Origin of the sequence: Flavobacterium sp. RSP15, assembly GCF_003968755.1 — a bacterium.
Classification (GTDB): Bacteria; Bacteroidota; Bacteroidia; order Flavobacteriales; family Flavobacteriaceae; genus Flavobacterium.
The window spans coordinates 1-57,671 of sequence record NZ_RYDL01000004.1 but is presented as its reverse complement, the minus strand read 5'-3'; the positions used below and the strand labels follow the sequence as shown (position 1 = coordinate 57,671).

Below are 57,671 nucleotides of genomic sequence, written 5' to 3'. Positions count from 1 at the left end.
TGCGGCAGCACCAGTGGATGAGAATGCGGTTCCAAGTAAATTTGGTGCCAGTGATATTCAGGACTTAAACTGGGTTCAATTATTGAATGCGTATACCTGTACGGAATGTGGTCGTTGTACGTCAGCTTGTCCAGCCAATATTACAGGAAAAAAATTGTCTCCACGTAAAATTATGATGGATACCAGAGATCGAATGGAAGAAGTAGGAAGAAATATTGATGCCAATAAAGGTGTTTTTATTCCGGACAACAAAACATTATTAAACGATTACATCACAGCAGAAGAGCTTTGGGCATGCACTTCTTGTAATGCGTGCGTGGAAGAATGTCCTGTAAACATTAGCCCGCTTTCAATTATTATGGATATGCGTCGCTATTTAGTAATGGAACAAAGTGCGGCACCAATGCCAATAAACGCCATGATGACTAATATAGAGAATAACGGTGCGCCATGGCAATACAATCAGCAAGACCGATTGAATTGGAAAAACGAATAGGCGTTAAATCGCGTCACTGTTTAATTGGTTATTTGTTTATCGAATAACCGATTTACAAATGAAGATTTTGTCATTAACCAAATAAGCAAGTAACCGAATCAACAAGATAGTATGTCAGAGAATTTAATAGTGCCTACCATGGCCGAAATGTTAGCTCAAGGGAAACAACCAGAAGTTTTATTTTGGGTGGGTTGTGCAGGAAGTTTTGACGATAGAGCGAAGAAAATAACGAAGGCTTTTGTTCGGATTTTAAATCGGGCTAATGTTCCTTTTGCCGTTTTAGGTACTGAAGAAAGCTGTACAGGTGATCCTGCCAAAAGAGCTGGTAATGAGTTTTTGTTTCAAATGCAGGCCATGATGAATATTGAGGTTTTGAATGCATACGAAGCTAAAAAAATTGTTACCGCTTGTCCACATTGTTTCAATACACTAAAAAATGAATATCCGGAATTAGGCGGAAAATACGAAGTGGTTCACCACACGGAGTTCTTGAAATCCTTGTTAGATGACGGAAGACTGACCATTGAAGGTGGACAATTCAAGGGTAAACGAATTACTTTTCACGATCCTTGTTATTTAGGAAGAGCCAATAATGTATATGAAGCACCAAGAGAATTGATTCTTAAATTGGATGCTGAATTAGTTGAAATGAAGCGTTCTAAAGCTAACGGTTTATGTTGCGGTGCAGGTGGAGCCCAAATGTTTAAAGATGCTGAACCTGGAAATAAGGAAGTCAATATAGAAAGAACCGAGGAGGCATTAGAAACAAAACCAGAAATTATTGCCGCAGGCTGTCCTTTTTGTAATACCATGATGACGGACGGTATTAAAAACAAAGAAAAAGAAGGCGAAGTAAAAGTGATGGATATTGCGGAACTAATTGCTAATGCGCAGGATCTTTAGTATTCAGTGTTTTAGTAATCAGCAATGGTCTATAATTTATTACACCTAACTTCATAAATCTACAATCTAAAATCACAAATCTAAAATCGTATGTACGTTCCATTTGAAAATTTACCCGAAGAATCTAAAATCTGGATTTATCAATCAAACAGAAAATTTTCGGATGCCGAATTTTCTGAAATAGAAAGCGCCTTGCAATCTTTTCTGGAAGGTTGGGCTGCGCATGGTACTAGTCTAGAATCCTCGTACCAATTAAAATACAACCGGTTTATCATTATTGCCGTAAATCAGGATGTACAAGCTGCAACAGGATGCTCTATAGATTCCTCTGTAGAATTTATTCAAAATTTAGAACAAAAATATACCGTAGATTTATTGGATAAAATGAACGTTACCTTCAAACTTGGTGAACATATAGCACACAAGCCGTTGATTGATTTCAAGAAAATGGTAAAAGATAAAGCGGTTACTGAAAATACCATCGTTTTCAATAATTTAGTTAATAATATAGAAGAATACAATGAATCCTGGGAAGTTCCTGCCATTGATAGCTGGCACAGTCGTTTTTTTTAAACAAAATAGTCAGATGAAAAAGATAAGCATCAGAAATAGTTTTTTTTATGTCTTATTTCTTTTTATTGCTGTTGGTTGTGTTGGTACAAAAACAAATAAGAATAAAGTAATTGTAACCAACATTCCGTCCAAAATTGAAAATTTAGACAGTATTGCTTTAAGTAATACGCCCACACTTTTTGAGTTGTCTCCTCAAGGCAACAAATGGGTTGATAGTGTTTACAGTGCAATGACTTTAGAGGAAAAATTTGGACAATTGTTTATGGTTGCCGCTTATTCCAATAAAGATTCGGCGCATATTAAAGCTATTGATACACTCATAACAGATCATAAAATTGGAGGATTAATTTTCTTTCAAGGTGGACCTGTTCGTCAGGCAAAATTAACCAACCGTTTTCAATCCAAGTCAAAAACTCCATTGTTTATTGGTAGTGATGCGGAATGGGGTTTGGGCATGCGATTGGACTCTACCTACAGTTATCCCTGGAATATGACTCTTGGAGCCATCCAAGACATGAAATTATTGGAGAAAGTAGGTGTTCAAATAGGACAACAAAGCAAGCGATTGGGATTGCAATTTAATTTTGCTCCAATTCTTGATATCAACTCCAATCCTAAAAATCCTATCATAGGTTTTCGTTCTTTTGGCGAAGATAAATTTAAGGTTACAGCACATGCTATAGCTTTGATGAAAGGGGTGCAAAGTCAAGGCATATTTTCAACAGGAAAGCATTTTCCGGGACATGGCGATACGGATACGGATTCTCATAAAAAATTACCGACCATAAATTCCTCAAAAGAACAATTACAAGACTTAGCGTTTTATCCTTACAAAAAAATGTTTCATGAAGGACTTTCGTCCGTTATGGTAGCCCATTTAGACGTTCCCAGCATAGAACCAAGACCTGATTTTCCTTCCTCAATTTCCTATAATGTGGTTACTGATATTCTTCAGAAAGAATTGGGTTTCAAAGGACTTATTTTTACAGATGCTTTGAATATGAAAAGTGTAAGCGAATTTAAATTACCCAGTGAAATCAATTTTGAAGCTTTTATAGCCGGTAATGACGTGCTGCTGTTTCCTGAAAATGTACCTGCAGCTATTGAGAAATTTAAACTTGCGTATTCTCTAAAGTTATTTACTGAGGAACGTTTGGCTTTTTCTGTAAAAAAAATTCTGAAATTCAAGTACAAAGCGAATTTGAATAATTTTAAACCAATTGCCACTGAAAATTTATACACCGATTTGAATTCAGTTGAAAATGAAGCTTTACACTATGAGTTGTATGAAAATGCAATTACCGTTCTAAAAAACACGGCTGCTGTTTTGCCGATTAAAAATTTGGACAAACAAAAAATCGCTTATGTAAAAATGGGAGATGACAACAATGATGTTTTTGTTTCAACTTTAAAAAAATACACTGAAGTAACTGTGATTTCAGATGTGAATTTGGATAGTCTTCAGGTGAAATTACACCCTTTTACAACCGTAATCATTGGTTATCACAAATCAGATGTTGCTTTTAGTAATCATGATCTAAGATTGGATGAGTTGGCAAAAATTAAATTTCTAGCCCAAAATAATACTGTAATTCTGGATGTTTTTGCAAAACCATACGCTTTATTACCAATTATAAATTTTGAAGATATTGAAGGTTTAGTTGTTTCTTATCAAAATAGTGCAGTTGCACAGGTCGTTTCGGCAGAACTAATTTTTGGGGCTATTGAAGCCAAAGGGAAACTACCGGTTTCTATTAATACTAGTTTTAATGTAAATGATGGTTTGCCAACAGAAAAATTGAATCGGCTGGGATTCACAACGCCAGAAAATGTTGGGATGAATTCAACGATTTTATCAAAAATTGACAGTATTGCTACTAAGGCAATTGACGCTAAAATGACCCCTGGAATTCAGGTATTGGTAGCCAGAAAAGGAAAAGTTATTTATCAAAAATCATTCGGTCATCATACGTATGATAGAACGATTAAAGTGCAAGACTCCGATATTTATGATGTTGCCTCATTAACGAAAATTATAGCTACATTGCCTAATGTGATGCAGCAATACGATCAGCAAAAAATAAATTTGGAAACAACATTAGGATCAATGTCTCCTATTTTTAAAGATTCCAATAAGGCAAATATTAATTTCAAGGATTTATTGTCGCATTATGCAGGTTTAGCAGCAGGAATACCATTTTACAAGGCTACAATGAATAAATCGCAATCTCCTTCTGATGTTTATTTTAGAAAAATTGCTGAAGAGCAGTTTTCGAAAAAACTAGGAGACAGTCTTTTTATACGAAATGATTTTAGTGACACAATTATGAAAATGATTGTTGAGAGTAAACTGTCATTAAAAAAAGAATACAAATACAGTGATCTTACTTTTATGATTCTGAAGGATTATTTAGAAAAGACAACGGGTAAACCATTAGATGTTTTAATTCAAGAAAATTTCTATCGTTCACTCGGGATGAACAATTCAAGTTTCAATCCATTGACTAAATTTGATAAAAACAGAATTCCGCCAACGGAAACAGATACCTATTTCCGTCGTCAACTTTTACAAGGGTATGTCAATGATTTGTCCGCTGCTTTAGAAGGTGGGGTTTCAGGTCACGCAGGTGTTTTTTCGAATGCTATGGATGTGGCTAAAATAATGGAACTTTATTTACAAAAAGGAAATTATGGAAACCGGCAATATTTTTCTGAAAAAACATTTGATGATTTCAATACGTGCTATTTTTGTGCCGCCGGAAATAGGAGAGGAGTGGGCTTTGATAAACCACAATTAGGTGCTGTAGGACCTACGTGCGGTTGTGCTTCAATGACGAGTTTTGGTCACACTGGTTATACAGGTACAATGGCTTGGGCTGATCCTGAAACGCAAATTGTTTATGTGTTTTTATCTAATAGAACTTTCCCAATTGCAAGTGAAAATAGATTATCGAAAGAAAATATTCGGGAAGATATCCAAAGGGTAATTTATGAAGCGATTATTGATTAAGATTCTAAATGAGTTTAGCGTATTTAGGTTTTTAATAAATAGAAGCCGAGACCTTTCTGAACAATAATTTGTAATTTTAAAATCTCAAATAGATTGTAATTATGACCCATAAACATAAAACTAGTCACCAAACGGATTGCTGCTCATTAGAAAAAAATAAAACAATTAATATAGAAACCCGATGTTGTTCGTCAGATAATGATACTGAAAATGATACTGGACATGACCATGATCACGATCATTCTAACAGAAATGAAAGCACCCTCAGAATGTTTTTACCATCTATAATTAGTTTTATAGGATTGCTGATTGCTTTATTGTTTGATAATTACTTTCCTCAATCTTGGTTTAATGGTTGGTTTCGAATCGTTTGGTATGTTGCAGCTTACATTCCGGTAGGGCTTCCAGTTTTGAAAGAAGCTTACGCTAGCATTGGTAAAGGAGCTATTTTTTCTGAATTTTTTCTAATGGGAATAGCTACATTAGGTGCGTTTGGAATTGGTCAATATGCCGAAGGAGTGGCTGTCATGTTATTTTACTCCATTGGTGAATTATTCCAAATGCTCGCCGTTAAAAGAGCAAAATTAAATATAAAATTATTACTGGATCAAAGACCTGATGTTGCAAACGTTGTAATGGGACAAAATGTGATTGCAATTAAAGCGTCGGAAGTGACTATTGGAGCTGTCATAGAATTAAAACCCGGAGAAAAATTAGCATTAGATGGAATGTTGCTTTCGGATTATGCCACTTTCAATACTGCTGCATTAACAGGCGAAAGCAAACCGGATTCTAAGTCAAAAGGAGATACAATTCTTGCCGGAATGATCAATGGCACTTCTATTGCTCAAGTAGAAGTGACTACTGCATTTACGGACAGCAAATTATCTAAAATCCTCCAGATGGCGCAGGATGCCACTGCTAAAAAAGCACCAACAGAATTATTTATTAGGAAGTTTGCTAAAATATACACGCCAATAATAGTGTATCTCGCTATTGCTATATGTGTAGTGCCAATCTTATTTGCAGAAACGTATATATTTAAGGAATGGCTTTACAGAGCCTTACTGTTCTTGGTGGTTTCCTGTCCGTGTGCCTTGGTGATTTCCATTCCGTTAGGGTATTTTGGCGGAATTGGCGCCGCAAGTAAAAACGGAATATTGTTTAAAGGATCTACATTTCTGGATACTATGGCAGCTATTCAGGTAGTGGTGATGGATAAAACAGGGACTTTAACCAAAGGCGTTTTTAAAGTTCAGAAAGTAGTGTCGATAGGAATTCTGGAGTCTGATTTAGTTAACTATACTGCAGCAATTGAAGCTAAATCGACGCATCCGGTTGGTTCCGCAATAGTAGAATTTGCCAAAAATCCTAAAAATGAAATTGTTGTTTCTAATTTCACTGAGATTCCAGGCCTTGGCTTGCAAGGTGTTGTAGATGGAAATGAAATCTTGGTGGGAAGTCCTAAACTGATGAAAAAATTCCATATTGATTATGACACGGATCTTGATGCTATTCCGTACACTATTGTTGTAGTTGCCATCAATCAAAAATATACAGGTTATTTTCTTGTTGCCGATGAAATAAAAGAAGATGCAAAAGCGGCTATTGAAAGTTTACATAAAATAAACATCAAAACAATATTGCTTTCTGGTGACAATCAAGCGGTAGTTTTGGCTGTAGCCAAAGAATTAAATATTGATGAAGCTTACGGAAATTTGCTGCCGGAAGAGAAAGTCAATAAAGTAAGCGCACTTTTAAACCAAAAATTAAAAGTTGCATTTGTTGGAGACGGAGTAAATGATGCTCCAGTCATCGCTCTGGCAGATGCGGGAATTGCTATGGGTGGTTTAGGAAGCGATGCTACTATTGAAACGGCTGATATTGTCATTCAAAATGACCAGCCCACTAAGATTTTTACCGCTATCATCATTGGAAAAAAAACAAAACAAATCGTTTGGCAAAATATTGGATTGGCTTTTTCCGTAAAACTAATAGTTCTCATTCTGGGAGCTGCTGGACTTGCCTCTATGTGGGAGGCGGTTTTTGCAGATGTGGGGGTGGCCTTATTGGCGATTTTAAATGCCGTTCGAATTCAGCGAATAAAATTTTAAATTTGTATTGCATTTAACTTAAAATTCCATAAAACACATTCCTATTTTTCTTAATTTCGTTTCATTAAATTACATACATGAAAATTGCAATAGTTTGTTATCCTACCTTTGGAGGTAGTGGTGTTGTCGCTACAGAATTAGGACTGGAATTGGCTCGTCGCGGGCATGAAATACATTTCATAACTTACAGTCAGCCCGTACGTTTGGCACTTTTAAGTCCAAATGTGCATTACCACGAAGTAAATGTGCCTGAATATCCATTGTTTCATTACCAACCGTATGAATTGGCCTTATCGAGCAAATTAGTCGATATGGTAAAATTATATAAAATAGAATTGCTTCATGTACATTATGCTATTCCTCATGCCTATGCGGGCTATATGGCAAAACAAATGCTGAAAGACGAAGGCATTGATATTCCAATGGTGACAACATTACACGGAACAGACATCACCTTGGTAGGAAATCATCCGTTTTATAAGCCAGCAGTCACTTTTAGTATCAATAAATCAGATTTTGTTACCTCAGTATCCCAAAGTTTAAAAGACGACACGCTTAAATTATTCAATATAAAAAATGAAATTGAGGTTATTCCTAATTTTATTGAATTGAATAAAAATACAAATGACCTGAACAATCCTTGTCAACGTTCAGTCATGGCCAAGGAAAATGAACGAATTATAACGCACATCAGTAATTTTAGAAAAGTAAAACGAATTCCGGATGTCATTAAAATTTTCTATAATATTCAAAAAGAGATTCCGGCTAAATTGATGATGGTTGGTGATGGCCCTGAAAAAGAAAAAGCAGAATATTTATGTCAGGAATTAGGTATACTAGACAAGGTAATCTTTTTTGGTAACAGCAACGAAATTGATAAGATTTTGTGCTTAACTGACTTGTTTTTACTCCCATCTGAAACAGAAAGTTTTGGTTTGGCAGCCCTTGAAGCTATGGCGTGTAAAGTTCCTGTTATCTCTAGTAATTCAGGCGGTTTACCCGAAGTTAATTTTGAAGGCATTTCCGGCTATTTAAGTGATGTAGGAAATACAGAGGAAATGGCTCAAAACGCATTGAAAATTCTAAAAGATGATTTGACGCTTGCTAAATTTAAAGAAAACGCATTAGCTGTTGCCAAACAATTTGACATAAAAAATATTTTGCCCCTTTACGAAGAGTTATATCAAAAAGCCATTAATAAATACTTATAGACACACAGAAATTATTTTTGAAATTATTAAATGTAAAAACATAAAAATGAAAAAAGTAATGCTGTCGTTCCTTGCTATAACTGTCGTTTCCTGCGGTAGCGTTTCTTTAAAAAGTACAGATGCCACTACAGCGCTATATGAAGTTTTGACTCAGCAAACTAATGGTGGAGCTAGTATCCGTTTTTTTGAGATTCTTTCTGAACCAAGCGAAATTAAAATGCTGCAGAATGATGAAAACTTAAAAAATAAGATTAATGCTAATGATATTCTGAATGCTAATTTTGTTGTTTTGAATATGGGAGAGAAAACCACTGGCGGATATGCCATAGGAATTGATAAGGTAATTGAAACGGATAAAAATATAATTATAACAGTTCAAGAAACAAATCCTGAGCCGGGTAGTATGGTGACACAAGCCTTTACGACTCCTTTTTGTGTTGTGAAAATAAATTCCAAGAAAGAGATTCTTATAAAATAAAAAATGCCACTATTTCTAGTGGCATTTTTTTATTTTTTTTGAAATATTAGAATTGGTATTTAAGAGCTAAAGCTACATCAGAACCGTAATTGTCTCTGTAATAGTCGCTACCACCAAACTCTGGTCTGAAATCTAAAGAGATTAACAAAGGAATATCAAAATTATATTCGATACCTATATCTCCGGCAACAAATGCGAAAGCGCCATTGTTGTAATCTCTGTTGTCTCTATAATCTCTGTTGTAAGTTCCTACACCACCACCAACACCTGCATACCAGTTGAATCCGCCATCAATATTCCATACCCATTGGTACAAACCAGTTAATTTAAGCGCATTGTCATCATAATTATCGTTGTTATAATTATTTCTGTTTCTCCAACCTAAGTCTAATTCTAAACGATTGTTATCGCCTAAACCTCTTTGGTAGGTTATTTCAGTACCAAAACCACCACTGTTACCAAAACGAAGGCCGAGTGCATTTTTTGAAATCTCTTGTGCTTGTGAGGTGAATGCTAATCCAATTAGCATTATAACCGATAAAATAATTTTTTTCATAAGTAATTTTTTATAAATACAAAGATATTACTAACTTTGAGATTAAATTTACAAAATTAATTGTAAATGTTTCATAATTCACACTTTTGATATAAAACCACCATTAATCTAAAATAGTTTTTTTAAAGAAAATAGCAGGTGTAACATACTGAGTACTGATTAAATCCTCCATCTCAAAAAGATTTTCATCTTCAGCATAATTAGTTTCTGAGTAGTGAAATAATTTCCAACGTTTTTTATTGTATTCCAATGCGGTTAAATTCTCCACCCAATCCCCGGAATTCAAATACAAAGTAGCTCCGTTTTTATTCTCTTTTTTGATTATTTTTGGCTCGTGAATATGACCACAAATTACATAATCGTAGTTGTTTTCGATGGCGAGTTCCGTGGCTGTTTTTTCAAAATCCGAAATGTGCTTTACTGCCTTTTTTACACCAGCCTTTATTTGTTTAGAAAAAGAGTAGGGCTCTTTCCCTATTTTTGATAAGCACCAATTTACAAATCGATTCAAAAGTATCAGATAATCATATCCTAAACCGCCTAATTTTGCAATCCATTTTGAGTGTTGTACGGAAGCATCAAAGACATCACCGTGAAATATCCAGGCTTTTTTGTCATCAAGATCCAAGACTAACTTGTCCACCAATGCAAAATTACCCATACTCATATCGCTAAACTTTCGGAGCATTTCATCATGATTTCCAGTAATATAATAGACTTTTGTTCCCTTTGAAGCAAAACTGATGATTTTTTGGATAACCTTTAAATGCGCTTTGGGAAAATAGGATTTTCTAAATTGCCATACATCAATAATATCTCCATTTAAGACTAAAATTTTAGGTTTAATTGCAGATAAATAATTATAAAGTTCTTTAGCATGACTTCCATAAGTCCCCAGATGTACATCAGAAATCACCACTAACTCGACTTTTCTTTTTTTCAAGGTGTTTGAATTTGAATTTTATCAAATTAATGGAATTCTACTGAATTGAAATGCGATTAAAGGTTAATAAATAGTTTTCAATATTAATTTAAAGTCAATAAATAGATATTGCTATTCAAAAGTTTAGTGGTTAAAATTTTGAACTTTAAACTAAAATACTACTTTTGTTCAAAACTAATCAGTATGGCAGGAAATAGCTACGGAACACTATTTAGAATAACAACTTTTGGAGAATCTCACGGTGACGCTTTAGGAGGGATAATAGACGGTTGTCCTCCCGGAATAACAATAGATTTAGAAGCAATTCAATTTGAAATGTCCCGCAGAAAGCCTGGCCAATCAGCAATAGTTACTCAACGCAAAGAGCCGGATGACGTTCAATTTCTTTCCGGAATCTTTGAAGGTAAAACCACCGGTACACCCATAGGTTTTATTATTCCTAATACCAATCAAAAATCAGATGATTATTCTCATATAAAAGACAATTACAGACCTAGTCATGCGGATTATGTGTATGAAAAAAAATATGGGGTTAGGGATTATCGTGGCGGTGGGCGCAGTTCTGCGCGGGAAACTGCCAGTAGAGTTGTGGCGGGAGCTGTAGCAAAACAAATGTTGCCAGACATAAAAATTAATGCGTATGTTTCTTCTGTAGGACCCATTTTTTTAGACAAACCCTACCAAGATTTAGATTTTTCGAAAACCGAAAATAATCCGGTTCGTTGCCCAGATGAACAGGCAGCGGTAATCATGGAAGAATATATTCGTGATATCCGAAAACAAGGGGATACTGTGGGCGGAACCGTAACCTGTGTGATTCAAAATGTACCTATTGGTTTAGGAGAACCCGTTTTTGATAAGCTTCACGCAGAACTTGGCAAAGCCATGCTTTCTATTAATGCCGTAAAAGGATTTGAATTTGGAAGTGGTTTTGAAGGCGCTAAGATGAAAGGAAGTGCGCATAATGATTTATACAATGCTGACGGAACGACAAAAACCAATCTTTCAGGTGGAATTCAAGGAGGAATCAGTAACGGAATGGATATTTATTTTCGCGTGGCTTTCAAACCTGTGGCCACCATTATGCAAAAACAAGAATCACTGGACAATAAAGGCAATATTACAGAAATGACTGGAAAAGGGCGTCATGATCCTTGTGTAGTACCGCGTGCTGTGCCTATTGTTGAGGCAATGGCAGCCATTGTATTAGCTGATTTTTATTTGATAAATAAAACATATCAGTAGTAATTGTTGATACTTTTTATGTTTTTTACAATACCATTTTTTACCTGACTGCGAGCAAAAAATTATTTTTTATAATCAGGGTAGATCCTACAATCTAATAACCAATTTAATGAATATGAATACAACTAAAAAGCCGTCCTTTTTTTCAGGATTAACAGGGCAAATATTAATAGCTATGGTTTTGGGTGCTATTTTAGGCATTATCATTCATAATTCTATTTCACCGGAAGCAGCTCAAAATTTTAGTAACAAAATCAAAATTCTGGCTACTATTTTTATTCGACTGGTTCAAATGATTATTTCGCCATTGGTATTTACGACGTTGGTGGTAGGAATTGCGAAACTTGGGGATATCAAAGCGGTGGGGAGAATTGGAGGAAAAGCGATGGGATGGTTTTTTACAGCTTCATTTATCTCTTTGTTATTGGGGATGTTTTTTGTAAACATACTAGAACCGGGAGTTGGCCTTAATTTATCAAATGTTGATATGGGATCAGTTTCAGAAGTCACAGCGAAAACACAAAACATATCTTTTGAAAACTTTATTGAACATATAGTACCTAAAAGTATTTTTGAAGCAATGGCTACTAATGAAATTTTACAAATTGTAATATTTTCGATTTTCTTTGGTCTGGCAGCGGCTGCATTAGGTGATTATGTGAAGCCAGTGACAAATGCTTTGGATAAAATATCTCATATTGTTCTGAAAATGGTAAACTACGTTATGAAGTTTGCCCCAATAGGAGTATTTGGTGCTATAGCAGGTGTATTTGCGGTTAGAGATTTTCAGGAATTGGCAATTACCTATTTCAAGTTCTTTGGTTCTTTCTTAATTGGAATTTCCTCACTTTGGGTCGTGTTGATTGTTGTGGGGTATGTATTTCTAAAAAGCAGAATGACCGTTTTGCTAAAAAGAATTGTAAGTCCATTAATAATTGCTTTTGGAACAACCAGCAGTGAAGCTGTTTTTCCAAAATTGACCGAAGAATTAGAACGTTTTGGAGTCAAGGACAGAATTGTTTCTTTCATGTTGCCGCTCGGGTATTCTTTTAACTTGGATGGAAGTATGATGTACATGACTTTTGCCAGTATTTTTATTGCGCAAGCCTACGGAATTGATTTGGATTTGGGTACGCAAATGACCATGCTTTTAGTTTTGATGCTTACCAGTAAAGGAATTGCAGGAGTACCAAGAGCGAGTTTAGTGGTTGTTGCTGCAACTTGTGGTATGTTTGACATTCCAATCGAAGGAATTGCTTTAATTTTACCTATTGACCATTTTTGTGATATGTTTCGTAGCGCAACCAATGTGTTAGGAAATGCTTTAGCAACATCGGTAGTTGGAAGCTGGGAAAAAGACGAGGATTCCGAACCGGTTTCATTAGACTAAATAATAAAAAACTCCTCAAATAATGAGGAGTTTTTTTTGTAAAATATCAGTTTGTCTGATTCAAATGAATTTAAAATTATGAAAAAACTTGCTTTACATTGGAAAATTCTTTTAGGAATGATTCTAGGACTTTTTTTTGGATTAGTAATGAAAAACTTAGAACAAAAAGGAATCGTAATTGACTGGATAAAACCTTTTGGAACTATTTTTATAAACTTACTCAAAATGATTGCTGTTCCCTTAATTGTGGTTTCATTGATTGTTGGATTAGCAGATTTAAAAGATATTTCTAAACTTTCTAAATTAGGGGGAAGGACAGTCTTTTTTTACTTATGTTCCACAGTAATAGCAGTCATTATTGGTTTGTTGTTAGCCAATTTAATTAAGCCCGGAACTTACATTAAAGAAGAATCCAGAATAAGCTTACTTGAAAATTTTTCGGTTGATGCTTCTCAAAAAATTGAATTGGCGGTAAAAGCTAAAAATAGTGGGCCACTGCAACCTTTGATAGATATTGTACCAGATAATTTTTTTAAAGCTTTAAGTGATAATGGAAGTATGTTGCAAGTCATTTTTTTTGTTATTTTAATTGGGATCGGTCTCATTTTAATTGAAGAAAAAAAATCAAAACCTGTCGTTGATTTCTTTAAGGGATTGAATGATGTAATTCTGAAAATTATTGACATTATCATGCTTTTTTCACCAGTTGGTGTTTTCGCACTGATGGCCGCACTGATGGTCGAAATTCCAGATTTTTCAACATTAGGAGCGCTGGGAATCTATGGATTAACAGTTTTGCTTGGCTTGTTTTTGATGGTGTTTGTATTTTATCCAAGCTTATTAATGATTTTTGCAAAAGTAAATCCAATACAGTTTTTTAACGCCATTGCGCCTGCCCAATTATTGGCTTTTTCAACAAGTTCAAGTGCAGCTGCACTGCCCGTTACCATGGAATGTGTTACCGAGCGTTTAGGAGTTGATGAAGAGGTTTCCAGTTTTGTTTTGCCTCTGGGAGCAACAGTAAACATGGATGGAACTAGCTTGTATCAAGCAGTAGCTGCGATATTTATAGCTCAAGCAATGCTTCCGGAAGCTTTAGACCTCAGTACACAATTGATGATAGTTGTGACGGCAACACTAGCTTCTATAGGATCAGCAGCGGTTCCTAGTGCCGGAATGGTGATGCTTGTTATTGTTCTTGGTCAAGCTGGGATTCCAGAAGCTGGTCTAGCGCTTATTTTTGCTATTGACAGACCTTTGGATATGTGCAGAACGGTAGTCAATGTGACAAGTGATGCAACGGTAGCAACTATTGTTGCTAAATCTGTCGGAAAATTAAACAAACCAAAAAAAATTACTTTATAACTAATAGTTCCTTGTACAGCATGAAGTGGATTTAATATATTTGAAATTCATCAGAGTTCAAAATAGTTCACTTTTGACACTTAATTGATTAAAATAAATTATTATTTATTGGCGTATAAATTTATATTTGATTAAATTTAGTCACTTATGAATCAGGTGTATATTGTGTTGTTAATAGTATTTGTAGTTAACTTTTTCAGTGAAGATGTACTTGCATAAACGTAAACGGCATCAAATAATGAGATCGTAAAATTAACGGATCAAACTTCACAATACCTAAAGAATGCTAATTTCGAAAAATCCTTGAAAATTTCGAAAATTGCCTTGTACAAAGCCATTACTCAAAAGGATAAATTTTCCCTAGTAATTTCTTTAGTATATGACAAAAATAGATAGTATTAAAATTCAATAAGATAAAGGTCGTTTAGTTTAAATAATATTTTTATTAAAACGCTTAAAAAAACATGTTAACAATAAATCACTTTTTAACGACAGTTAAAAAGTGATTTATTACAGATGTAAGTCAGTATAACAAATTTAATACCAGCGTTTTTTATTTTGTTTGGAAACCTCTGATTTTCTTGATTTATGAGCTCCACCACTGCGGTTTGAGTTCTTTTGAGTTCCCGCGGGAGCGGTTTCAGGACTTCCTGAATGCCAACCGTATGGGTGATCACTTACGGTTTTTACATCTACTTTTATTAATTTCTGAATGTCTTTCCAATATTGGTGCTCATCTTTGCTACAAAAAGAAATTGCAACACCTTCATTTCCGGCACGACCGGTTCTGCCAATTCGGTGTACATACGTTTCGGGAATATTGGGTAAATCAAAATTAATGACAAATGGTAATTGATCAATATCAATTCCTCTGGCTGCAATATCAGTAGCCACTAAAACATTCACTTCTTTATTCTTGAATCCTTCTAAAACGCGTTGTCTGGCATTTTGAGACTTGTCACCATGAATCGCTTCGGCAGCAATATCGTGTTTGCGCAATGCTTTTACAACGTTGTCAGCTCCGTGTTTTGTTCTTGAAAAAACCAAAACATTAGACAGTTTTTCGTTTTTAATTAAATGATACAGCAAATTTCTTTTTTCTGCTTTTTCAACAAAATATACGCGTTGTTCTACGTTTTCAGCTGTAGAAGAAACAGGAGATACGGTAACTGTTGCAGGATCTTTCAGAAACATTTCGGCTAATTCTCTTATGGCCATTGGCATTGTAGCCGAGAAAAATAAGGTTTGTCTGTTATTAGGGGTCAGTTTTACAATTTTTTTGACATCATTTACAAATCCCATATCCAGCATCTGGTCCGCTTCGTCAAGGACTAAAGTATGCAAATGGTCTAAATCGATGAAACCTTGTTTGACTAAGTCTAGCAAACGTCCTGGAGTAGCAATCAGGATATCAATTCCTTTTTTCAGCATTTCTACCTGTGGCACTTGAGAAACGCCACCAAAAATAGTAAGTTGCACTAAGTTTGTATATTTTCCATATTGGTCAAAATTTTGTCCAATTTGAACGGCCAATTCTCGGGTTGGGGTGATGACTAAAGCACGGATTGGACTTGCTTTTTTAGAGGACCCTACTATTCTATGCAATTGATGAATAATAGGAATGGCAAATGCGGCCGTTTTTCCGGTACCGGTTTGGGCACAACCAATCATATCCCTACCTGATAATACGATTGGAATGGCTTGTTCTTGTATTGGAGTTGCTTCTAAATAGCCTTGTTCAAATACGGCTTTTTGTATACTTTTTGAAAGTGGTAAATCTTCGAATAACATATTTTAAATATTAAATATCATGTATTAAGTACATAGATAATGCTGCAAAGGTAGTGTTATTTATCGATTAGGTTAATAGGTATTCGTTTAAGCAATTTATCATTTAACCAGTTAGACAATCTGCTGGTTCGATTTAATAAAATCAGTCACCAGATAGCCTATCAGTTTACCTATTAAATGATTGTTTTTTTCTTCGCCTAAATCCGGTGCGCCTTCACAAATGTGTAAATAGGCAGCATTTTTATTTTTGGCAAAATAGTATATAAATTGCCTAAGTTGCTCCACAGAGTATCCACTCATAGTCATGGCACTGCAGGCAATATTTGGAATCGCATCCAAGTCGATCTCTATTCCAAAAAAATCATCATTTATAAATTCCGAAGCGAGCGCCATTTCCTGATCAAAGTTTTTTTCTCTTCTAATACTTACACTATCATAGGTGTTAAAACGAACTCGATCCTCTATTTTCTTAATGATATCCAACACACTTTTTGAAGTGTAGTTTTCATGTAGTCCAAAAATAAAATATTTTTTCAAAAAACCTTCTTCATAAGCATACGAAAAACCATTGCCACTGTGACGTCCTTCTATAATCCTAAAATCAGAATGCGCATCAAAATTGATTGCATTAATAGGTTTGCCTTTGGCGAGTGCAGTTCCTTTTATATTTCCGTATGAATTATTGTGTCCGCCACCAATGATTATTGGAGTTTTACCTGATTTTATAATGTTAAAAATGATATGAGAGACATCTTTGTCTATTTTTTCAACTAATTGGCTTAACTTAAAACGATCATCAATATCATTAAAATCAAGGTGTTCTACTTCCTGCATTTTCTCACTTACGTCTAATTGCCCTAAAACAATTAACTGACTTCCTTTACAAAAACGATTGTGCTGAATATTAGCGATACTTTTTATGGCACTGTCCCAAGCTGAAGCCGCCCCGGGTCGGCCAAAATTAGCTCTTATTCCAATGTCTTCGGGAATACCAAATAATACATATTTAGCCTCACAGGTTGTTAGAAAATCAATTGAATCAACATCTTTTGGGATGGTTATCATTTTTTCTCCAAACTTTATCTCGCCACTTCTGTGGTTCGTAATTTTTGCAAGATCATGAATTGTAAAGCGTATAATTTTTTCCATTAAAAAAAATATTTTTTCCCAAAAATAATATAAATGTATCAACTTGCGTTATTCATTAGTTATATATTGTTAAATTTGTAGAAATTAAATTAATTAAAAGATGGAAAATCAAAAAAGCAGTTCAAGTCTTAAGGCGGTTATAGCAGTGTTGGCTATTTTATTAGTGGGGAGTTTGGTTTACATTTTTAAAATGACTTCCGACGCAGATACCGTTAAAACAGAATTGAAAACGATATTGACCGAAAAAGAATCGGTTATGAAAGATTTGCAGGAATTAAAATCAACGTATGATGCCGCAATTGCTGAAAACACATCCATGTCTGATGAGTTAATTCAAGAAAGAGATAAAGTAGTAAACTTGATGAATGATTTGAGTAAGTCCAAAGGGGATGTAGCTTCATTATCTAAATACAGAACTCAATTCAATGCCTTGCAGGGAAATATGAAAGTTTTAATGGCTGAAAATGAAGGGTTGAAAAAAGAAAACACAACCTTAACTACACAACGAGACAGTACTGTAGTGGTCTTGGGAGAATCTAAAAAATACAACGAAGTATTAGTTGGACAAAACGAAGAATTATCTAAAGCGGTTGAAAAAGGATCTAAATTAACGGTTTTAAATACTAGAGGAACAGCTTTTAAATTAAGAAGTTCTGGAAAACAAATTGAAACAGACAAAGCAAGTAGAGCCGATGTTTTAAGAGTTAATTTTACGATTGCTGAAAATCAAATTGCTATGTCCGGTGACAAAATGTATTACGTACAAGTAATTGACAGCAAAAACAATGTTTTAGGAGACAAGAAAACGGAAAATTTTGGTGAGAATACGTTAACATACAGTTTTGCAACTAATGTGAAATATGAAAACAAAACAATTCTAGTTTCTGAGGATTTAAAAGGGAAAGATTTTGCTAAAGGAACGTATTTTATCAATATTTTTAATAAAGATGTTTTAGTTTCAAAAACAAGTTTTGTGTTGAGATAATCAAAAATTGAAATAATTAGGAAAGAGGAACGTGCTGTTCCTCTTTTTTTATGAAATAATTTCACCTTCAATCAGTACCGTTTCAATTAGAGTACTGCCAAAAGCGTATGGAAGCTGGTAATAGGATGTAATGGGTTTTGTAATAATTAGATTTGCTTTTTTGCCAATAGTAATGCTTCCATGAGTTTCAGAAATTCCCATGGCGTAAGCTCCATTTATTGTGGCAGCATTGATAACTTCTTCGGGAGTCATTTTCATTTTGATGCATGCCGTTGCTACAACAAAATTCATATTTCCTGAAGGAGTAGAGCCCGGATTGTAATCCGTTGCAAGGGCAATAGGAAGTCCTGCCGCGATCATTGCTCGTGCGGGAGTGTAGGGAATGCTTAAAAAATATGAGCAAGAAGGCAATGCAACAGGCATTGTGTCGGTATTTTTCAACGCTTTGATATCTTCCGGTTTCATAACCTCTAAATGATCTACTGATAACGCGTTGTATTCAATTCCTGCTTGAATTCCGCCAATTGAGTTGAACTGATTGACGTGAATTTTTGGCTTTAAGCCAAATTTAATTCCGGCTTCCATAATTTTTCGGGTTTCTTCAACAGTAAAATAACCCGCTTCACAAAACACATCGATGAAATCTGCCAGTTTGTTTTTGGCAATTTCAGGAAGCATATCGTTGATAATTAAATCGATATAACCTTGATGGTTTGTTGCATATTCCAATGGAAAAGCGTGAGCACCCAGAAAAGTTGCTTTTATAGTAATGGGATAATTTTTTGATAGCCGCTGAACCACTCGAAGCATTTTCAATTCTCCATCCAGCGTCAAGCCATATCCTGATTTGATTTCTACAGCTCCGGTTCCCAGTTGCATGACTTCCTCCAGACGCACCTTGGATTGGTTATAAATTTCATCTTCGGGAGTTTCGTTGAGTTTTGTAGCTGAATTTAAAATTCCACCACCACAATTGGAGATTTCTTCATACGTCAAGCCATTAATCCGATCTACAAATTCCTGTTCTCTATTTCCCGCATACACAATGTGCGTGTGACTGTCACACCATGAAGGTAAAACTATTTTGCCAGTGGCATCAATTATTTTGTCAGCATGTAATTCCGGCAAATTAACCATTGATCCAAAATCAGCAATCAGGTTGTCGCTAATGACTAAAAAGGCATTTTTGATGGTGGGAAGAATTGCCATTTCAGCACCGGAAACTTTAGCAATAGCAGTTTCCCTAATCTGGAGTAATTCTTTGATATTGATAAGTAGCGTTGTCATTTTATATAAAATTATTCAGAAACTTTGATTTCAAACATTTTATCCCAGTTTTTTCCGGTCACAAAAATGGTTTTGGTTTTTGGGTTGTAGGCAATTCCGTTTAGGACATCTGTATCAGGTAATTGGGTAATTTTTTTCTTCAAATCAGCAAGATTGATAATTGCTTCAACGGCTCCATTTTTAGGATTAATGACTGCAATGGCATCTTTCTGGTACACATTTCCATAAATTTTACCATTAATCCATTCGAGTTCATTGATTGCTTTTATTTTTGTTTCAAAGGAATATACGTTCAAGTAATCTACTTCTTTGAATGTGGTTGGATCAATGATCCAAATTTTTTCGGTTCCGTCTGATTGGTATAAATAAGTTCCGTCATTTGTTAATCCCCAACCTTCAATTGATTTGAAATAGGGGAACGTTTTTTCTTTTTTGAAAGTATCAGCATTATACACATATCCTTCATTGTTTTGCCAGGTCAGTTGGTATACTTTGTTGTTGAGAATCGTAATTCCTTCCCCAAAATAATTGTCAGCCAGTTCTACTTTTTTATATATTTCTCCAGTTTTATAGTTTGTTTTTCTTAAACTCGAAATCCCTTTTATTCCAGAACTGTTTCCAGAACCGTTTCCAGTTCCTTCATACAGCGTGTCACGGTAAAACTCTAATCCTTGCGTGTAGGCTTGAATGTCGTGCGGATAGGTATTTACAATGGTATATTTTAATAGTTTTGGTTGAATGCCGGAAACTAATTCTACTCTTCCAGTAGCCTCAGCGGTTTGTCCTTCATAATAAACAAGAGCTTTCAGGTCTTGGTTTCCTAATTTTTGATCTTTTAATTCCAATGATAGTTTATCAAGACCTTTCTTAGAAGCAATTTTTTTATCATTGACGTAGTAAATAATGCTATCTATTTTTTTTGAATTGGGATTCAAAATCGCTAAAGAAAGGACTTCTTGTGGGGTGTATAATGCTGAAAATTTAGAATTATCAAAGGTAAATAAAGTGTTTTCGCCTTTTTTTCCCTCGTTGCAACTTGCTAAAGTTATTCCTAATAAAATGATAGATAGGAAGTTATAATTTTTCATTGTTTGAATTTTTGATACCCCCAATATAACGTTATTTTTTAATGATTAAAGCTCTTGTGAAAATATAAAAAGATTGTATATTTGCACCGGCAAGTCCTACACGACCAGCTCCTGCAGACTCCCCCAGGATGGGAACATAGCAAGGGTACGTGGTTGAGCGGTGCGATGTAGGTCGCTTGCCATTTTTTTAATCTGAATTTATTTCAGATTCTTTTCTAAATTCACACAAATAAGTAGTCTTCCTTCGGGAGGATTTTTTTATTTTTGGACCTTTCGTACAGCAAACATCAGTAATCATGAATAAAGTAGTTTTAATAACAGGCGGTTCTTCAGGAATAGGGAAATCTATTGGCGAGTTTTTACACCATAAAGGTTTTGTTGTGTACGGAACTAGTAGAAATCCGGAACGAATTTTAAATTCTATTTTTCCTCTAATTGCTTTAGATGTTCAGGATTCGGATTCGATTCAGGCAGCTGTAGCCAAAGTGATTGCGACCTCCGGAAGGCTTGATGTTGTCATTAACAACGCTGGTGTTGGGATTACGGGACCATTGGAAGAAATTCCGACACATGAAATTAAGAATAATTTTGAGACTAATCTTTTTGGCCCAATTGAGGTAATGAAAGCAGTATTACCACAAATGCGTACACAGCAATCAGGATTAATCATCAATGTGACTTCTATTGCGGGATATATGGGTTTGCCGTATCGAAGTGTTTATTCTGCTTCAAAGGGTGCCCTTGAACTCATCACTGAAGCGTTGCGAATGGAAGTGAAATCCTTTGGCGTTCATATTACGAATGTAGCTCCGGGAGATTTTGCGACAAATATTGCTTCGGGACGTTTTCATGCCCCGGTACTAAGGGGTTCCGCTTACGAAGCTCAGTACGGAAACACATTGAAAACGATGGATGAACATGTGGATAGCGGCAGTAATCCAAATAAAATGGCCGAAGCGGTCTATCAGATTATCCAAACTCCGGAACCTAAAATTCATTATAAAGTGGGCGTTTTTTTGCAAAAATTTTCAATTGTTTTGAAAAGAATTTTACCAGATAAAGTATATGAAAAAATGCTGATGAGCCATTATAATTTGTAATTTTGCACCGAAATTATTAGCGAGAGGGATTGCTTCACTTATCGTTTATCTTCATCGGAGTTCAGTGAATTTCATTTGCAGTGAAAATCCTTTCTAGTCCTGAACTTGTTTCAGTACTAGAAAGATTGAAGCGGAAAGCCCGACCCTTGGGTCACGCCCAAAGAATTAAAAACACACAATTAAATTATATAATATGAAATTTTTTATTGACACGGCTAATTTAGCTCAGATTAAGGAGGCACAGGCATTAGGCGTTTTGGATGGCGTTACAACAAATCCATCATTGATGGCCAAAGAGGGAATTATAGGAAAAAACAACATTTTGAAGCATTATGTTGACATTTGTAATCTAGTTGAAGGCGATGTAAGTGCCGAAGTAAATGCGTTGGATTACGACGGAATGATTAAAGAAGGAGAAGAATTAGCGGATTTACATGAGCAAATCGTGGTAAAAGTTCCTTTGACTAAAGAAGGAGTTATGGCCGCTAAATACTTTTCGGATAAAGGAATTAAAACGAATGTAACATTAGTATTCTCGGCTGGACAGGCTTTATTGGCTGCAAAAGCGGGAGCTACTTACGTTTCTCCTTTTATTGGTCGTTTAGACGATGTATCTACAGACGGTTTGGCTTTGATTGAAGAAATCAGATTGATTTATGATAATTATGGCTACGAAACTCAAATTCTGGCTGCTTCAGTACGTCACACGATGCACATTGTAAACTGTGCAAAAATTGGTGCTGATGTAATGACCGGACCATTATCTGCTATATACGGCTTATTGAAACACCCATTGACGGATATTGGATTGGCGCAGTTTGTGGCTGATTTCGAGAAAGGAAATAAATAAAAAATGCTCGGTGAGCCATTTTGAGTCTCAGCGAATTGAATAAAAAAATCCCATTTCAAATTTGAAATGGGATTTTTTTTATTGGTTTGGTTTCAATATGGTTTGGTATTATATTTTTGATTAGTGTCCGCCACCAACTTCTACTTCTTTTCCGATTCCTTGTTTTTCCAAAATTCCAATTACTTTCCATCCGTAGAATGCGATGAATGCGAAACATAAAACAGGAATGAAGTAAGAAGTATGAATGCCAATAATATCTGCTAGTTTTCCTTGTAATGGTGGAATGATACCACCACCTAAAATCATCATCACCAAGAAGGCTGAACCTTGAGAGGTATATTTTCCTAGACCTGCAATTGCTAATGAGAAGATAGATGGCCACATGATACTTAAGAACAAACCACCGCTCATGAAAGCAAAAATAGCGATTGTACCTTTAGTGAATAAACCAATAAGCATGGCTGTCATTCCCATTAAACCAAAAATCATAAGAGTTCTTGATGGTTGGTCTTTACCTAAAAAGAAACCAGCGATTTGGAACAAAATTACAAATGCATAAGCATATAAAGGTGTTACATCTTGTCCGGAAATAGCGTTAGCGGCTAATACGACTCCAAAAGCTATGTAAGGAACTACGATAAGTAAAATTTTCTTTAATTGTGATGACGGGTTGAAAACCGTAATGGCTCCTGCCCAACGTCCAATCATTAAACTTCCCCAATACATAGACATATATGGCGCTAAAGCAGGTCCAGCTATAGAACCAAAATCCGCAGTCACCAATAATTCACCAAGGTTACTTCCAATGGTTACTTCGACACCTACATAGGCGAAAAGGGCAAGCATTCCCAAAACTAATTGTGGGTATTTCATGGCTCCCCATCCTTCAGGATTTTTTTGTGCTGTAGTATTAGCGAAAAACAATCCAATAACAACCACTAAAAGTGTAGAAACCGTTAAGGCTAATCCTAAGTAATCTTTTTCTTTGTTCTCGATAAAACGAGTAATAAATTCAGCATCTTCATAACGAGAAAAGATATAAGCAAAAATGGCAACCAAAATTACAGTGATTGCAATTAGCGTTTTCATTGCTTTATTCGCCGTTTCAAAAGTAGAATCACTTTTTCCAGCCGGTAACTTTTTAGAAAAATGGAATAAGGCTGCTGCCAATAAAAAGAGTCCTCCAACAAATACATAAAGGATTCTCATAGAATCTAATGAATCTGGTTTTTGAGCAAATTCTTCGATATTAACTCCTGCAATAACACCAAACAAGGCGATAGAAACCACTATCGGTCCTATTGTGGTACCCAATGAGTTAATCCCTCCGGCAAGATTTAGTCTGCTTGATGCTGAATGTGGTTCACCAAGTGAAGCGGCAAACGGCTGTGCCGATGTTTGTTGTAATGAGAAACCAAGTGCTACAATGAATAATGCACCAAGAATAAACAAATAACTTCCTTGTGTTACCGCTAAAATCATAAGCAGAGCTCCAAACGTACTTATCAATAATCCGTAAATAATTCCTTTTTTGAATCCCCAACCGTTTAAAATATCTTTTTTGGCGATACTGCTAAAAATAAAAAGCAATAAAGCACCGATATAATAAGCCCCATAAAAAGCAAAATCGATAAGTTGACTTTGAAATTGGTCTAAGCCAAATTTAGCTTTGCAAAATGGAATAAAAATTCCGTTTGATGCTCCAATAAAACCCCAAAAGAAAAATACGGTTATGAGCGTGTAAAGCGCGGAATTGTTAGACTTTGTTTGTTCTGAATTCATAAGTATACATTGATTAATGATTAAAACTAAATACTTTTGTAGCTGTAAGACCGTAAATATATTTGTTAAGTAAATTAAAAAAAAATAATTTAGACTAAATATTGTTAAAATTATTGAATCACCATTTTTTGTTTAAAATACCTGCTTTTTTTTCAACCTTTTTGCTAATTCTAAAATGACGGTAACTTTGAAATTGGGATTAAATGTACTTTATGTATAGAAATAGTTTAAGATTTTCATAATCTCCATTTTTTTGGATACTCGGAGCAATCTAATTTATGTTATTTTTTATTTTTCTTACTCTTTTAAAAAAAACTATCTTTATAATTCAGTATAAAAAATACGATATGAAAAGTGATTTAGAAAGAAAAAAAGATATCAGTTATGAAAGTGTCGGTAAATTTGAAGAAACACGATTTGAAAAAATTCATAATAAAATTTTCAAAAATGCTTCAGAGCCGTCTCTATTAGTTGCTCGGGAAATCGCACAATTGATTCTATCTAAACAAGCTGAAAACAAAGTTTGTATCCTTGGCTTGGCCACGGGCTCGTCACCTATAAAAGTATATGAAGAATTGGTCCGAATGCATAAAGAAGACGGACTTAGTTTTAGCAATGTAGTCACTTTTAATCTGGATGAATATTATCCGATGACAAAAGAGAACCACCACAGCTATCATTATTTCATGCACGAGCATTTGTTCAATCATGTAAATATTGAACCAGAAAACATTAATATTCCTGATGGAACAGTGCCTATTGATGTACTAAAACAATATTGTATTGATTATGAAAATAAAATAAAAAATGCTGGTGGACTTGATTTTCAATTGTTAGGAATTGGTCGCACGGGTCACGTTGGGTTCAATGAACCAGGTTCCCACATTAATTCTGGAACCCGAATAATTACACTGGATTATATTACCAGAGTCGATGCTTCTTCTGATTTTAATGGCATTGAAAACGTTCCTAAAAGAGCCATTACGATGGGCGTTTCTACGATTCTTAAATCCAAAAGAATTATTTTGATGGCTTGGGGCCAAAATAAAGCCGATGTCATAATAAGAACTGTTCAAGGCGACATCAGCCCGGAAATTCCCGCAACTTTTTTGCAAAACCATGACAATACCACTTTTGTTTTAGATCAATCGGCGGCTTCGGAGCTAACCCAGTTCAAGACACCATGGCTTGTCCAAGATTGCAATTGGACATTGGAATTAAAATGTAAAGCGATTGTTTGGCTGTGTTTAAAAACAGAACGATCCATATTAAAATTGACCGATAGGGATTATAACAATAACGGTATGTCAGATTTGCTGGCTTTAGAAGGCTCTGCTTACGACTTAAATATAAACATGTTCAATGTGTTGCAGCACACCATAACCGGATGGCCCGGAGGTAAACCTAATACTGATGATTCCCATAGACCGGAAAGGGCTAATCCTGATAAGAAAAGAGTGATTCTTTTTAGTCCGCATCCAGATGATGACGTGATTTCCATGGGAGGAACTTTTACTAAATTAATAAAACAAGGACATGATGTTCATGTAGTGTATCAAACTTCAGGAAACATCGCTGTTACAGATGACGAAGCCTTAAAATTTGCTGAGGTTTGTACTGATTTCATTGGAGATGCTAAAACTAAAATTGATTTTCAATCCGTTATTGATTTTTTGAATAATAAGTCAGAAAATCAAATAGATTCTCTTGAAGTTCGGAAGCTTAAAGCACTCATCAGACGCAGAGAATCGTATGCAGCCGTTCGGTACATTGGGTTAAATGAATCGAATATCCATTTTCTGGATATGCCTTTTTATGAGACGGGACTAATAAAGAAAAACCCAATCCACGCGGATGACATTGCTATTGTAAAAGCGATTATCGAAAAAATAAAACCACATCAGGTTTTTGCCGCTGGTGATCTTGCGGATCCGCACGGAACGCATGAAGTTTGTCTTAATGCTATTTTTACTGCTATGGCAGCGTTGAAACCACAATCGTTTATGAATGATTGCTGGCTCTGGTTATATCGTGGCGCTTGGCATGAATGGGAAATTCATGAAATAGACATGGCAGTACCATTAAGTCCAGAAGAAGTAATGCTAAAAAGACACGCAATTTTATACCATCAATCGCAAAAAGACCGCGTGATGTTTCAAGGTAATGATTCCAGAGAATTTTGGGTGCGTGCTGAAGACCGCAATAAACATACAGCAAAATTATATGATGATTTAGGACTGGCAGAATATGAAGCCATCGAAGCTTTTAAACGTTTTGACTATTAAAAACATATTGAATACCTATAAACTATGAAATACTTTTTGATCCTATTATTAGTAAGTTTTGTTTCGAATGCACAAATTACCACCGAGCAATTAAATCTGATGCCTTGGCCACAAAATATAAAGTTGACCGCTGGCACTTTTGCTTTAAGTAAAAAATTTAAATTGAATATTACTGGGAATCCTAATCCTAGAATTTTTATTGGCGCAACCAATTTCCTGCGACGATTGGATGGCAGAACGGGATTGTTTCTCGAACAAAGTTTTTTGACAGAAGGCAACGAAAGTCCGGAAGCTGAATTGCAGATAAATTGTGTTCGCAACGGAAAAATAGAAATTAATGAAGATGAAAGTTACGAATTGAAAATTGCTTCTAATCAAATAACCATTAATGCTACAAGCGATTTAGGGGCTTTGCATGGTTTGGAGACGTTATTACAATTGCTTCAGAATAATAGTACGTCATATTACTTTCCGGTTGTTGAAATCTCGGATTCGCCACGTTTTACCTGGAGAGGCCTGATGATTGATGCGGCAAGACATTTTCAACCGGCAGATGTTATCAAAAGAAATCTGGACGCTATGGCTTCGATGAAAATGAATGTTTTCCATTGGCATTTAGCCGATGATCAAGGTTGGAGAATTGAATTAAAAAATCATCCAAAATTGACAGAATTAGCCTCAGATGGAAGTTTTTATACTCAGGAAGAGATTAAAAATATTGTAAAATATGCTGCTGAAAGAGGGATTCTGGTTATTCCTGAAATAGATGTTCCGGGACACGCATCGGCATTGCTGACCGCTTATCCAGAAATAGGAAGTAAAGTAGGTGAGGGGGAAATCACGTATGAAGTGCAAAGAAATTCAGGAATTTTTAATGCGACTTTAGATCCCACAAATCCAAAAACCTATGAACTATTAAGTTCGATTTTTGACGAAGTGTGTCCTTTATTTCCGGGAGCATATTTTCACATTGGCGGCGATGAAAATAATGGAAAAGAGTGGAATGCAAATCCTGCTATTCAGCAATTTAAAAAGGATAATAATCTGGCCAGTAATCATGATTTGCAAACTTATTTTAATATGAAGTTGATTCCAATCTTGAAAAAATACAACAAAAAATTAATGGGTTGGGAAGAAATAATGACTGAAAACATGTCTAAAGATGCCATAATTCATGCTTGGAGAGGAACTAACGAAGGTCAAGAAGCTGGTGGTGCGTTGATTAAAGCTGCAAAAAACGGTTACAATACTGTGTTGTCAAATGGATATTATATTGATTTGATGCTTGGTATTGAAAGTCATTATTTGAATGATCCCATTCCAAACAAGATAATTCTTAGCCCGGAAGAAAAAGCAAGGGTTTTAGGTGGAGAAGCGGCAATGTGGAGCGAACTGGTTACGCCATTAACTATAGATTCAAGAATTTGGCCACGAACCGCAGCTATTGCAGAGCGATTATGGTCTAATGCGGAGGTGACGGATATGAACAGCTTACGCAAAAGGTTGAAAACAATCTCTTTTCGATTAGAAGAACTGGGAATTACGCACATCAGAAACAAAGAAGTGATTTTAAGAAACATCAGCAACAATCAAGATACGCGTGCATTGAATGATTTTTCAAACCTTTGTGAACCACTGAAAAATTACAAACGTAATGGTGGCGGAAAGAAATACCGCATGTATTCTCCGTTGACCTTATTTGCGGATGCTTGTAATGCGGATGCTTCGGAAGCACTAGATTATAATGTTGCAGTCAATGTATATTTAGCAAATAAAAGCAAGGAGAATAAAGGGATAGTGACTGACTTTTTTAAGAAGTGGATCGTCCTAAATTCCGATTTAATTGCTTTAAGTGCCAATGCGCCGCTGGTGCAACCTCTTTTGCCCTTGTCTAAAAGTTTGAGTGATGTATCCCAGCAGCTATTGCTTTTAATAGATAAAAAACAAAAAGTAAGTCAAACTGTATTGGAAGATTTATTAGAGAAATGCAATACCAGAAGTCCCGCCGATGTAGAATTAGCAGTTTACGGCAGTTTAAAAAAATTGTTGTAAACAAGAAAAGTAACATTGGCTTTATGAAGTAAGAATTTTGAAATCCTGATAATTTGTGTCAGGATTTTTCTGTAAATTATTGTTCTAATCCGAAAATTAAAATCGTTGAAAATGGATTTTTTTGGATCTCATAAAATCGGTATTTTTTTCGTAATTTTGCAGAAATTTTATAAAATAAATATTCATGTTAACAGTAAATAATTTATCAGTTCAGTTTGGCAAACGAATTTTGTTTGACGAGGTAAATACTACCTTCACTCACGGTAATATCTACGGAGTTATCGGAGCCAATGGCGCTGGAAAATCTACTTTTCTTAAAATAATTGCTGGTGAAATGGACCCAACTTCGGGACATATTCACTTAGAACCAGGAAAACGTATGTCGGTTTTGAACCAAAACCACAATATGTTTGACGAAAGCACCGTATTGGAGACCGTTATGATGGGGAATAAAACCCTTTATGCGATCAAAAAAGAAATGGATGCTTTGTATTTAGATTACAATGATTCAAATGCGGATAGAATAGGGGAATTGCAAGTGCAATTTGAAGAAATGAACGGTTGGAATGCAGATTCTGATGCGGCATCAATGCTGTCCAATCTTGGTATTACAGAGGAACATCATTATACTTTAATGGGCGATTTGGAAGGGAAAATAAAAGTTCGTGTCCTTTTGGCACAGGCGCTTTTTGGAAATCCGGATTTACTTATTATGGATGAGCCTACCAATGATCTGGATTTTGAAACCATTGCCTGGTTAGAGAATTTCTTGGCCAATTATGAAAATACCGTAATTGTAGTTTCTCACGACAGACACTTTTTGGATTCCGTTTGTACACATATTTCGGATATAGATTTCAGTAAAATAAATCATTATTCCGGAAACTATACATTCTGGTATGAATCAAGTCAATTAGCAGCAAAACAACGCGCGCAACAAAACAAAAAAGCAGAAGAAAAGAAACAGGAATTAGAAGAATTTATTCGTCGTTTTAGTGCGAATGTAGCCAAATCAAAACAAGCTACTTCTCGTAAAAAAATGATTAGCAAGCTGAATATTTCCGAAATAAAACCATCAAGTCGTCGTTATCCGGCAATTATTTTTGACCAAGAGCGTGAGGCAGGAGATCAAATTTTGAATGTGCAAAATTTAAGCGCTTCTGTTGATGGAGATATTTTATTTAAAGGCGTAGATTTGAATATGGCCAAAGGCGATAAAATCGTTCTTTTCTCCAAAGATTCACGTGCCACTACCGCTTTCTACGAAATTCTAAATGGAAATCAAAAAGCGGATTCCGGAACTTATGATTGGGGAGTTACAACAAACCAAGCGTATTTACCAGGAGATAATCATTCGTTTTTCGAAAACGATTATTCTCTTGTAGATTGGTTGCGTCAATGGGTGAAAACTGAAGAGGAGCGTGATGAAGTAAATATTCGTAGTTTTCTTGGAAAAATGATTTTTTCAGGAGAAGAAGCCTTAAAAACCTGCAGAGTATTATCCGGAGGAGAAAAAGTGCGTTGCATGTTGTCTCGAATGATGATGGAACGAGCGAATGTTTTAATGCTGGATGAACCTACCAATCACTTGGATTTAGAGTCCATTACAGCTTTTAATAATTCATTAAAAAACTACAAAGGTTCTGTGATTTTCACCACTCATGATCATGAATTCTCGCAAACGGTTGCTAATAGAGTAATTGAATTAACGCCTAATGGAGCGATTGATCGTTACATGACTTTTGATGATTACCTAGATGATGAAAAAGTTCAGGAATTGAGAGCTAAAATGTATATTGTATAAAAAGTAATTTATATTTAAGATTAAAAATATCCCGCAATTGCGGGATATTTTTATTAAAAGAAGTTTTTAATTGTCAATCTTAATTAAACGATCATTATTTCTTATCGAAAATCTTACTAATGATAAAAATGATAATAGCGATAACGGCAACAACTATAAATATTCCAACACCTACTCCAGCTTTGAATATTCCTCCTATTATTGAACAACTTGAAAATGAAATTAGTACTATAAAAAGCATCAATAATCTGGTGAGTCCTTTTTGCATGATGTTGTGTTTTTTATGTTAAATGTTAAAATGTAAAATTAAGGCATCGCTTACGGTGGCTGTTACATATTTTTTATTTTTTCTTGTAAAATTAAGTACTATAAATATACTGTTTTTTTTAAATTTTTTGAATTAGCATTTTCTCTCTTTTTAATTATAATATCATAAATTGGAATTTGTATATTTGCCAAACCAAACTACACAATTACTATGAGTCAAAAAGTATTACTTACTGCAAAAGAAGTTACTATCATATTACATCGTTTGGCCTGTCAATTAATCGAAAAACATTTAGATTTTTCAGATACAATATTAGTTGGAATCCAACCAAGAGGTGTTTTTTTGGCGGAGCGATTGAAACAAATTCTGCAAAAAGAATATCAAACTCCTGAAATTCAATTAGGTTATCTGGACATTACCTTTTTTAGAGATGATTTTAGAAGAACCGATAAGCCATTAGAAGCCAATAAAACCAAGATTAATTTTATTGTTGAAAATAAAAAAGTCATTTTCATAGATGATGTTTTGTTCACCGGACGAAGCATACGCTCGGCTCTAACTGCTATACAATCTTTTGGGCGACCTTCGGAAATTGAACTGCTGGTTTTGATAGACAGACGTTTCAGTCGCAATTTACCCATTCAACCGGATTATAGAGGCAGACAGGTAGACGCAATAAATGATGAAAAAGTAAAAGTGAGCTGGAAAGAAAATGAAGGAGAAGATGGCGTGTATTTAATTACAAGTTAGTTTTAAAACAAACGCCACCTATTAAAAACTATAATCGTAAATAAAAATGAAAGAATTAAGCGTAAATCATTTATTAGGGATAAAATACATCAATAAGAATGATATTGACCTGATTTTTGAAACTGCCGATCATTTTAAAGAAGTCATCAATCGACCAATTAAGAAAGTGCCTTCGTTACGCGATATTACTATTGCCAATATTTTCTTCGAAAACAGTACCAGAACAAAACTCTCTTTTGAATTAGCACAAAAACGGTTGTCTGCCGATGTTATAAGCTTTTCGGCAGCACAATCTTCTGTCAAAAAGGGAGAAACATTAATAGATACCGTAAACAATATCCTTTCGATGAAAGTAGATATGGTAGTGATGCGGCATGCGAATCCAGGCGCTGCTTATTTTTTGTCCAAAAACGTAAAAGCTAGTATCGTCAACGCAGGAGACGGTGCGCACGAACATCCAACACAAGCGTTGTTAGACAGCTATTCCATTCGAGAAAAACTAGGTGAAGTAGCCGGAAAAAAAGTGGTCATTGTTGGCGATGTTTTGCATTCCAGAGTCGCTTTGTCCAACATTTATGCGTTGCAAATGCAAGGCGCTGAGGTCAAAGTTTGCGGGCCTAAAACACTTATTCCAAGACATATTGAATCGCTTGGCGTTACTGTGGAACCTAATTTAAGAAAAGCATTAGAATGGTGTGATGTTGCCAATATGTTGCGAGTGCAAAATGAACGAATGGATGTGAATTATTTTCCTTCAACACGGGAATATGCACAACAATATGGAGTTGATAAACCGCTTTTGGATTCTCTTAATAAAGAAATTATAATCATGCATCCTGGACCTATAAATCGCGGTGTCGAGATTACAAGTGAAGTGGCTGATTCCAGTCAATCTGTGATTTTGAACCAAGTAGAAAATGGTGTAGCAATTAGAATGGCGGTTATTTATCTTTTGGCTTCAAAAATTCAATAAACTAATTTAAAACTTTGTAAATTAGCTATTTATAATCCATACTGCTATTAAGCGGTCTCTGAAATTTAAAACAATGAAAGTAGATCAAAAAGGACATACGATAACGATTAGGGATACTCAGGGTGATTTTACTTCTTTTTTGATGAAGGTTACCCACCAATATAAAACATTCGAAAAATACAACATAATAATTGATCTTTTGTTGCATAACGATTTGTCTACAAATGATGTTAAATTATTTATGCCATTGTCAAAACAACATAAAAAAGCTAAAAAATCTTTTGTAATTGTCACTTCTGATTTTGATTACAATGCCATTCCTGAGAAATTAACAGTGGTGCCCTCACTATTAGAGTCCCATGATATTATTGAAATGGAGGAGATTGAAAGAGATCTTGGTTTTTAAAATAGAACACTCGGTTACTTTTTAACCGCCAAATTTATTTAAACAAATATGAAATAACCGATTAAACAGTTAACCAAATAACCGAATAAATTAAATTTGAAACTAACAATCCTTGGTTGCTATGCAGCCACTCCGCGAACCTTTACCAATCCTACTTCCCAGATTTTAGACATAAAAAACAGACTCTTTTTGATTGATTGCGGAGAAGGAACCCAAGTGCAATTGCGGAAGAATAAAATCCGATTTTCTAAAATAAATCATATTTTTATTTCCCATTTGCACGGAGATCACTTCTTTGGATTAGTTGGATTAGTATCCACATTTACTTTGTTGAACAGAACTACGGATTTGCATATTTATGGTCCAAAGGGCATCAAAGAAATTATCAAGTTGCAATTGCGATTGTCTAATTCTTGGACGAATTACGGTTTGTTCTTTCATGAATTGGAATCGCTGGAAAGCGAAATTATTTTTGAAGACGACAAGGTTTTGGTGAAAACCATTCCATTAAAACACCGCGTGTATACGAATGGTTTTTTGTTCCAAGAAAAATTAGGAGACCGAAAACTGAATTTGGATGCCGTTCAAAATTATGAAATAGAGAGTTGCTATTACCAAAAAATAAAAAATGGGAAAGACATTGCGTTGGAAGACGGAAGAATCATAGCAAACGACAAATTGACATTTGATCCTATTCCGGCAAAGAGTTATGCATTTTGCTCAGATACGGCTTACAATGAGGATATACTTCCTATAATTGAAAATATAGATGTGTTGTACCATGAATCTACTTTCCTTCAATCGGAGGAAAATCTGGCCAAAAAAACATTGCATTCTACAGCTAAAGAAGCTGCAACCATAGCTTTGAAAGCAAATGCTAAACAATTAGTTTTAGGACATTATTCCACCCGATATGAAAGTATCGGATTGTTTAAAGAAGAAGCCGAAACTATTTTCCCTCCTGTACTCTTAGCAGATGATGGAAAAAGCTTTGAGTTTTAAATACAGAAATCAATTTAGAGTATAAAATAGTATTTGGATTTTTTGATAATTTTTATCAAATCATTCAACAATCAAACATTTTTAAAACAATGAAATATGAACGACTTAAGTAATTACAGAAAATCATACGAAAAGAGTGAGTTATTAGAATCCAATATTCCGGAAGACCCAATAAATTTATTTAATCGCTGGTTTCATGAAGTAGAAGATTATGGTGGCGAAAGCGAAGTAAATGCTATGACGGTAGCTACAATAGGTTTAGATGGTTTTCCCAAGTCTAGAGTAGTTTTATTGAAAAAATTTACTGAAGAAGGTTTTATTTTTTATACCAATTACAATTCAGAAAAAGGTAAGGCTATTGCTGAAAATCCTAATGTGTGCTTGTCTTTTTTTTGGCATACTATGGAGCGTCAGGTAATCATTAAAGGAATTGCAAAAAAAACATCGGAAATGACTTCTGATAGTTATTTTGAATCCAGACCTGATGGTAGTAAATTAGGTGCAATCGCTTCCAACCAAAGTGAAGTGGTGCCTTCCAGAGGCTATTTAGAGGAAAATCTGAAGCAATTAGAAAAAGATTTTGAGAGTGTTGTAATTTCGAGACCCAAACACTGGGGCGGATTTCTAGTAACTCCTTTAGAAGTAGAGTTTTGGCAAGGAAGGCCTAATCGATTACATGATAGAATTAGATATTCAAGTCAACACGATTATTCTTGGAAAAGGGATAGGCTCTCTCCTTAATGTAAGAAATATATTCATATAAATGTTTTTATGATGTAGTTAGTCGATTATTTTTGGTAGTTTGACGATAAAAGATGTAAATTTAATTTATAATAAAAAGCATCTATTAATTATTATCAAAGTTTTTTGCCCCACAATTTACTTTAAACTTAAACTACTACTATTATGAAGCTAAAATTACTTCGTGCGTTATTGCTCGTGACTGCGATGTGCACTATGAATTCCTGTTCTACAGACTCTTCTGAAACCCAAAAAGCTGATTTAGCAGCAGAGAAGGTAACTGTTTATTCATACAATTCGATTGAAATAGAAACGATGAATTTGATTAATGCTCACAGAGTTAGCAAGGGTTTAACTCCTTTAGAAAAAATTAATCATATGTCTTACAAATCAGAAGAACATGATCATTATATGATTGCAAATAATGTAGTGAATCATAATGATTTTGCGGCTCGTTCTGAAAACATAATGAAAACATTAGGAGCCACATCTGTAAGCGAAAACATTGCTTATAATTACAATACACCACAAGCGGTTTTAAGTGCCTGGTTGGCTAGTCCTGGTCACAAAGAAAATATAGAGGGTAATTTTACCCATTTTGGAATTGCAATAAAAACTGATCCTGCAACGGGTAAAAAGTATTACACAAATATCTTCGCAAAAATTTAAGTTGAGTATTTTTTTATAATTAAAAGGCTGTCTTCCCCCAAAAGACAGGCTTTTAATTTTTAACAATAGCAATTAATTATTACAAAGGGTTAGTGATGTTTTTTTAAATAAAAGTCCAATGAATCGACTGTCATTGGACTTTTTGTATTTGTGTCATCTTACCGAATTTCTATTCGTTTATAAAAAAACAACTAATTTTATTCGTAAGTAGCTCTTTCATTTTTGGTTTACGTCCACTGATGAGTAAAAGATACTAAATAATCGGCAGTACAACTCATAATGAAACAACGGAAAGTGATGCTTCTGGAAAACCAAAAAACCTCGGATTCGGGCTTTGTTTTTTTGTGGACGGTTTCTTAATTTACTATTTTCAAACTTCGTACCTTTGCACTTTAGAAATTGAAAGAAAATGATTGAAATAGGAAAATACAATACGCTTACCATATTACGCGATACCAAAGTGGGTTTGTTTCTGGGAAATCCAGAAAAAGATCCCGAAGGAATTCACGACATTCTGTTGCCTAACAAATATGTACCAAACGAATTTGAAATAGGCGAGGAGTTGATTGTTTTTGTGTATTTAGACCACGAAGAAAGACCCGTTGCCACCACATTAGAACCGTATATATTATTGAATGAATTTGCGCTTTTGCGTGTGAATTATACCAATCAGATTGGTGCTTTTATGGATTGGGGAATGGAAAAAGATATTTTGGTTCCGTTCAAAGAGCAGGCGCGTCCTATGGAAAAAGGCAAACGCTACTTGGTTTATCTTTATATGGACGAAAAAACCAATCGTTTAGTAGCCTCTAGTAAAACCAACCAATTTCTAAAAAATGAGGAGCTAACGGTTGAAAAAGGAGAAGAAGTGGATTTGATTGTTTCGCACATTACTGAAATAGGAATTAACGTAATTATCAACGAGAAACATAAAGGTTTGTTGTACAAAGATGAAGTGTATGATGATGCAATTCGAACAGGAGACCGCATGCGCGGCTACATTAAGACGATTCGCCCTGATAATAAAATTGATGTGGCATTGCAGGTTCAGGGGTACCAAAGTATCGAGCCCAATGCAGATAAAATTCTAGATGAGTTAAGAGCCAGCAGAGGTTTTTTGCGTTTGACGGACAATTCACACCCGGAAGACATTAAAACAGTTTTAAAAATGAGCAAGAAAACCTTTAAGAAAGCTATTGGTGCTTTATATCGAGAAAAATTAATCGAAATCAAGGAAGACGGAATTTACTTAATTAAGGAGTAAAATAATACCAACACTATTTTTATGTTTTATCGTTTGCAACCATTAAAAAATTTAGGAAGTTTAGTCAAGGAGCATATTCTTACTGTAGATTAGTTTCTAAATGATTTAGAAAAAATATAAAATGTTTAAACAATGTTCAATGTAAATTAAAAAAAGAAAGACTAATCGATATGGTTAGTCTTTCTCTTTTTAATATTGTTTTAGAATAATAAATTCTGACAACATTAAAATAAATTGGATGTTCAAAGTAACTTTATCCACCTCTAACACTATAGTATTCAGGATACTATTTTTAAAACAATAACGTAAGCATAAAGTACTTTAAAGAATAGTTTGTCTTTAAATGTCCAGTCAATTGCGTAGCATTTTTGAAAATAATTTCACAATAAAGCCACTGGTTTTATATATATTGGAAGATAATTTTCTAAACAATTGTTTATTAATGTCTCACTTATGCAAGAACAAGAAAAATAGCTCTTTAGTTAACCGTGGGTGTTACTTTTATTTTTACTGCTGAAGCAAATGATTTTCTCATAAACTCGTTAATCAGGGCTTTTGAAATAGTGTTATAAGTTATTACCGTAGAAAAACGAGTGACAACATTTTTAATGGTATTCAATACATTCTTTTTTTAGGTTAATAAATCAGTGAAAAATCAATAATTAAATGAGATAAATAATTCGTATTTATCTGATTAGCTGATTATAAAGCTAGAAATAATTTGGATTCCTAACTGTTAAAACGCTATTTTTCGGTCGTTTTTTAACATTACAAAGCCTTTAATGAGAGAAATATTACCATAAGCTTGTCTAAATAGAATAGATAAAATGTAAAAAATGATTTATTTTTACACTATAATAATTAAAATCAATTGTAATGAATTGGATTACTGCTAAAGAATACGAAGATATCACTTATAAGAAATGCAATGGCGTTGCCAGAATTGCTTTTAACAGGCCGGATGTGCGCAATGCATTTCGTCCAAAAACGACAGCTGAATTGTATAATGCCTTTTATGATGCGCAGGAAGATACTTCAATTGGAGTAGTTTTACTTTCTGCCGAAGGACCTTCTTCTAAGGATGGCGTATATTCTTTTTGTAGCGGAGGCGATCAAAACGCGCGCGGGCATCAAGGATATGTAGGCGATGACGGACAGCATCGCTTGAATATCTTAGAAGTACAACGCTTAATCCGATTCATGCCAAAAGTAGTTATCGCCGTAGTTCCTGGATGGGCTGTAGGCGGCGGACACAGTTTGCATGTGGTCTGCGATTTGACTTTGGCCAGTAAAGAACACGCTATTTTCAAACAAACTGATGCCGATGTAACCAGTTTTGATGGTGGATACGGTTCGGCTTATTTGGCTAAAATGGTGGGACAGAAAAAAGCACGTGAAATTTTCTTTTTGGGACGTAATTATTCGGCTCAGGATGCTATGGATATGGGAATGGTGAATGCTGTGATTCCTCACGCTGAATTAGAAGATACAGCTTACGAATGGGCGCAGGAAATCTTGCAGAAATCACCGATGGCTATTAAAATGCTGAAATTTGCGATGAATCTTACGGATGATGGAATGGTAGGGCAACAAGTTTTTGCAGGTGAAGCCACAAGACTTGCTTATATGACCGAAGAAGCTAAAGAAGGCAGGAATGCATTCTTGGAAAAAAGAAAGCCGAATTTTGAGAAAAAATGGTTGCCATAATTGAGTATTCAGTTATAAGTGTTCAGTAGTCGGTCGCCATCAAGAACGCAGCCGTAATTTGTCATGTCGACGAAGAAGAAATCTCATTAACAGTTTCAGTAATCAGACTCAAAAAAATCAAGTAAAAACGTCGCGCCTTAGTGGTCTTTGTGGCAAAAAAGAAAGCCTCTTTTTGGCAAAAAAATTAAAATTTACAAATGGAAAATTTCACAAACGAAACAATTGATACGGGCCAACTTCCAAAATTTGAGAAAGTCACTTTTATGAATTTACATCCTAAATATATTAGGGTAGTATTGATTAATTTGGCGTTATTTATTGGCATACTTATTCTTGTTCCAATATTGATTTCAACGTTTAAACCGGAACTGTTTTCAGGAAGAGTCTGGTTGATTATAGGAGCTGTTATTCCCGTATTCTCAGCTTTGTTGGTAGTGTTTTCTATTATTGGATTCCATAAAAAAGGATTTGCATTTAGGGAACACGATGTGCTTTTCAGACACGGAATAATTGCTACCAATACGGTTGTAATTCCTTATAACAGAGTGCAACATGTGGCATTGCATGAAGGACTGATTTCACGTTATTTTGGTTTGGCCAAAATTGAAATTTTTACTGCTGGCGGAAATTCCAGTGATATTGAAATTCCCGGAATTGAAAAAGAACAAGCCGAAAATATCAAACAGTTGTTGATGGGTAAAATACAAAAGCAATTGTAATGGCAGCCGATTTTAGTCAGCCACAGAGGCAATCTTCAATAGGGATTTTGGTAATGTTTTTTTATACGCTTCAGCAGGCCGCAAGAGCATTGTGGCCTATGATTGTGATTTGGATTTTCAAGTTTGATGAGGTTAATAAATTGTATTTTTTCTTTGGGATGCTTGCCCTCTTTGTGAGTGTTGGAGTTGTTTCTTATTTGAAATACCTGAATTTTACTTTCTTTTTGGATGCCGAAAATCAGGAATTTATCATTACCGACGGCGTTTTCAATAAAACCAAAACCGCGATTCAGCTGCGTAAAATCCAACAGGTAAATATCAATCAGTCTTTTATTCAAAAATTAATTGGCGTTTATGAATTGGATGTAGACACAGCCGGAAGCAATAAAAAAGAAGGTGCTATTCAAGCGATTTCGCAAGAACTGGCTTTGGAATTGAAATTTCGTTTGTTAGAAAATGAAGATATAAAGAATGAAATTGGCGCTGAAGAAACTGTATTGGAGGAAACCGAGCAAAAACTATTTGAAGCTGCGCATCCTTTTATTAAAATCAGTTTTTTGAGTTTGCTGAAAGTTGGAATTACATCTAATTATGGCAGAAGTATCGCTCTATTGGCAATTTTTTTTAGTACTATATTTGAGAATTTTCAAAATTTTGATGATAAAAGTAATCTTTATAAGGAGAAAGTAGGGTCATATATTGATAAAAATTTAGTGTTGCAAACTATTTTAATTTCGATACTGTTGTTGTTTTTTGTGGTTCTGGTTGTAAATGTGATCCGTACGGTTTTTAAATATTATGATTATAGAATAGCAAGACAAAAAGGATCTTTGTTGTTATCTTTTGGCTTATTGAATACGAAAAGTACCATTATCAAGCCTGAAAAAGTTCAGATCACGTCCGTTACGAGAAATTATTTCCAAAAAAAAATGGGAATTTTAGAACTAAAAATCAAACAAGCTACCGGGGGTGAAAAGGAAGAACGGAAATCAATAATTGAAATTCCGGGATGCAGTGAAGCGGAGAGAGATTCCATATTGAAGTTATTATTTCATCAAATTCCTGAAAAGGGAGTAATGCTGCAACCTAATTTTCGTAAACTTGTTTTTTCTGTTATTCTTTCAATAGGATTACCTTTGTTTAGTTTTATGGCAGTTGGTCATTGGATTGAACCTATAATTTTTGAATATAATTATGTGGTGCCAATTTATGTGATTTTTATTGGAACAATCCAATATTTTAAATTCAAAAATGACCGATTGTTTATCCACGAGAATTTTATAATAAAGCAAAGTGGTGCTTGGGATGTGAGCAATGATATTATTGAACCCAGTAAAATACAAGCGATTACAACGTCGCAGCTTTTTTGGCATAAAAAGTTGGATATTGGTTCCATAACATTGCATACCGCAGGAGGTAATATCGCTTTTCAATTAGGGAATTATTCAGTATTACAACAACAGGTTAATTTTTGGTTGTACGAAATAGAAACTTCCGATAGCAATTGGATGTAGTTTAAATAGTTTATTTGGTTAATTGTTTATTTGGTTAACCGAGTAAACAATTAACCAAATAAGCAATTACACTTTTAAATAAAAAAATATGAAACATTGGATTGAAGCCGCACGTTTACGAACCTTACCCTTATCGGTTTCTGGAATAATAGTTGGAAGCATGTACGCTTTGGCACACCCGACAGATAACATATTAACGCCTACGGAAGTTTTTAACTGGCGATTGTTTGGTTTTGCAATATTGACAACATTAGGATTGCAAATACTGTCCAATTTTGCCAATGATTACGGTGACGGCATGAAAGGAACGGATAATGAAGATCGGGTAGGACCAAAACGAGCCATACAAAGCGGTGTGATTACTCCGCAAGCCATGAAACGCGCCATGATCATTACATCAGCTTTGACGTTGCTTTCAGCGATGCTATTGATTTATTATGCGTTTAGAGATACAAATTTATGGTTTTCCTTGTTTTATTTGGTTTTGGGAATTTTGGCAATTGTATCAGCCATTCGATATACAGTTGGAAATACGGCGTACGGATACCGTGGATTTGGCGATGTGTTTGTCTTTGTATTTTTTGGGTTGGTGAGTACTTTAGGAGTGAATTTTTTATATTCTAAACAATTGGATGCGTTGTTGGTTTTACCTGCAATAGCCATCGGATTATTGAGTGTAGGTGTTTTAAATCTGAATAATATGCGAGACGAAGCATCAGATAAAAAATCAAATAAAAACACGATTGTCGTAAAAATTGGCGGTGCCAAAGCTAAAATATACCATTATATTCTGATTGTAACCGCGATGGTTTTAGTATTGATTTTTGCTATTACAGATGATTTTCACTTTGATCAATACTTGTTTTTATTGTCGTATATCCCTTTGGCCAAACATTTAATTACTGTCTATAAAAATCAAAATCCTAAGGAATTAGATCCTGAATTAAAAAAACTGGCATTGAGTACTTTTGCACTTTCAATTTTATTGTCATTAGGTATGATTTACTTCTTTTCGGATATAATAGTGAACACTTTTTTAGGAGGAAGATAAAATAATAATCAAATACGGAATCTTTTAACCATTCTATTTTTAAATTAAAAAAGATGAAAATAACATTTTACGGTCACGGGGCATTAGGTATAGAAGTTGGCGGCAAACACATTATTGTAGATCCGTACATTTCGGCAAATCCCAATGCAGCTCACATTGACATTGATACGTTAAAAGCCGATTATATTTTAGTGACACATGCTCACGGAGACCATATTCTGGATGTCGATGCGATAGCTAAAAGAACGAATGCGGTAATTGTTTCTAACGCTGAAATTGCCGGTTATTATGGTGCAAAAGGCTTTCAATCGCATCCTATGAATCACGGTGGAAGCTGGAATTTCGATTTTGGAAAACTGAAATATGTAAATGCCATTCATTCCAGTTCGTTTCCTGATGGCAGTTATGGAGGAAATCCTGGCGGTTTTGTCATCGAAGGGGAACATAAAAACATCTACATTGCTGGTGATACAGCGCTTACTATGGATATGAAACTCATTCCTATGCGGACCAAACTCGATTTAGCCATTCTGCCCATAGGTGATAATTTTACCATGGATGTTGAAGATGCGATTGTCGCTTCTGATTTCTTGGATTGCGATAAAATTCTGGGGTATCATTACGACACTTTCGGTTATATCGAAATTGATCATGAAGATGCTATTCGTAAATTCTTCAATAAAGGAAAAGATCTCATGTTGTTAGAGATAGGAAGTTCCATAGAGTTGTAATTTTTTTATTTGAAGCTAATCCAGCTATCCGTTGCAATCTTTTATCACCCTGTCAGGGTTTGAAACCCTGACAGGGTGATAAAAGGATTTTTACTTCTATCTGGGCTAGGGTTTGCCGGTACCAAACTTCGTAGTTAATTTTACTAAAACGTTGTTCGCTCTGGTGTTTAAATTTTATATCAATCATGCAAAAAAAGAATTTCATTTTTTTATTTCTGTTTCTAATTTCAACAAATACTATTTTTTCTCAGAAAGATGGCTATTGGGATAAAACCCGTGCTACAACCGAAGAAATTACAGTTTCCGCCAGAGATAGAATCGTTATAAAAACTCAAGATTTCCCTGAAGGAACTACAGAGGTCGTATACAGAATAACGCTTTTGGATAAAAATCAGCAAATGGTAGGCAGTTTAGTTTCGGTTTTAAAAGCTATTCCAGACCCAACAGGAATCAGTCAAGGTTCAGCAGGAGCAGTTTTTATCTTGTCGAAAATATCAGGTGACGATAAATGCAAGTATGCTGTTTTCTCTAGCGATCAATTAGCCACACAATATAAAGAAAGTGGCAAAACGGATGATGCTTGTTTGGTTCAAGACACGCCGGTGAGTAAAGATGCCAAACGACTTTCTACTGAGAAATCTACTTGTATGCGATCGAATTCGGGAAATTTATGGTTTGGTTTCGAAAGTAAAAACTGGATCATGAACCAAAAAATCATTCTCGAAGTCGTGCCGTGGGTCGATAATAAACTCAGTCGCGGATGGACTTTAGCAAACAGAAAAGCAATCATCGATCAATGCAAAACTTCTAATTTGGCTCAAAAAATGACCAATTCAGATGATTTTTGTGTTTGTATTCTCGATAAAATCCAAACCAAGTACAAGTTTAAGGAATTCCAGAAATTATTAGCTGTAGAGCGCACTAAGGCGTTCAGGGATTTTGGTAATAGTTGTTTTGGTGAAAGTAGTCTTTCAAAAAGCGTGTATGACGATTTGCGTAAGCAAGCCGCTATGTTGGCAAAACAAGGAATGCAAGGTGAGGCAATCACGAAATTGACAACGATTATCAATGATGGAAAAGCAACTGCTTTGGATTATAATGCGATAGGTAGCAGTTATGTTTTGACGAAGCAATACGGCAAAGCAATTAAATTCCTGAAAGAAGGCGAAAAACTTGATAATACCGAGTTATTGATACAATTGAATTTAGCACACGCGTATTTATTGAATGATAATTTTTCGTCTGCAAAAGCCATTTATAAAGAGTATCAATCGCAAAACGTAACGGATAGTTTGAGTTGGACTCAAAAAGTAAAACAAGATTTCGCAGCTTTTAAGAAAGTTGGGATTAAAAATGATGATTTTGAAAGAGTTTTGAAGTTAATGGATAAATAGAGAATTATTTATTAAATATTCTGTAAAAAAAAGAAATAAAAAATAAGAAAAGATGAAAAGAGCAAATTTGTTCATACGCTATTTTGGATTGTTAGTATTTCTTGTTGGAATAATTTTAAATATTAAAATGTATATTTTTGATGAATGGCCAACTTACCTATTTTTTCTATTATGTCTTTTTGGAATTTTATTGATTGGAATTTCTTATTTGAAGCGGTAAAAATTATAGTTTTTATGAAAAGCGTTAACTATTAATTATTCTAATTTGAAAGCAACCTACCACAAATACATTCTTAATTTCAAACGTCCATCTGGAACTTCTCGTGGCGTTATGACCGAAAAAGAAACTTGGTTTATTGTCTTGGAACAAGACGGTGAAAAAGGAATAGGAGAGTGCGGAATCCTTCGCGGATTAAGTATTGATGACCGACCGGATTATGAAGAAAAATTGCAGTGGACTTGCGATAATATTCACTTAGGAAAAGATCAGCTTTGGGAAGCGTTATTAGAGTTTCCTTCGATACAATTTGGAGTGGAAATGGCGTTCCGATCTTTGGAGAGTGAAAATCCTTTTTTCCTCTTTCCATCTGAATTCACAAACGGTACAAAATCCATCCTGATAAACGGTTTAGTTTGGATGGGTGAAGAGGCGTTTATGAAGCAGCAAATCGAGGAAAAATTAGCGCAAGGTTTTAGATGCATCAAACTCAAAATTGGAGCAATAGATTTTGATAAAGAACTACAGTTATTACGGTTTATTCGGGAACATTTTACTCCGGAACAAGTCGAAATTCGGGTAGATGCGAATGGTGCCTTTGATGTAACTTTAGCTTTAAATAAATTAATTCAACTATCTGAATTTAAATTACATAGTATAGAGCAACCGATACAAAAAAACCATACTGACAGGATGGCAGAGCTGTGTAAAAAAGCTCCTTTTCCTATTGCTTTAGACGAAGAGTTGATTGGTGTGTTTACTTTGGATGAAAAAGAGCAGTTACTAGAAAAAATCAAGCCGCAGTATATCATTTTGAAACCAAGTTTTGTAGGTGGTTTTCGAGGCACGGAAGAATGGATTTCATTGGCCGAAAAGCATAAAATAGGGTGGTGGATTACCTCTGCTTTGGAGAGTAATATTGGACTAAATGCGATTGCGCAATGGACTTTTTTGCAATACAATGTAATGCCTCAGGGATTAGGAACCGGAGCGCTTTATACGAATAATTTTGACTGTCCGCTGGAAGTTTCACAAGGACAATTGTGGTATAAAAAGGAGTTGGACTGGGCGTTTGATTTTGATTTTTTGAAATAGATTATCTCTTCTTTTTTTATTCGTCCTCTCTAACAAAACAGATAATGTCTTCAAACTAGGTGTGCGCTCCGCTATCAATTTGATAACTTCTTCTGAGAGGGTATTAAGTGCATTGACAAGGATAATTATCGTTTCTTTGATTTTTGATAATAATTCTGTTCTTGAAATATCTTTCAGTGAAAATTCTAATGGTCTGTTTCTTATATAACCCGTCTTTCCATATTGGGCTCCAATATATGTGTTGAGATTTCCTATAATATGCAAGCATAGATTTCCGGCTGAATTAGTGATTCCTTTTTGTGTTTTCCAAATATCACTTTTGTTTTCATACGATTCAATTTCGGATTTCAGAATGTTTAAATCTCTAATGAAAAGTATTTTCAAGATGTCAGTCAGCATGTTGAGTTTCTCTATAATTTTTTAATGATAAAAGCGCTTGATCTTGAATTTTTTTATGAAAAAAACCAGTCCAGCCTAGTAGGTATCCGGTGATTCCAAAAGCTTGTTTGGACCATTTAAAAATATCAAAATCATCTGTATGTTTTATAATTAATCCGTCTTTAAACTGAAATTGTGCCTGAATACGATTTACTACTTTTCTATTAGTCTTACTGAAATTGTAGGTAGCTATACATTGTACGGAGCCAATATAGTCATCAGCTTTGACTGCAGAGAATTTAATTGTAATATTCCCTTTGCTTTTTTCGAGGAGCATTTTCCACATTAGGCAAACATCATTTCCCTTTAATAGACCAAAAACTGGATCACGAAATTGAATACTAGAATCATAACAGTTACCCATTATTGGTGAATCTGCATTTGCAAAAGCACTATAGAATTTGGTAAGGATTTTCTCGTTTTCGGTCATGTTTTTAAATAAAGTGAAAAGTAAAAATACTAAAATTTTTACGAAAAGTAAGTGTTTAAAATCAAAATTGGAAAGGGACAACGTCTAATTTACCTTTACTTTGTAAAATTATAAGATTCAGAACTAATAAATTAATTCAAAAAAATTGGTATTAATTTGGGACTAAAATAGTAATAAAGATCTTCATTTCTTTCCATAGATTTCACAGATTTGCATAGATTAATGCGTTTCATAGCTTTAAAATATTTTTAATCAGCCCAATCTGTTGCAAAAATTTTCTTTAATAATTGCGAGAATATATCTTTCTTGCGACTTAATTATGAAAATGAATTTCTATTCATGATATCTGAAATAAATTTCAGCACAAAAAAAGAGGATAGAACTTTGCGTTTCCATCCTCTTTGTCAATTTATAATACGTGCATTTTACTTATTTAATAGCGGGCATTATATCAATTATGACGGTACGGTTGTAAAAACGTTCTTCAGGGGTTTTGTTTTCAAAAGGAGAATTATTTTCATTCTCGCCCTCTCCGGTTACTTCAAATTTTACGTCATTCCTACCGGCTTTAGATAACCCTTTTTCAAGGATCCCTTTCACATCGTTAGCACGGGCTAAAGACAAGTTTTGATTGTAGGTTTCTTCGCCAATACTATCAGTATGACCGTGAATTAGTACTGTTGCGCCAACAGGTATTTGCGGGCTTACTACTTCCATAAGGTAATTTTCATAGATACCAATTGCTTTAGATTTATTAAATTCATAAATAATACTATATCGGGTGCCTTCCTCCATTTTTGCAGGAGTCCAAAGTACCATGTGAACTGGCGTTTCTTTCTCTACAATTTTACCACTTTTAGTTTGACCAATCATTTTTACCGAAAAATCACCCTCTGGACGGCTTCCTAAAATTGCTTTCCCAGGAATTTTAACTTCGTCTTGAGTATATGGTCCAAAATTTTGAACCGTACCTTGCTCATCAGTAATTTGTAATGACCATGAAGATAAGGCTTCACCGGCTCCTTTATTGTTGAAGCTAACATAGCTTTCAATAGGAGCTTCTTGTAGTGCTATTATTTGTACAGGTTTTAATTGCGCATCAGGTCCACTTTGAAATTCCATTAGTAAATCCGGTGAATTACTTTCGATAGAAACTCTGCGATCGCCTTCACGAAGCAAGACCAATTCTTGAGTTCCGCCTGGTTGTTCAGAGGGTATAGTTGGTTTATCTTGACCTTTAGTCATTATTCTAGACGGATCAATAGCGAATATATCTACTAGATAGGTCTTGATTGATGCTGCCATGGCCAAACCTTCTTGGGAGCCTTTTTCTGACGAACCTACCAAGATAATTGTAGCTGTAGGATTTTTTTGCATTCGATCACCTAGAATGTTCAATACATTATAATACACAGTCATTTGACGTTTAGAACGATCAGACAATTTTTTTGGAACAAAAACTTCCAGTTGGTCTTCTTTGAAGTCTTTTACTTGGTCTTTCGTTAATACAACATAACGACTTGGAATTTCAGTAGATCCTTCATTAAAAAACACATAGTTTCTAAGTGGGAAAATTTCTGTCATTCTTCTTTCTCCCGGAAGATTACTAGGAGAATTTACGGAGAACTGTACTTCACGGTCCTTAGCCAGATCTGTTGCTTCCTGAATATTTTTTCCTTGTCCAAATTTAAGTGCGACGCCAGCTCTGATTGTAGTATTATTCCATGTTTCTGTAGCACGTGGATTTTGACCAAAATAGGGTTGGAAAGCAACAAAAGGCGACAAAATAAATTGTGTTTTGTTGCTGTTTGAAGATAGCGGAATGTCATATCCAGCTCCAATTTGAAGAGATAAAATTGTTTTGTTAATGGCACTAAAATCACCTCTTACTTCAGGAGAAGGCTCTTGATCCGGAAATGCCGTATTAGTGCCCAATTGATAGGTAAATGATTTGTCTAAATTGAAAGCTAAACGCGGGCCTCCATACACATAGAAATTAGATTTGAACGGAGCAAAACGTACGCTGGGTTCCACGGTGATGTAACTAAGATCAATAGATAAATCTGCAGGACAGTCACATGCGGTCGTAACGGGGTCAAAAGAACCTTTACGGCTGTCATAACCTGCTTGAAACATGATGCCCCATCTGGAATCGGCAGGCCTGTATTCTACAAGCGGCGCAATGAAAAGTCCAATACCGTCTCCCTCAAGGAAAGTAGCGGGTGGTGTGAAATTACCATTCAACTGATTTGTTGAACCGCGATAAAAATTAAAATTGGCACCAGCTGCAGTTCCAAAAAGCCAAGTAGGTTTTGCATATTTTACTACTAGTGTTTCTTGTGCCTGAACTTGGGTTTGAATGCTCCACCATGTCAAAGCAACTATCGCAACACTTTTGAAATTCAGATTATTAGGGGACCATGCAGCACATGATCCCATTTTGAATTTATTTTTAGTTTTCATTTTTTACGGTTTAGAGATTATATTTGTGTGCGTCATTACTACTGCTCCATTTCGAGCAAGCATTCTGCCATTTGCAGTTGAATATGCTCCCATTGTTATAGATTGCAAGGCTAATATATTCCCTTCAAATTTTGTGTAGTCTCCAATAGTTGCAGAACTTCCCGTTTGCCAATACACATTCTTAGCAAGTGCACCACCACTAAGTTTTATATTTCCACCTGCACCACCAACAGTAGTAAAAGCAGATGCGACTTGGAAGATCCAAACGTCAGTTGCAGAACCGGTAAGAGTCAAATCTCCATTTTGTACTAAAAGTGTGGATGTTGATTTGTATATACCTGCAACGAGTGTTTTTCCGCCCTGATCACCGGATACAGTTATTGGCGCACTATAAGAAGCTCCTTCTGCAAAAAGATATGCATTAGTCAGGTCTAGTTTTGCTTGTGTTAGCAGGGCAGCAATCCCTACAGGGGCAGTATCATCAGAAGCATAAATAGCACCATTTATTATAACTGCGGGAGGAAAGCCTGTTATTGAAGAACGAACACCAGGACTGATACCCACATCCATATTATTAATTACACTGAAACCTGCATTATTACTTACTCCAACACCGGATAAAATTCCAAATCTTTCTGCTGATCCAAGATTTACTGTATTTCCAACCAAGTTTGAACTAGTACTAAAGTTCCAAACGTAATCGTTTGCCAGAGGAGTACCCGCTAAATTTTTAGCAGCTGTACTAATTGTTGCGGTATAAGTAGTCCCCGCTATAAGTGGGCTTGTAGGAATAAAGGAAAGTGTAGTCCCTGAATAGGAAATAGCTCCTGCTACCGCTGTAGTACCATTTTTTAAAGTAAAGGTGGAATTACTAATAGTAGTAGGATCCATTTCTACACTAAAACCAGCAGTAATAGTTTTATTCAGAGCAATACCAGAAGAATTATTTTGAGGATCTGTTGTGACTACTGAAGGTCCACTAGTGGTGCCTGTGGTAAATGTCCAAACAAAGTTATTTGCAAGTGATGTTCCTTGTATATTTTTGACTCCAGTTGTGATCGTACTTGTATAGACGGTATTGACAGTTAAAGCTATACTAGGTACAAAATAAGCTTTCGTTCCGTTATAAGTAACCGTACCAGCAACGGAATTAGCGCCTTGTTTTAAGGTGAAATTGGTAGCGTTTACAGTCGCTTGATTCATTGGCATATTGAACTCTGCCGCAACCACTTTATTCAGAAATACATTGGTGGCATTGTTCAACGGATCTGTTTCTATTACCATTGGAGTAACTGTAGATCCGGTACTAAATGTCCAAACATAGTCTACTTGTAATGCATTTCCCATTACATCTTTAACGGATGTTTTAATTTTACCGGTATAGGTTGTGTTTGCGGACAATGGGGATGTAGGATCAAGTGTAGCAGTTGTTCCACTGAATGAAACAGTTCCTGTAACTAAAGTGGAGCCTTGTAAAGTAAAAGAGGATTGGTTAAAAGTTGATGCGTTCATCTCCTCATTGAAAATAACGGTAATCGATTTGTCTAGTGCTACATTAATAGCTCCATTTTCAGGGCTTGTCGAGACAACTTCTGGACAAACACCATCAATTTCTTGAAAGTCATCCTTAGCGCAACCAGAAATTAATGCAATAAATAGTATTGCAAAAGTTACTAATAAATTTTTAATTTTCATTTTTTGTTTATTTAGGGGATTAAGTTATATGCAGACAAAGGTGGGTTTATTAAAGTAGGAATATGTTATGTAATTAGCGAAATTACTTGCAAGATTTACTCTTGTAAATTGTTATATTTACTTTTAGGTATTAAAAATCAATTAGTTATATTTTGTGTTTGCTTAACGCAATATTAAAAGAGAATAGTGGCCTTTTACAGGATCTCTTTACTGTTTAAAAGCTTTTTTGTACTCTTATATTGGTATTCAATTTTAAGTTCAAAAAAATAAAAAGCGAAAAGTGAAAAAATTAATTTAAAAAAAAGATATAAAAAAAATCAAGAATGAAAATTCTTGATTTGTAAATAATACGAATATATCTTTTTATGTCTTTTTTTTCTTTTTACCTTTTTTTTCTAATGCAAAAATAAATGTTGTCAATTCGTTTGTAAAAATATCAAGCGCTATGGCAGATTGTTTTATGTACTCTGAAAATTCCTTTAACTCATTTGGGGAATTTATAGATTCCTCAAGTAAATTGGCTAATCCAATTATATTGGCAATAGGTTGCCTCACTCGATGCGAGGTCATGAACATCATTTTTTCAAGACCTTTTATATATTCTTTATGGTATTCTTCTGCTTTTTTAAGCGCTGTATTTACTATAATTAACTCGGAGGCTCTTTTTTCTTTTTCTTTGTTTTGAAAGGCAAGCTCCTGATTGGCAATTATTAATTCAGCGGCTCTTTTTTCTTTTTCTTTGTTTTGAAAAGCAAGTTCCTGATTGGCAATTATTAATTCAGCGGCTCTTTTTTCTTTTTCGATATTTTGGAAAGCTAGTTTATGGTTAGCAATAATTAATTCAGCTGCTTTTTTTTCATTTTGTCTATTTTGAAAAATAAGTTGTCGGTTATTTAGATATAACTCTTCTTTTTTTATTTTTTTGTTCATGCTTTCCAAATTAATTTTCAAGAATTATTATCATTTAAACAAATAACGTCTAAATAGTTTATTGGGTAAAAAAGGAATAAATCGTATTGCTTAGAAAGCATTTAAAACTTATTTTTAAACTGGAAATGCACTAATCAGTTAAAAATTTGAGATTTTTTTGGGAGACTATGATTTAGTGGTCTCTGAATATTTTGTACCTATACTCGTTATTGTAAATTGTAACAGTGTTCCTATTATTTTTTTGAAGGAATTGTTTGTAGCTCTCAGCATCACTTTTTTTAGTCAGAGAACCGGTCGCTATTCCAATAATAGGGTTAATTAAGTTTCCTTTTCATGCTGAAAAGGCAGTTATTTGTGAAAAAACATTATTTACTAAATTCAAAGGCTTCAAACTTTCGTAAATGTAGTAGCACAAATTCTTAAGTCATATGAACTCTAAATCTTGTTTTTTTGTACTAACCATATCATTTCTTGGAGTGTATCAGTCTTTTTTATTGGATCCATCTGTCTTTTTTTAGCATTTTGATAATAATGAAATTACTAATAGGCATTTTTAGACATTGCGTTTTATTGTAATATAAAACAATAGAAATTAAGACATAAGCGGATGATATTACAAAAAAATATAATAGTACCTACGAAATAATTCATCTAGCCACAGGCAAATACCAATGGTAATAAGAAAGATAAACAGTACAAATACAATAGAAACAGCTAGTCAAGATAGTAAAGAAGAGAGAACATCGGCAGTTTTATTTATTGCATGTAACTTTGCCAGTCCTATTGTTGTTCGGGTATAATTCGCTGCCTTTGCAAAAAGCATTTCTACTGTAGTTGCATTGTTTTACATGTTGAAATTTATTACAAATTGATATTGAGAATCATTTTGAAGCTATAATTTAAAAATTTTAAATTTTAAGTTCCTTTTTAGCTTCTACAAATTTAGCTTCTCCCTTGCCAATTAAATTTTCGCCTTCGTTCCAAATTTTCTCATACTTTTGAGTTATTGACCCTAATAAAGAGTCTAATTTGCCTTTTAATTCATCAGCATAATCATTGCTTTTGTCCATGATTTTTCTTCTTGTTTTGTCTCCTTTTTCAGGTGCAAACAAGACTCCTAATAATGCTCCCACGGCAACTCCGCCTAATACTCCTAATATAATTTTATCTGCTTTCATAATGTTTATTTTTTAATAATAATGAATTTAAATTCCTCGGCCTTTTATCAGTCTCAATATCACTGCTATTACAGCTATAACCAGAAGGATGTGAATAATTGATCCTGCGCTGTATGCGAAGAATCCAACCGCCCAAAAGACAATTAAAATTACGGCTATGGTGTATAATAGATTGCTCATGATTTCAATTTTTTATGATTAATATTTTAATTTCTAGTTAAGTCTAAGTCCCACATATACGCTCAATACGCTATTTTTTGCATCAGGATAAGTGTAATTAGTACCGGAATAATTTCTTTCTTTTCCTACTTTGGTTAAACCATAATTATATCGTACTCCAAAGTTTGCAACATCTAAATCGATACCGATACCTCCGGCGATACCTGCGTCAATCTTATTGAAATCATTGGTGTCTAATTCACTTTCGGAACTAAATAAGTTAGAATCATTTGTTGTTTTACCACTTACCATGTAAGCGGCATAGGGCCCAACATGAACATTAAAATTATCGGTAAGATTCATTACCAATAATACTGGTACTTCAATATAATTGACATTGAATTTCGCTGTTCCGTTAGCAAAAGAATTGTTGTACACTAGTTCTGCTCCTTTTGTGGTATAGTTGATCTCAGGCTGAATAGCAATAGCATTAGTAATTGGAAGCTTAGCATATAAACCGGCATTAAAACCTGTTAACACATTATTGTCATCTACATTATCCGTGTAAAGATTTGAGAAATTTAATCCCCCTTTGAAACCAAAAGAGGCTGTATTTTCTTGTGCTTCAACAGTTGTGAGGGCGATAAGGCTTACCAATAGTGAAGCTAAAAGTATTGATTTTGATTTTTTCATTTGTTTAATTTTTTAATTAAAAAATTGTTCTTTGCAAAGATGCAACTGTTTCAAAATAATTATGTTACAATACTTTTTGATAAGTTTATATTATTCACACTTTTTTCAATCTCCAAATTTTTTTTTTGATTTTTCTTTTTGTTCTTTCCAATTTCCTTTTAGATCTGATTCATTCCGCTTTATTGATAATTACCTGTGAAATAATTGTCACTATACATAGTTCAGCTCTTTATCTACAGTTTAAACCATAATAGGGTGTTCAGTTTGCCCCGGAATATCCACTTTATAACTAAACGATTGCATAACTTCTACGATTAGTTATATTATTCACGGTTTACAGACTAAGGCTCAGAGCCACATGTATTTTGCTCCATTCATTTTATATACCGGAATTGATTAATTGGCAGTTCTAGGTTGATTAATAGTGTATTCTATAAGGATATCTTCTAAAGACTTGTAGTAATTTTTAAATGTTTGGATATTTATTTCAGGATTTGAAATAATTGGAATAGTGATGGGAATCTCTGCTAGATGGCTCAGGATACTGGTGGTGTATTTTTATCGTAATTTCAAGAACAGATTCGCTAGGTTGTTTTTCTGTTATCATACTAAAATAGTTTAGGATTACCTTAATTTTTTTTAAAAAAGCATGCAATCAAATTCGCGAATTTCATCTTTAATAATTAGAATAAGTACTTGATAAAAAAGTGACTATGAAGTAAATTCATTAAAAAAAAATGGTTGTTTGTTTCAGAGTAAGAATTGTTATTGTGGATTTCAAGTCCTAAGGTTTTTTGTACCGTTGCTATTCCAAAGATAGAAAAGGTAACTTTTTAAAAATAAAACCTACCAGGTATGGATTCATATCAGGTAGGTTTTATAAATTTAAAATTGGTTGGTAGATAAAATCATCTGCATCCCTGGATATTGAACATCCCCGTCATCTTCAGCAGTTATAAATACTTTTGATGGCTTGTAGGCTGTAACAGTTTCAAAAGTTGCTCTAAGTTTTGAGGACAAGAATCCGCTATCACTTTTTATTTGACCAATATTTCTTACATTATCGCCGTCTGTTTCCATCCAGACAACGTAAACATTTTTTGAAGGCTGTAATCTGTTTACTTCGGCTAAATCTGATATTTTTATTTTTATCAAATAATTTTTGTTACTGTCTTTGGTGACATTTACCGCGCCATTTGCTGCGGGGACCACAATAGAATTTTGAAAAGCAATGTTTTTACCACATGAAGAAATCGAAAGCAGCATCAGTATTGCTAAACCACGCACAAATTTTTTTTTTAAATCAACACTTATTTTCATTTTGGTTTTATTTTAGGAGTACATATAATACAAATTTAAGTTTATTTCTTTATTTAATTAGTTGTTCCTTAACTTTTATTTAAACTTGTAATATCACACATTAAAAAAGACATAAGTTCTTCCTCTTGTTCAATACAGGCTTGCAGACAAATTTTTTCTAGTTGTAATACTAAATCATATATTCCCTCTGATTGATCTTGCGTAATTGCAAAGTTCTGAATTTTTTTGCCATATTTTCAAAATCATTGTTAATACCCATTATGGCAAATGAAGGGATCATTTTATGAGCAGCAGCGCCTAATAATTTCCAGTTTTTGTCCTCTAAACTTTGCTTTATAGTATGCATTAAGGGCGGTGTTTGTACTAAATACAGGGATATCATTTCCATCATTAAGGTTGGATTTGATTTTGTTTTTTGATTCAAATAAATCACATCAATACATTTTATTTTTTTCTCTTTACTATTGTTTTCCTTTAAACCGTTATTAAGTTTTTCATTCCGTTTTTCCAGTTTTGGTTTTTTTAATATTCCAACAATTTTGCTGTACAGCAGTCTTTCGTCAAGTGGTTTTGCAAGGTGGTCATTCATTCCTACCGATTTGCATTTCGCTAAATCAACTTTGGCAACATCAGCAGTTAAAGCAATAATTGGGACTTTTGAATTTTTTTCTTACAGATATACTCTGTAGCTTCAAATCCGTTCATCTCTGGCATTTGTAAATCGATTAGAATAATGTCGTACTCTTTCTCTTTTAGTTTTTCGATAGCTACTATTCCATTTTTGGCAATATCGTACTCAAATCCAAAATCGTCTAACAATGTATTTATTAGCAATTGATTGAACGGAATATCTTCAACTACTAAGACTTTAACATACTTGATTTCGGTATCTAATTCGATCAACTCATTTTCTAATTCAACATCGGCATTAGTTTTCTGAAAACTTAAAGTAAAACTAAATGTAGAACCTTCATTTAAGATACTTCTTACCCTTATAGTTCCGCCTTGTGGCTCTATCAGCTGTTTGACAATGGCCAGACCTAGCCCTGTTCCTCCGTATAATTGTGAAGTTCTACTGGAAGCTTGCTGGAAATTTTCAAATATTTTGTTTATTTTTTCTTCTTGGATACCAATTCCGGTATCAGTAATTGCAGATGCAATAATGACTCGGTCTTCGTCTTTATGTATCAAATTCACGTTTACTGTAATGTTACCTTTTGATGTGAACTTTACGGCATTGCTTAGGAGGTTTAAAATAATCTGATGCAAACGCACCGCGTCTCCCACAAGTACATTTGGTATTTTACGATCGTATTGCTTTATTAATCGTAAGTTTTTTTCTTGAATTTTTGTTTCAAATAAATGTAGCATAGCTGATATGGATAATTTCATTTTGAAAGGGATTTTTTCAAATGTCATCTTTCCTGAGTCTACTTTTGCTAGATCGAGTATGTCGTTTATCAGCACAATTAGGGCATCAACGTTCATCTTAATCGCACTAATGTATTCATTTTGTTTGGGTGTCAATTCTGTTTTCAAAACCACTTTTGTAAATCCAATGATGGCATTCATTGGAGTACGTATTTCATGACTCATATTCGATAAAAATTGTTGTTTTGCTTTTACATTACGGCATTCTCTGCTATAATAGTGGCACTTTCAGCATTTTTTTGAGCTTTTTCAGCAATTTCTGTTGTCAACTCAGCAAAAACTCTAGCCTCAATCAACTCTGTCGCAATTCTTTTTTGCGCAGTAACATCTCTTGCAACAATTACGACACCAAGAATGTTTCCTTTATCATCTTTTTATACGGATCAGTTGAATAATACATGCGTTAGTTTGCCGTCTTTATTCCGTAGTGTAAGTGGTGAATCTGCAACAGAGCCTTTTTCAAATACCTTCTGATATACTTCTCTTGCGTTTTGTTGTTCCGTAAAATAATCAAAAAAATCAAAATCAGTAAGTTCCTCTCGAGTGATTCCTGTTATATTTACTAAGGCTTCATTCATATCAGTAATTTTTCCTTTGGTATTAATTGTAACCAATGGATCACGACTCGCTTCAATTAAACTGAGTGAATACTGATACGTTAATTTTGCTTTGTACGTAAGTTCTGCTAGTTTTTTATTTACAATTTCTCGTTTTTCTTTTTCTATACTTTGAAATAAAAGCTCTTTATTGGTAATAACTAATTCATCCGCTCGTGTTTCTTTAATTTTGTTTTGAAAAGCGAGTTCATTGTTTGCAATTTTTAAATCTAGCGCCCATTTTTGTTTTGCACTATCTCTGCCAACAATTAGCATACCTAATATTGTTCCTAAATTATCTTTGTACACAAAGGCATTAAACAATACATCCGTAAAACTGCCTTTCTTATTTTGAATTGTAAGCGGAAAATCAGATACAGCGCTTTTCTGGAGAACTTCTTGATAGATGTCTTGTGTTGTTTGTTTTTCTGTGAAATTCTTGATTTTTTATGATTTCTATTTTATTTATAAAGGTAAATAAATAGGGTATTGATTGTTCTAATTTAAATATCCGATTTCTTCAATTGGGCTTCGTCTTTTGTCTTTTAATTTTTTAAAGTGAGAAGGGGAAAGTCCAGTTACTTTTTTGAACTGACTTGATAAATGGGCAACACTGCTATAATTCATTTTCCAAGCAATCTCAGTTATGTTTAATTCGCCATAAATAATTAATTCTTTTATCCGTTCTGTCTTATGTGAAATTATAAATTGTTCAATTGTGGTTCCCTGCACTTCTGAAAACAAGTTAGATAAATAGGTATAGTCGTGATTTAAGAGTTGGCTCAAATAATCGGAAAAATTGATCTTAATATTTTCAGTTGAATGGTGCACCATTTCGATAATTATATTTTTGATTTTTTCGATAAGCATTGACTTTTTGTCATCCATCAGTTCAAGTCCATAATCTAAAAGTGCAATTTTTAATTGTTGTCGTTGCTCCAAAGTAATATTTTCCATAATTTCAACTTCTCCTAAATCGACAACCATAAAGTGAAGGTCTAGTTTTTTTAGCTCTTCTTTCACTGCGATTTTACATCGATTTCCTACCATGTATTTTATATATAGTTTCAAAAATATTTCTTTTACAGTTTAGACAAAATTAGCTTTTAGCACTATAGGTACTTTATATAATTTAACTTATAAGTTATATAATTAAAGTTATTCTATTTTAAATAGGATATTAATTAAAAATAATTAAAAAATATAATAATTTTTTGCAATTAGTAAATTTCGTTACATATTTTTTACCAGTAACATTCTGGCAATTTTAAAATAATGACCATTAAAAGTTTTTCTTTAAATATAAGTAATAACCATGGTATAATGTCGTATTTTAAAATCAGGATAAAATTATGTAACAATCTGATTTAAAGCTATTTT

At 34.3% G+C, this 57,671-nt stretch carries 52 protein-coding genes and 1 other RNA gene (1 of these 53 running past the window's edge); 32 read left to right on the top strand and 21 right to left on the bottom strand.

Going from position 1 to position 57,671, the window contains the following annotated elements; translation table 11 throughout:
* From EKM00_RS06520 to EKM00_RS06490, 7 genes are all read left to right on the top strand, one after another.
* Window positions 1-496 carry the 3' portion of a (Fe-S)-binding protein gene (locus EKM00_RS06520; RefSeq protein WP_126515633.1) on the top strand. Its footprint begins 836 nt before the window's first position, so the window shows 496 of its 1,332 coding nt (coding positions 837-1,332); its start codon lies off the left edge, out of view; its stop codon occupies window positions 494-496.
* Between the two features lie 111 nt (window positions 497-607).
* Window positions 608-1,399, top strand: coding sequence for a (Fe-S)-binding protein (locus EKM00_RS06515; protein ID WP_126453357.1), 792 nt, complete (start codon window positions 608-610; stop codon window positions 1,397-1,399).
* Window positions 1,400-1,489: 90 nt separating this feature from the next.
* Window positions 1,490-1,972 (top strand): ABC transporter ATPase, encoded by a 483-nt coding sequence (locus EKM00_RS06510; RefSeq protein WP_126459999.1) that lies wholly within the window; start codon window positions 1,490-1,492, stop codon window positions 1,970-1,972.
* A gap of 13 nt (window positions 1,973-1,985) precedes the next feature.
* Window positions 1,986-4,982 carry a glycoside hydrolase family 3 N-terminal domain-containing protein gene (locus EKM00_RS06505; RefSeq protein ID WP_126515632.1) on the top strand — a complete coding sequence of 999 codons (2,997 nt, stop codon included), beginning with the start codon at window positions 1,986-1,988 and terminating at the stop codon, window positions 4,980-4,982.
* A gap of 101 nt (window positions 4,983-5,083) precedes the next feature.
* Window positions 5,084-7,096 carry a heavy metal translocating P-type ATPase gene (locus tag EKM00_RS06500; protein WP_126515631.1) on the top strand — a complete coding sequence of 671 codons (2,013 nt, stop codon included), beginning with the start codon at window positions 5,084-5,086 and terminating at the stop codon, window positions 7,094-7,096.
* 77 nt (window positions 7,097-7,173) lie between these two features.
* Window positions 7,174-8,307: an N-acetyl-alpha-D-glucosaminyl L-malate synthase BshA gene (gene bshA, locus EKM00_RS06495; RefSeq protein ID WP_126453370.1), complete on the top strand. Its 1,134-nt coding sequence runs from the start codon at window positions 7,174-7,176 to the stop codon at window positions 8,305-8,307.
* A gap of 46 nt (window positions 8,308-8,353) precedes the next feature.
* Window positions 8,354-8,785, top strand: a complete 432-nt coding sequence (locus tag EKM00_RS06490; protein ID WP_126515630.1) for a protease complex subunit PrcB family protein — start codon at window positions 8,354-8,356, stop codon at window positions 8,783-8,785.
* A 46-nt stretch (window positions 8,786-8,831) separates the two neighbouring features.
* Here the strand turns inward: EKM00_RS06490 and EKM00_RS06485 are convergent, their stop codons facing one another.
* Window positions 8,832-9,341 carry an outer membrane beta-barrel protein gene (locus tag EKM00_RS06485; RefSeq protein ID WP_126515629.1) on the bottom strand — a complete coding sequence of 170 codons (510 nt, stop codon included), beginning with the start codon at window positions 9,339-9,341 and terminating at the stop codon, window positions 8,832-8,834.
* A gap of 103 nt (window positions 9,342-9,444) precedes the next feature.
* Window positions 9,445-10,284: a UDP-2,3-diacylglucosamine diphosphatase gene (locus EKM00_RS06480; protein ID WP_126459977.1), complete on the bottom strand. Its 840-nt coding sequence runs from the start codon at window positions 10,282-10,284 to the stop codon at window positions 9,445-9,447.
* Window positions 10,285-10,467: 183 nt separating this feature from the next.
* On the opposite strand from EKM00_RS06480, the gene aroC reads away from it, so the two are divergent.
* From aroC to EKM00_RS06465, 3 genes are all read left to right on the top strand, one after another.
* Entirely contained in the window at window positions 10,468-11,529 is a 1,062-nt protein-coding gene (gene aroC, locus EKM00_RS06475; protein WP_126453382.1) for a chorismate synthase, read from the top strand.
* A 109-nt stretch (window positions 11,530-11,638) separates the two neighbouring features.
* Complete coding sequence (locus EKM00_RS06470; protein ID WP_197037191.1) at window positions 11,639-12,919, top strand: dicarboxylate/amino acid:cation symporter; 1,281 nt, start codon at window positions 11,639-11,641, stop codon at window positions 12,917-12,919.
* Window positions 12,920-12,997: 78 nt separating this feature from the next.
* The gene (locus tag EKM00_RS06465) at window positions 12,998-14,284 is read left to right on the top strand and encodes a dicarboxylate/amino acid:cation symporter (protein ID WP_126515628.1); all 1,287 of its coding nucleotides are present in this window, start codon (window positions 12,998-13,000) and stop codon (window positions 14,282-14,284) included.
* A 537-nt stretch (window positions 14,285-14,821) separates the two neighbouring features.
* Here EKM00_RS06465 and EKM00_RS06460 read toward each other — a convergent pair.
* Together EKM00_RS06460 and EKM00_RS06455 are read right to left on the bottom strand one after the other, a co-directional pair.
* A complete protein-coding gene (locus EKM00_RS06460; RefSeq protein WP_126515627.1) occupies window positions 14,822-16,075 on the bottom strand; it encodes a DEAD/DEAH box helicase in 1,254 nt (417 codons plus the stop codon).
* Window positions 16,076-16,186: 111 nt separating this feature from the next.
* Window positions 16,187-17,224 (bottom strand): formimidoylglutamase, encoded by a 1,038-nt coding sequence (locus EKM00_RS06455; RefSeq protein ID WP_126459968.1) that lies wholly within the window; start codon window positions 17,222-17,224, stop codon window positions 16,187-16,189.
* 100 nt (window positions 17,225-17,324) lie between these two features.
* Between EKM00_RS06455 and EKM00_RS06450 the strand changes: the two genes are divergently transcribed.
* A complete protein-coding gene (locus tag EKM00_RS06450) occupies window positions 17,325-18,209 on the top strand; it encodes a hypothetical protein (RefSeq protein ID WP_126515626.1) in 885 nt (294 codons plus the stop codon).
* Window positions 18,210-18,257: 48 nt separating this feature from the next.
* Here the strand turns inward: EKM00_RS06450 and hutI are convergent, their stop codons facing one another.
* Window positions 18,258-19,496 (bottom strand): imidazolonepropionase, encoded by a 1,239-nt coding sequence (hutI, locus tag EKM00_RS06445; protein WP_126515625.1) that lies wholly within the window; start codon window positions 19,494-19,496, stop codon window positions 18,258-18,260.
* Window positions 19,497-19,507: 11 nt separating this feature from the next.
* Complete coding sequence (locus EKM00_RS06440; protein ID WP_126515624.1) at window positions 19,508-20,584, bottom strand: glutaminyl-peptide cyclotransferase; 1,077 nt, start codon at window positions 20,582-20,584, stop codon at window positions 19,508-19,510.
* 87 nt (window positions 20,585-20,671) lie between these two features.
* Between EKM00_RS06440 and ffs the strand changes: the two genes are divergently transcribed.
* From ffs to fsa, 3 genes are all read left to right on the top strand, one after another.
* An RNA gene (ffs, locus tag EKM00_RS06435) (signal recognition particle sRNA small type) lies at window positions 20,672-20,769 on the top strand.
* Between the two features lie 111 nt (window positions 20,770-20,880).
* Window positions 20,881-21,684 (top strand): SDR family oxidoreductase, encoded by an 804-nt coding sequence (locus EKM00_RS06430; protein WP_126515623.1) that lies wholly within the window; start codon window positions 20,881-20,883, stop codon window positions 21,682-21,684.
* Window positions 21,685-21,877: 193 nt separating this feature from the next.
* Complete coding sequence (gene fsa / locus EKM00_RS06425) at window positions 21,878-22,534, top strand: fructose-6-phosphate aldolase (RefSeq protein ID WP_126453404.1); 657 nt, start codon at window positions 21,878-21,880, stop codon at window positions 22,532-22,534.
* 120 nt (window positions 22,535-22,654) lie between these two features.
* On the opposite strand, the gene EKM00_RS06420 is transcribed toward fsa, so the two are convergent.
* Window positions 22,655-24,316 carry an MFS transporter gene (locus EKM00_RS06420; RefSeq protein ID WP_126515622.1) on the bottom strand — a complete coding sequence of 554 codons (1,662 nt, stop codon included), beginning with the start codon at window positions 24,314-24,316 and terminating at the stop codon, window positions 22,655-22,657.
* A gap of 347 nt (window positions 24,317-24,663) precedes the next feature.
* Between EKM00_RS06420 and nagB the strand changes: the two genes are divergently transcribed.
* The 11 genes from nagB (at window position 24,664) to EKM00_RS06370 (ending at window position 36,530) form a co-directional block, all read left to right on the top strand.
* The gene (gene nagB, locus EKM00_RS06415; protein ID WP_126515621.1) at window positions 24,664-26,601 is read left to right on the top strand and encodes a glucosamine-6-phosphate deaminase; all 1,938 of its coding nucleotides are present in this window, start codon (window positions 24,664-24,666) and stop codon (window positions 26,599-26,601) included.
* 24 nt (window positions 26,602-26,625) lie between these two features.
* Window positions 26,626-28,653 (top strand): beta-N-acetylhexosaminidase, encoded by a 2,028-nt coding sequence (locus EKM00_RS06410; RefSeq protein ID WP_126515620.1) that lies wholly within the window; start codon window positions 26,626-26,628, stop codon window positions 28,651-28,653.
* A 184-nt stretch (window positions 28,654-28,837) separates the two neighbouring features.
* A complete protein-coding gene (locus EKM00_RS06405) occupies window positions 28,838-30,457 on the top strand; it encodes an ABC-F family ATP-binding cassette domain-containing protein (RefSeq protein WP_126453416.1) in 1,620 nt (539 codons plus the stop codon).
* A gap of 119 nt (window positions 30,458-30,576) precedes the next feature.
* On the top strand, window positions 30,577-30,747 hold the full coding sequence (locus EKM00_RS14715) for a hypothetical protein (RefSeq protein WP_158614885.1): 171 nt from the start codon (window positions 30,577-30,579) through the stop codon (window positions 30,745-30,747).
* Window positions 30,748-30,935: 188 nt separating this feature from the next.
* Window positions 30,936-31,475 carry a bifunctional pyr operon transcriptional regulator/uracil phosphoribosyltransferase PyrR gene (gene pyrR / locus EKM00_RS06400; protein ID WP_126453419.1) on the top strand — a complete coding sequence of 180 codons (540 nt, stop codon included), beginning with the start codon at window positions 30,936-30,938 and terminating at the stop codon, window positions 31,473-31,475.
* A gap of 46 nt (window positions 31,476-31,521) precedes the next feature.
* Window positions 31,522-32,448 carry an aspartate carbamoyltransferase catalytic subunit gene (locus tag EKM00_RS06395; RefSeq protein ID WP_126515619.1) on the top strand — a complete coding sequence of 309 codons (927 nt, stop codon included), beginning with the start codon at window positions 31,522-31,524 and terminating at the stop codon, window positions 32,446-32,448.
* 73 nt (window positions 32,449-32,521) lie between these two features.
* Window positions 32,522-32,854, top strand: a complete 333-nt coding sequence (locus EKM00_RS06390; protein WP_126453424.1) for a ribonuclease Z — start codon at window positions 32,522-32,524, stop codon at window positions 32,852-32,854.
* A gap of 96 nt (window positions 32,855-32,950) precedes the next feature.
* The gene (locus EKM00_RS06385; protein WP_126453426.1) at window positions 32,951-33,856 is read left to right on the top strand and encodes a ribonuclease Z; all 906 of its coding nucleotides are present in this window, start codon (window positions 32,951-32,953) and stop codon (window positions 33,854-33,856) included.
* Window positions 33,857-33,952: 96 nt separating this feature from the next.
* Window positions 33,953-34,597, top strand: coding sequence for a pyridoxamine 5'-phosphate oxidase (pdxH, locus tag EKM00_RS06380; RefSeq protein ID WP_126515618.1), 645 nt, complete (start codon window positions 33,953-33,955; stop codon window positions 34,595-34,597).
* Between the two features lie 165 nt (window positions 34,598-34,762).
* Window positions 34,763-35,266, top strand: a complete 504-nt coding sequence (locus tag EKM00_RS06375) for a CAP domain-containing protein (RefSeq protein WP_126515617.1) — start codon at window positions 34,763-34,765, stop codon at window positions 35,264-35,266.
* A 409-nt stretch (window positions 35,267-35,675) separates the two neighbouring features.
* Window positions 35,676-36,530, top strand: a complete 855-nt coding sequence (locus EKM00_RS06370) for a CvfB family protein (protein ID WP_126454843.1) — start codon at window positions 35,676-35,678, stop codon at window positions 36,528-36,530.
* A 478-nt stretch (window positions 36,531-37,008) separates the two neighbouring features.
* Here the strand turns inward: EKM00_RS06370 and EKM00_RS14710 are convergent, their stop codons facing one another.
* A complete protein-coding gene (locus EKM00_RS14710) occupies window positions 37,009-37,149 on the bottom strand; it encodes a hypothetical protein (RefSeq protein ID WP_158614741.1) in 141 nt (46 codons plus the stop codon).
* 257 nt (window positions 37,150-37,406) lie between these two features.
* Here EKM00_RS14710 and EKM00_RS06365 point away from each other — a divergent pair, with 257 nt between their 5' ends.
* From EKM00_RS06365 to EKM00_RS06335, 7 genes are all read left to right on the top strand, one after another.
* On the top strand, window positions 37,407-38,237 hold the full coding sequence (locus EKM00_RS06365) for a 1,4-dihydroxy-2-naphthoyl-CoA synthase (protein ID WP_121365212.1): 831 nt from the start codon (window positions 37,407-37,409) through the stop codon (window positions 38,235-38,237).
* A gap of 197 nt (window positions 38,238-38,434) precedes the next feature.
* A complete protein-coding gene (locus EKM00_RS06360; protein WP_126454845.1) occupies window positions 38,435-38,956 on the top strand; it encodes a PH domain-containing protein in 522 nt (173 codons plus the stop codon).
* Window positions 38,956-40,470 (top strand): PH domain-containing protein, encoded by a 1,515-nt coding sequence (locus EKM00_RS06355; RefSeq protein WP_126515616.1) that lies wholly within the window; start codon window positions 38,956-38,958, stop codon window positions 40,468-40,470. Before EKM00_RS06360 ends, EKM00_RS06355 begins: the two co-directional genes overlap by 1 nt.
* 88 nt (window positions 40,471-40,558) lie before the next feature.
* Window positions 40,559-41,521, top strand: coding sequence for a 1,4-dihydroxy-2-naphthoate octaprenyltransferase (menA, locus tag EKM00_RS06350; RefSeq protein WP_126454849.1), 963 nt, complete (start codon window positions 40,559-40,561; stop codon window positions 41,519-41,521).
* A 53-nt stretch (window positions 41,522-41,574) separates the two neighbouring features.
* Window positions 41,575-42,252, top strand: a complete 678-nt coding sequence (locus EKM00_RS06345; protein WP_126454851.1) for a metal-dependent hydrolase — start codon at window positions 41,575-41,577, stop codon at window positions 42,250-42,252.
* 185 nt (window positions 42,253-42,437) lie between these two features.
* Entirely contained in the window at window positions 42,438-43,646 is a 1,209-nt protein-coding gene (locus tag EKM00_RS06340) for a tetratricopeptide repeat protein (protein ID WP_126515615.1), read from the top strand.
* Window positions 43,647-43,911: 265 nt separating this feature from the next.
* The gene (locus EKM00_RS06335; RefSeq protein WP_126515614.1) at window positions 43,912-44,958 is read left to right on the top strand and encodes an o-succinylbenzoate synthase; all 1,047 of its coding nucleotides are present in this window, start codon (window positions 43,912-43,914) and stop codon (window positions 44,956-44,958) included.
* Here the strand turns inward: EKM00_RS06335 and EKM00_RS06330 are convergent.
* The 13 genes from EKM00_RS06330 to EKM00_RS06280 all read right to left on the bottom strand — a co-directional run bounded on the left by EKM00_RS06330 (window position 44,893) and on the right by EKM00_RS06280 (window position 57,341).
* Window positions 44,893-45,357, bottom strand: coding sequence for a DUF1572 family protein (locus EKM00_RS06330; protein ID WP_126515613.1), 465 nt, complete (start codon window positions 45,355-45,357; stop codon window positions 44,893-44,895). The two genes, EKM00_RS06335 and EKM00_RS06330, sit on opposite strands and share 66 nt — an antisense overlap.
* The gene (locus EKM00_RS06325; RefSeq protein ID WP_126515612.1) at window positions 45,347-45,826 is read right to left on the bottom strand and encodes a nuclear transport factor 2 family protein; all 480 of its coding nucleotides are present in this window, start codon (window positions 45,824-45,826) and stop codon (window positions 45,347-45,349) included. Before EKM00_RS06325 ends, EKM00_RS06330 begins: the two co-directional genes overlap by 11 nt.
* 429 nt (window positions 45,827-46,255) lie before the next feature.
* Window positions 46,256-48,289: an OmpA family protein gene (locus EKM00_RS06320; protein ID WP_126515611.1), complete on the bottom strand. Its 2,034-nt coding sequence runs from the start codon at window positions 48,287-48,289 to the stop codon at window positions 46,256-46,258.
* Between the two features lie 3 nt (window positions 48,290-48,292).
* The gene (locus tag EKM00_RS06315) at window positions 48,293-49,984 is read right to left on the bottom strand and encodes an Ig-like domain-containing protein (protein ID WP_126515610.1); all 1,692 of its coding nucleotides are present in this window, start codon (window positions 49,982-49,984) and stop codon (window positions 48,293-48,295) included.
* A 363-nt stretch (window positions 49,985-50,347) separates the two neighbouring features.
* Window positions 50,348-50,914 carry a histidine kinase dimerization/phospho-acceptor domain-containing protein gene (locus EKM00_RS14790; RefSeq protein ID WP_199734610.1) on the bottom strand — a complete coding sequence of 189 codons (567 nt, stop codon included), beginning with the start codon at window positions 50,912-50,914 and terminating at the stop codon, window positions 50,348-50,350.
* Between the two features lie 908 nt (window positions 50,915-51,822).
* Window positions 51,823-52,092 carry a YtxH domain-containing protein gene (locus EKM00_RS06305; RefSeq protein ID WP_126454863.1) on the bottom strand — a complete coding sequence of 90 codons (270 nt, stop codon included), beginning with the start codon at window positions 52,090-52,092 and terminating at the stop codon, window positions 51,823-51,825.
* 27 nt (window positions 52,093-52,119) lie between these two features.
* Window positions 52,120-52,272 (bottom strand): lmo0937 family membrane protein, encoded by a 153-nt coding sequence (locus tag EKM00_RS06300; RefSeq protein ID WP_126454865.1) that lies wholly within the window; start codon window positions 52,270-52,272, stop codon window positions 52,120-52,122.
* 33 nt (window positions 52,273-52,305) lie between these two features.
* Window positions 52,306-52,944: a porin family protein gene (locus EKM00_RS06295; protein ID WP_126515609.1), complete on the bottom strand. Its 639-nt coding sequence runs from the start codon at window positions 52,942-52,944 to the stop codon at window positions 52,306-52,308.
* Between the two features lie 885 nt (window positions 52,945-53,829).
* Entirely contained in the window at window positions 53,830-54,264 is a 435-nt protein-coding gene (locus EKM00_RS06290; RefSeq protein WP_126454869.1) for a hypothetical protein, read from the bottom strand.
* A 169-nt stretch (window positions 54,265-54,433) separates the two neighbouring features.
* Window positions 54,434-54,853 carry an Hpt domain-containing protein gene (locus EKM00_RS14920; protein ID WP_233592248.1) on the bottom strand — a complete coding sequence of 140 codons (420 nt, stop codon included), beginning with the start codon at window positions 54,851-54,853 and terminating at the stop codon, window positions 54,434-54,436.
* A gap of 47 nt (window positions 54,854-54,900) precedes the next feature.
* Window positions 54,901-55,860, bottom strand: a complete 960-nt coding sequence (locus tag EKM00_RS14915) for an ATP-binding protein (RefSeq protein WP_233592247.1) — start codon at window positions 55,858-55,860, stop codon at window positions 54,901-54,903.
* 218 nt (window positions 55,861-56,078) lie between these two features.
* Window positions 56,079-56,600, bottom strand: coding sequence for a PAS domain-containing protein (locus EKM00_RS14910; RefSeq protein ID WP_233592246.1), 522 nt, complete (start codon window positions 56,598-56,600; stop codon window positions 56,079-56,081).
* A gap of 189 nt (window positions 56,601-56,789) precedes the next feature.
* Window positions 56,790-57,341 carry a helix-turn-helix domain-containing protein gene (locus EKM00_RS06280; RefSeq protein WP_126454925.1) on the bottom strand — a complete coding sequence of 184 codons (552 nt, stop codon included), beginning with the start codon at window positions 57,339-57,341 and terminating at the stop codon, window positions 56,790-56,792.
* Window positions 57,342-57,671: the final 330 nt, after the last annotated feature.

Excerpts from the sequence above, each read along its gene's own strand:
- EKM00_RS06345 (WP_126454851.1), top strand. The coding sequence starts at position 41,575 with ATGAAAATAACATTTTACGGTCACGGGGCATTAGGTATAGAAGTTGGC.
- EKM00_RS06450 (WP_126515626.1), top strand. The coding sequence starts at position 17,325 with ATGGAAAATCAAAAAAGCAGTTCAAGTCTTAAGGCGGTTATAGCAGTG.
- bshA (WP_126453370.1), top strand. The coding sequence starts at position 7,174 with ATGAAAATTGCAATAGTTTGTTATCCTACCTTTGGAGGTAGTGGTGTT.
- EKM00_RS06330 (WP_126515613.1), bottom strand. The coding sequence starts at position 45,357 with ATGCTGACTGACATCTTGAAAATACTTTTCATTAGAGATTTAAACATT.
- EKM00_RS06440 (WP_126515624.1), bottom strand. The coding sequence starts at position 20,584 with ATGAAAAATTATAACTTCCTATCTATCATTTTATTAGGAATAACTTTA.
- EKM00_RS06460 (WP_126515627.1), bottom strand. The coding sequence starts at position 16,075 with ATGTTATTCGAAGATTTACCACTTTCAAAAAGTATACAAAAAGCCGTA.
- EKM00_RS06365 (WP_121365212.1), top strand. The coding sequence starts at position 37,407 with ATGAATTGGATTACTGCTAAAGAATACGAAGATATCACTTATAAGAAA.
- EKM00_RS06505 (WP_126515632.1), top strand. The coding sequence starts at position 1,986 with ATGAAAAAGATAAGCATCAGAAATAGTTTTTTTTATGTCTTATTTCTT.
- hutI (WP_126515625.1), bottom strand. The coding sequence starts at position 19,496 with ATGACAACGCTACTTATCAATATCAAAGAATTACTCCAGATTAGGGAA.
- EKM00_RS06370 (WP_126454843.1), top strand. The coding sequence starts at position 35,676 with ATGATTGAAATAGGAAAATACAATACGCTTACCATATTACGCGATACC.
- EKM00_RS06510 (WP_126459999.1), top strand. The coding sequence starts at position 1,490 with ATGTACGTTCCATTTGAAAATTTACCCGAAGAATCTAAAATCTGGATT.
- EKM00_RS06300 (WP_126454865.1), bottom strand. The coding sequence starts at position 52,272 with ATGAGCAATCTATTATACACCATAGCCGTAATTTTAATTGTCTTTTGG.
- pyrR (WP_126453419.1), top strand. The coding sequence starts at position 30,936 with ATGAGTCAAAAAGTATTACTTACTGCAAAAGAAGTTACTATCATATTA.
- EKM00_RS06375 (WP_126515617.1), top strand. The coding sequence starts at position 34,763 with ATGAAGCTAAAATTACTTCGTGCGTTATTGCTCGTGACTGCGATGTGC.
- EKM00_RS06470 (WP_197037191.1), top strand. The coding sequence starts at position 11,639 with ATGAATATGAATACAACTAAAAAGCCGTCCTTTTTTTCAGGATTAACA.
- EKM00_RS06320 (WP_126515611.1), bottom strand. The coding sequence starts at position 48,289 with ATGAAAACTAAAAATAAATTCAAAATGGGATCATGTGCTGCATGGTCC.
- EKM00_RS06340 (WP_126515615.1), top strand. The coding sequence starts at position 42,438 with ATGCAAAAAAAGAATTTCATTTTTTTATTTCTGTTTCTAATTTCAACA.
- EKM00_RS06280 (WP_126454925.1), bottom strand. The coding sequence starts at position 57,341 with ATGGTAGGAAATCGATGTAAAATCGCAGTGAAAGAAGAGCTAAAAAAA.
- EKM00_RS06325 (WP_126515612.1), bottom strand. The coding sequence starts at position 45,826 with ATGACCGAAAACGAGAAAATCCTTACCAAATTCTATAGTGCTTTTGCA.
- EKM00_RS06410 (WP_126515620.1), top strand. The coding sequence starts at position 26,626 with ATGAAATACTTTTTGATCCTATTATTAGTAAGTTTTGTTTCGAATGCA.
- EKM00_RS14790 (WP_199734610.1), bottom strand. The coding sequence starts at position 50,914 with ATGAACAAAAAAATAAAAAAAGAAGAGTTATATCTAAATAACCGACAA.
- EKM00_RS06290 (WP_126454869.1), bottom strand. The coding sequence starts at position 54,264 with ATGAAAATAAGTGTTGATTTAAAAAAAAAATTTGTGCGTGGTTTAGCA.
- EKM00_RS06490 (WP_126515630.1), top strand. The coding sequence starts at position 8,354 with ATGAAAAAAGTAATGCTGTCGTTCCTTGCTATAACTGTCGTTTCCTGC.
- aroC (WP_126453382.1), top strand. The coding sequence starts at position 10,468 with ATGGCAGGAAATAGCTACGGAACACTATTTAGAATAACAACTTTTGGA.
- EKM00_RS14715 (WP_158614885.1), top strand. The coding sequence starts at position 30,577 with ATGATAAAAATGATAATAGCGATAACGGCAACAACTATAAATATTCCA.
- EKM00_RS06395 (WP_126515619.1), top strand. The coding sequence starts at position 31,522 with ATGAAAGAATTAAGCGTAAATCATTTATTAGGGATAAAATACATCAAT.
- EKM00_RS06485 (WP_126515629.1), bottom strand. The coding sequence starts at position 9,341 with ATGAAAAAAATTATTTTATCGGTTATAATGCTAATTGGATTAGCATTC.
- menA (WP_126454849.1), top strand. The coding sequence starts at position 40,559 with ATGAAACATTGGATTGAAGCCGCACGTTTACGAACCTTACCCTTATCG.
- EKM00_RS06430 (WP_126515623.1), top strand. The coding sequence starts at position 20,881 with ATGAATAAAGTAGTTTTAATAACAGGCGGTTCTTCAGGAATAGGGAAA.
- pdxH (WP_126515618.1), top strand. The coding sequence starts at position 33,953 with ATGAACGACTTAAGTAATTACAGAAAATCATACGAAAAGAGTGAGTTA.
- nagB (WP_126515621.1), top strand. The coding sequence starts at position 24,664 with ATGAAAAGTGATTTAGAAAGAAAAAAAGATATCAGTTATGAAAGTGTC.
- EKM00_RS06315 (WP_126515610.1), bottom strand. The coding sequence starts at position 49,984 with ATGAAAATTAAAAATTTATTAGTAACTTTTGCAATACTATTTATTGCA.
- EKM00_RS06500 (WP_126515631.1), top strand. The coding sequence starts at position 5,084 with ATGACCCATAAACATAAAACTAGTCACCAAACGGATTGCTGCTCATTA.
- EKM00_RS06390 (WP_126453424.1), top strand. The coding sequence starts at position 32,522 with ATGAAAGTAGATCAAAAAGGACATACGATAACGATTAGGGATACTCAG.
- EKM00_RS06295 (WP_126515609.1), bottom strand. The coding sequence starts at position 52,944 with ATGAAAAAATCAAAATCAATACTTTTAGCTTCACTATTGGTAAGCCTT.
- EKM00_RS06515 (WP_126453357.1), top strand. The coding sequence starts at position 608 with ATGTCAGAGAATTTAATAGTGCCTACCATGGCCGAAATGTTAGCTCAA.
- EKM00_RS06360 (WP_126454845.1), top strand. The coding sequence starts at position 38,435 with ATGGAAAATTTCACAAACGAAACAATTGATACGGGCCAACTTCCAAAA.
- EKM00_RS06455 (WP_126459968.1), bottom strand. The coding sequence starts at position 17,224 with ATGGAAAAAATTATACGCTTTACAATTCATGATCTTGCAAAAATTACG.
- EKM00_RS06355 (WP_126515616.1), top strand. The coding sequence starts at position 38,956 with ATGGCAGCCGATTTTAGTCAGCCACAGAGGCAATCTTCAATAGGGATT.
- EKM00_RS06465 (WP_126515628.1), top strand. The coding sequence starts at position 12,998 with ATGAAAAAACTTGCTTTACATTGGAAAATTCTTTTAGGAATGATTCTA.
- EKM00_RS14920 (WP_233592248.1), bottom strand. The coding sequence starts at position 54,853 with ATGAATGACCACCTTGCAAAACCACTTGACGAAAGACTGCTGTACAGC.
- EKM00_RS06420 (WP_126515622.1), bottom strand. The coding sequence starts at position 24,316 with ATGAATTCAGAACAAACAAAGTCTAACAATTCCGCGCTTTACACGCTC.
- EKM00_RS06405 (WP_126453416.1), top strand. The coding sequence starts at position 28,838 with ATGTTAACAGTAAATAATTTATCAGTTCAGTTTGGCAAACGAATTTTG.
- EKM00_RS14915 (WP_233592247.1), bottom strand. The coding sequence starts at position 55,860 with ATGAGTCATGAAATACGTACTCCAATGAATGCCATCATTGGATTTACA.
- fsa (WP_126453404.1), top strand. The coding sequence starts at position 21,878 with ATGAAATTTTTTATTGACACGGCTAATTTAGCTCAGATTAAGGAGGCA.
- EKM00_RS06305 (WP_126454863.1), bottom strand. The coding sequence starts at position 52,092 with ATGAAAGCAGATAAAATTATATTAGGAGTATTAGGCGGAGTTGCCGTG.